54 protein-coding genes and 1 tRNA gene (2 of these 55 running past the window's edge) are annotated in these 56,136 nt (G+C 72.6%); 19 read left to right on the top strand and 36 right to left on the bottom strand.

The window, feature by feature from the left end:
- The 4 genes from resB to IEX22_RS02435 form a co-directional block, all read right to left on the bottom strand.
- Positions 1-1,586: the 5' portion of a cytochrome c biogenesis protein ResB gene (gene resB, locus IEX22_RS02450; protein ID WP_438816579.1), read on the bottom strand. It extends 130 nt beyond the left edge of the window; only the first 1,586 of its 1,716 coding nucleotides appear in the window; it begins with the start codon at positions 1,584-1,586; its stop codon lies beyond the left edge, outside the window.
- A 5-nt stretch (positions 1,587-1,591) separates the two neighbouring features.
- Complete coding sequence (locus IEX22_RS02445) at positions 1,592-2,302, bottom strand: cytochrome c biogenesis CcdA family protein (protein WP_188666116.1); 711 nt, start codon at positions 2,300-2,302, stop codon at positions 1,592-1,594.
- Between the two features lie 74 nt (positions 2,303-2,376).
- Positions 2,377-2,994, bottom strand: a complete 618-nt coding sequence (locus IEX22_RS02440; RefSeq protein ID WP_188665820.1) for a TlpA family protein disulfide reductase — start codon at positions 2,992-2,994, stop codon at positions 2,377-2,379.
- 9 nt (positions 2,995-3,003) lie between these two features.
- Positions 3,004-3,660, bottom strand: a complete 657-nt coding sequence (locus IEX22_RS02435; RefSeq protein WP_188665817.1) for a histidine phosphatase family protein — start codon at positions 3,658-3,660, stop codon at positions 3,004-3,006.
- 209 nt (positions 3,661-3,869) lie between these two features.
- On the opposite strand from IEX22_RS02435, the gene IEX22_RS02430 reads away from it, so the two are divergent.
- Together IEX22_RS02430 and IEX22_RS02425 are read left to right on the top strand one after the other, a co-directional pair.
- Positions 3,870-4,430 carry a YceI family protein gene (locus tag IEX22_RS02430; RefSeq protein ID WP_188665814.1) on the top strand — a complete coding sequence of 187 codons (561 nt, stop codon included), beginning with the start codon at positions 3,870-3,872 and terminating at the stop codon, positions 4,428-4,430.
- Positions 4,431-4,583: 153 nt separating this feature from the next.
- Complete coding sequence (locus IEX22_RS02425; RefSeq protein ID WP_188665811.1) at positions 4,584-5,354, top strand: hypothetical protein; 771 nt, start codon at positions 4,584-4,586, stop codon at positions 5,352-5,354.
- A gap of 15 nt (positions 5,355-5,369) precedes the next feature.
- Here the strand turns inward: IEX22_RS02425 and IEX22_RS02420 are convergent, their stop codons facing one another.
- The 5 genes from IEX22_RS02420 to IEX22_RS02400 form a co-directional block, all read right to left on the bottom strand.
- Positions 5,370-5,630, bottom strand: coding sequence for a glutaredoxin family protein (locus IEX22_RS02420; RefSeq protein ID WP_188665808.1), 261 nt, complete (start codon positions 5,628-5,630; stop codon positions 5,370-5,372).
- A gap of 74 nt (positions 5,631-5,704) precedes the next feature.
- On the bottom strand, positions 5,705-5,803 hold the full coding sequence (locus IEX22_RS02415; RefSeq protein WP_003792170.1) for a 30S ribosomal protein bS22: 99 nt from the start codon (positions 5,801-5,803) through the stop codon (positions 5,705-5,707).
- Between the two features lie 172 nt (positions 5,804-5,975).
- Positions 5,976-6,185: a helix-turn-helix domain-containing protein gene (locus IEX22_RS02410; RefSeq protein WP_076694618.1), complete on the bottom strand. Its 210-nt coding sequence runs from the start codon at positions 6,183-6,185 to the stop codon at positions 5,976-5,978.
- A gap of 194 nt (positions 6,186-6,379) precedes the next feature.
- Entirely contained in the window at positions 6,380-6,973 is a 594-nt protein-coding gene (locus IEX22_RS02405) for an ArsR/SmtB family transcription factor (protein WP_188665805.1), read from the bottom strand.
- Entirely contained in the window at positions 6,973-8,118 is a 1,146-nt protein-coding gene (locus tag IEX22_RS02400; protein ID WP_229659726.1) for an acetoin utilization protein AcuC, read from the bottom strand. Before IEX22_RS02400 ends, IEX22_RS02405 begins: the two co-directional genes overlap by 1 nt.
- A 128-nt stretch (positions 8,119-8,246) precedes the next feature.
- Here IEX22_RS02400 and IEX22_RS02395 point away from each other — a divergent pair, with 128 nt between their 5' ends.
- A complete protein-coding gene (locus IEX22_RS02395; protein ID WP_188665802.1) occupies positions 8,247-9,656 on the top strand; it encodes a TrkH family potassium uptake protein in 1,410 nt (469 codons plus the stop codon).
- A 22-nt stretch (positions 9,657-9,678) separates the two neighbouring features.
- Entirely contained in the window at positions 9,679-10,317 is a 639-nt protein-coding gene (locus IEX22_RS02390; protein ID WP_188666112.1) for a potassium channel family protein, read from the top strand.
- 34 nt (positions 10,318-10,351) lie between these two features.
- Here the strand turns inward: IEX22_RS02390 and proC are convergent, their stop codons facing one another.
- The 7 genes from proC to IEX22_RS02355 all read right to left on the bottom strand — a co-directional run bounded on the left by proC (position 10,352) and on the right by IEX22_RS02355 (position 19,297).
- Positions 10,352-11,224: a pyrroline-5-carboxylate reductase gene (gene proC / locus IEX22_RS02385; protein ID WP_188665799.1), complete on the bottom strand. Its 873-nt coding sequence runs from the start codon at positions 11,222-11,224 to the stop codon at positions 10,352-10,354.
- A 381-nt stretch (positions 11,225-11,605) separates the two neighbouring features.
- Positions 11,606-12,430 carry a sugar phosphate isomerase/epimerase family protein gene (locus IEX22_RS02380; RefSeq protein WP_229659702.1) on the bottom strand — a complete coding sequence of 275 codons (825 nt, stop codon included), beginning with the start codon at positions 12,428-12,430 and terminating at the stop codon, positions 11,606-11,608.
- Positions 12,427-13,449 (bottom strand): Ppx/GppA family phosphatase, encoded by a 1,023-nt coding sequence (locus IEX22_RS02375; RefSeq protein ID WP_188665796.1) that lies wholly within the window; start codon positions 13,447-13,449, stop codon positions 12,427-12,429. Before IEX22_RS02375 ends, IEX22_RS02380 begins: the two co-directional genes overlap by 4 nt.
- Positions 13,450-13,492: 43 nt before the next feature.
- Positions 13,493-16,252, bottom strand: coding sequence for a type I DNA topoisomerase (topA, locus tag IEX22_RS02370; protein WP_188665793.1), 2,760 nt, complete (start codon positions 16,250-16,252; stop codon positions 13,493-13,495).
- 151 nt (positions 16,253-16,403) lie between these two features.
- Positions 16,404-17,069 carry a pentapeptide repeat-containing protein gene (locus tag IEX22_RS02365; protein ID WP_188665790.1) on the bottom strand — a complete coding sequence of 222 codons (666 nt, stop codon included), beginning with the start codon at positions 17,067-17,069 and terminating at the stop codon, positions 16,404-16,406.
- A 37-nt stretch (positions 17,070-17,106) separates the two neighbouring features.
- The gene (locus tag IEX22_RS02360; protein WP_188665787.1) at positions 17,107-18,852 is read right to left on the bottom strand and encodes a DUF7059 domain-containing protein; all 1,746 of its coding nucleotides are present in this window, start codon (positions 18,850-18,852) and stop codon (positions 17,107-17,109) included.
- A 22-nt stretch (positions 18,853-18,874) separates the two neighbouring features.
- On the bottom strand, positions 18,875-19,297 hold the full coding sequence (locus IEX22_RS02355; RefSeq protein WP_188665785.1) for a pyridoxamine 5'-phosphate oxidase family protein: 423 nt from the start codon (positions 19,295-19,297) through the stop codon (positions 18,875-18,877).
- A gap of 73 nt (positions 19,298-19,370) precedes the next feature.
- Between IEX22_RS02355 and IEX22_RS02350 the strand changes: the two genes are divergently transcribed.
- Together IEX22_RS02350 and IEX22_RS02345 are read left to right on the top strand one after the other, a co-directional pair.
- Entirely contained in the window at positions 19,371-21,767 is a 2,397-nt protein-coding gene (locus IEX22_RS02350; protein WP_188665783.1) for a DEAD/DEAH box helicase, read from the top strand.
- Positions 21,768-21,867: 100 nt separating this feature from the next.
- A complete protein-coding gene (locus tag IEX22_RS02345) occupies positions 21,868-22,422 on the top strand; it encodes a GNAT family N-acetyltransferase (protein WP_188665779.1) in 555 nt (184 codons plus the stop codon).
- Between the two features lie 256 nt (positions 22,423-22,678).
- Here IEX22_RS02345 and IEX22_RS02340 read toward each other — a convergent pair whose 3' ends face one another.
- From IEX22_RS02340 to ssd, 7 genes are all read right to left on the bottom strand, one after another.
- The gene (locus tag IEX22_RS02340; RefSeq protein ID WP_229659701.1) at positions 22,679-23,125 is read right to left on the bottom strand and encodes an Rv3654c family TadE-like protein; all 447 of its coding nucleotides are present in this window, start codon (positions 23,123-23,125) and stop codon (positions 22,679-22,681) included.
- A gap of 1 nt (position 23,126) precedes the next feature.
- Entirely contained in the window at positions 23,127-23,561 is a 435-nt protein-coding gene (locus IEX22_RS02335; RefSeq protein WP_188665776.1) for a TadE family type IV pilus minor pilin, read from the bottom strand.
- Position 23,562: 1 nt separating this feature from the next.
- Positions 23,563-24,042 (bottom strand): DUF4244 domain-containing protein, encoded by a 480-nt coding sequence (locus IEX22_RS02330; RefSeq protein ID WP_229659700.1) that lies wholly within the window; start codon positions 24,040-24,042, stop codon positions 23,563-23,565.
- A gap of 140 nt (positions 24,043-24,182) precedes the next feature.
- Positions 24,183-24,665 (bottom strand): type II secretion system F family protein, encoded by a 483-nt coding sequence (locus IEX22_RS02325; RefSeq protein WP_188665773.1) that lies wholly within the window; start codon positions 24,663-24,665, stop codon positions 24,183-24,185.
- A 145-nt stretch (positions 24,666-24,810) separates the two neighbouring features.
- Entirely contained in the window at positions 24,811-25,623 is an 813-nt protein-coding gene (locus IEX22_RS02320) for a hypothetical protein (RefSeq protein WP_188665761.1), read from the bottom strand.
- Positions 25,620-26,846 carry a TadA family conjugal transfer-associated ATPase gene (locus IEX22_RS02315; protein ID WP_229659699.1) on the bottom strand — a complete coding sequence of 409 codons (1,227 nt, stop codon included), beginning with the start codon at positions 26,844-26,846 and terminating at the stop codon, positions 25,620-25,622. Before IEX22_RS02315 ends, IEX22_RS02320 begins: the two co-directional genes overlap by 4 nt.
- On the bottom strand, positions 26,843-28,108 hold the full coding sequence (gene ssd / locus IEX22_RS02310; RefSeq protein ID WP_188665755.1) for a septum site-determining protein Ssd: 1,266 nt from the start codon (positions 28,106-28,108) through the stop codon (positions 26,843-26,845). The genes IEX22_RS02315 and ssd overlap by 4 nt, the downstream gene beginning before the upstream one ends.
- Before the next feature lie 137 nt (positions 28,109-28,245).
- On the opposite strand from ssd, the gene IEX22_RS02305 reads away from it, so the two are divergent.
- Positions 28,246-29,883, top strand: coding sequence for a bifunctional 3'-5' exonuclease/DNA polymerase (locus IEX22_RS02305; protein WP_188665752.1), 1,638 nt, complete (start codon positions 28,246-28,248; stop codon positions 29,881-29,883).
- 26 nt (positions 29,884-29,909) lie between these two features.
- Here IEX22_RS02305 and IEX22_RS02300 read toward each other — a convergent pair whose 3' ends face one another.
- From IEX22_RS02300 to IEX22_RS02290, 3 genes are read right to left on the bottom strand one after another with little or no spacing between them, the layout of a single operon-like run.
- The gene (locus IEX22_RS02300; RefSeq protein WP_188665749.1) at positions 29,910-30,596 is read right to left on the bottom strand and encodes an NUDIX hydrolase; all 687 of its coding nucleotides are present in this window, start codon (positions 30,594-30,596) and stop codon (positions 29,910-29,912) included.
- Positions 30,593-31,417, bottom strand: a complete 825-nt coding sequence (nth, locus tag IEX22_RS02295; protein ID WP_188665747.1) for an endonuclease III — start codon at positions 31,415-31,417, stop codon at positions 30,593-30,595. The genes IEX22_RS02300 and nth overlap by 4 nt, the downstream gene beginning before the upstream one ends.
- Entirely contained in the window at positions 31,410-32,966 is a 1,557-nt protein-coding gene (locus tag IEX22_RS02290) for a hypothetical protein (protein WP_188665745.1), read from the bottom strand. Before IEX22_RS02290 ends, nth begins: the two co-directional genes overlap by 8 nt.
- A 214-nt stretch (positions 32,967-33,180) precedes the next feature.
- Here IEX22_RS02290 and acs point away from each other — a divergent pair, with 214 nt between their 5' ends.
- Both acs and aroQ read left to right on the top strand, forming a co-directional pair.
- The gene (gene acs, locus IEX22_RS02285; RefSeq protein WP_188665743.1) at positions 33,181-35,142 is read left to right on the top strand and encodes an acetate--CoA ligase; all 1,962 of its coding nucleotides are present in this window, start codon (positions 33,181-33,183) and stop codon (positions 35,140-35,142) included.
- 42 nt (positions 35,143-35,184) lie between these two features.
- Positions 35,185-35,640 (top strand): type II 3-dehydroquinate dehydratase, encoded by a 456-nt coding sequence (gene aroQ, locus IEX22_RS02280; protein WP_188665741.1) that lies wholly within the window; start codon positions 35,185-35,187, stop codon positions 35,638-35,640.
- 9 nt (positions 35,641-35,649) lie between these two features.
- On the opposite strand, the gene IEX22_RS02275 is transcribed toward aroQ, so the two are convergent.
- Positions 35,650-36,834 (bottom strand): MarP family serine protease, encoded by a 1,185-nt coding sequence (locus IEX22_RS02275; RefSeq protein ID WP_188665739.1) that lies wholly within the window; start codon positions 36,832-36,834, stop codon positions 35,650-35,652.
- Between the two features lie 312 nt (positions 36,835-37,146).
- Here IEX22_RS02275 and IEX22_RS02270 point away from each other — a divergent pair, with 312 nt between their 5' ends.
- Positions 37,147-37,824, top strand: a complete 678-nt coding sequence (locus IEX22_RS02270) for a Crp/Fnr family transcriptional regulator (RefSeq protein ID WP_188666104.1) — start codon at positions 37,147-37,149, stop codon at positions 37,822-37,824.
- 173 nt (positions 37,825-37,997) lie between these two features.
- Here IEX22_RS02270 and IEX22_RS02265 read toward each other — a convergent pair whose 3' ends face one another.
- The 3 genes from IEX22_RS02265 to IEX22_RS02255 form a co-directional block, all read right to left on the bottom strand.
- On the bottom strand, positions 37,998-38,888 hold the full coding sequence (locus IEX22_RS02265; protein ID WP_188665727.1) for an NUDIX hydrolase: 891 nt from the start codon (positions 38,886-38,888) through the stop codon (positions 37,998-38,000).
- Positions 38,889-38,892: 4 nt separating this feature from the next.
- The gene (locus IEX22_RS02260) at positions 38,893-39,381 is read right to left on the bottom strand and encodes a RidA family protein (RefSeq protein ID WP_188665725.1); all 489 of its coding nucleotides are present in this window, start codon (positions 39,379-39,381) and stop codon (positions 38,893-38,895) included.
- A 61-nt stretch (positions 39,382-39,442) separates the two neighbouring features.
- Entirely contained in the window at positions 39,443-39,649 is a 207-nt protein-coding gene (locus IEX22_RS02255) for a DUF4177 domain-containing protein (RefSeq protein ID WP_188665722.1), read from the bottom strand.
- 36 nt (positions 39,650-39,685) lie between these two features.
- Here IEX22_RS02255 and IEX22_RS02250 point away from each other — a divergent pair, with 36 nt between their 5' ends.
- The 4 genes from IEX22_RS02250 to IEX22_RS02235 all read left to right on the top strand — a co-directional run bounded on the left by IEX22_RS02250 (position 39,686) and on the right by IEX22_RS02235 (position 43,902).
- On the top strand, positions 39,686-41,899 hold the full coding sequence (locus IEX22_RS02250) for a transglycosylase domain-containing protein (protein WP_188665719.1): 2,214 nt from the start codon (positions 39,686-39,688) through the stop codon (positions 41,897-41,899).
- A gap of 66 nt (positions 41,900-41,965) precedes the next feature.
- Positions 41,966-42,919, top strand: a complete 954-nt coding sequence (locus IEX22_RS02245; protein ID WP_229659698.1) for a metallophosphoesterase — start codon at positions 41,966-41,968, stop codon at positions 42,917-42,919.
- Between the two features lie 356 nt (positions 42,920-43,275).
- Positions 43,276-43,352 (top strand) — tRNA-Pro (locus IEX22_RS02240).
- 133 nt (positions 43,353-43,485) lie between these two features.
- Entirely contained in the window at positions 43,486-43,902 is a 417-nt protein-coding gene (locus IEX22_RS02235) for a hypothetical protein (RefSeq protein ID WP_188665706.1), read from the top strand.
- A 105-nt stretch (positions 43,903-44,007) separates the two neighbouring features.
- Here IEX22_RS02235 and IEX22_RS02230 read toward each other — a convergent pair whose 3' ends face one another.
- The 6 genes from IEX22_RS02230 to ligM (IEX22_RS02205) all read right to left on the bottom strand — a co-directional run bounded on the left by IEX22_RS02230 (position 44,008) and on the right by ligM (IEX22_RS02205) (position 50,291).
- The gene (locus tag IEX22_RS02230; protein WP_188665703.1) at positions 44,008-45,273 is read right to left on the bottom strand and encodes an ABC transporter substrate-binding protein; all 1,266 of its coding nucleotides are present in this window, start codon (positions 45,271-45,273) and stop codon (positions 44,008-44,010) included.
- Complete coding sequence (locus IEX22_RS02225; RefSeq protein WP_188665699.1) at positions 45,270-46,373, bottom strand: branched-chain amino acid ABC transporter permease; 1,104 nt, start codon at positions 46,371-46,373, stop codon at positions 45,270-45,272. Before IEX22_RS02225 ends, IEX22_RS02230 begins: the two co-directional genes overlap by 4 nt.
- Complete coding sequence (locus IEX22_RS02220) at positions 46,374-47,255, bottom strand: branched-chain amino acid ABC transporter permease (protein ID WP_188665697.1); 882 nt, start codon at positions 47,253-47,255, stop codon at positions 46,374-46,376.
- Positions 47,256-47,259: 4 nt separating this feature from the next.
- On the bottom strand, positions 47,260-47,970 hold the full coding sequence (locus tag IEX22_RS02215; protein ID WP_188665692.1) for an ABC transporter ATP-binding protein: 711 nt from the start codon (positions 47,968-47,970) through the stop codon (positions 47,260-47,262).
- Positions 47,957-48,739: an ABC transporter ATP-binding protein gene (locus IEX22_RS02210; protein ID WP_188665689.1), complete on the bottom strand. Its 783-nt coding sequence runs from the start codon at positions 48,737-48,739 to the stop codon at positions 47,957-47,959. Before IEX22_RS02210 ends, IEX22_RS02215 begins: the two co-directional genes overlap by 14 nt.
- 148 nt (positions 48,740-48,887) lie before the next feature.
- The gene (ligM, locus tag IEX22_RS02205; protein WP_188665686.1) at positions 48,888-50,291 is read right to left on the bottom strand and encodes a vanillate/3-O-methylgallate O-demethylase; all 1,404 of its coding nucleotides are present in this window, start codon (positions 50,289-50,291) and stop codon (positions 48,888-48,890) included.
- A gap of 228 nt (positions 50,292-50,519) precedes the next feature.
- On the opposite strand from ligM (IEX22_RS02205), the gene IEX22_RS02200 reads away from it, so the two are divergent.
- The 5 genes from IEX22_RS02200 to ligM (IEX22_RS02180) form a co-directional block, all read left to right on the top strand.
- Positions 50,520-51,908, top strand: a complete 1,389-nt coding sequence (locus tag IEX22_RS02200; protein ID WP_188665683.1) for an aminomethyl transferase family protein — start codon at positions 50,520-50,522, stop codon at positions 51,906-51,908.
- Between the two features lie 43 nt (positions 51,909-51,951).
- Positions 51,952-53,460 carry an aldehyde dehydrogenase family protein gene (locus tag IEX22_RS02195; protein WP_188665680.1) on the top strand — a complete coding sequence of 503 codons (1,509 nt, stop codon included), beginning with the start codon at positions 51,952-51,954 and terminating at the stop codon, positions 53,458-53,460.
- 101 nt (positions 53,461-53,561) lie between these two features.
- The gene (locus IEX22_RS02190; RefSeq protein WP_438816574.1) at positions 53,562-54,497 is read left to right on the top strand and encodes a methylenetetrahydrofolate reductase; all 936 of its coding nucleotides are present in this window, start codon (positions 53,562-53,564) and stop codon (positions 54,495-54,497) included.
- Between the two features lie 5 nt (positions 54,498-54,502).
- Entirely contained in the window at positions 54,503-55,375 is an 873-nt protein-coding gene (gene purU, locus IEX22_RS02185) for a formyltetrahydrofolate deformylase (RefSeq protein WP_188665677.1), read from the top strand.
- A gap of 26 nt (positions 55,376-55,401) precedes the next feature.
- Positions 55,402-56,136, top strand: the 5' portion of a protein-coding gene (gene ligM / locus IEX22_RS02180; RefSeq protein ID WP_188665674.1) for a vanillate/3-O-methylgallate O-demethylase. Its footprint extends 678 nt past the window's final position; 735 of the gene's 1,413 nt are visible here — the first part of the coding sequence; the start codon lies at positions 55,402-55,404; its stop codon lies off the right edge, out of view.

The following is a 56,136-nucleotide window of genomic DNA, read 5'->3' as shown; positions in this document are numbered from 1 at the left end:
TGGTCCTCACCCCGGGCGAGCAGGCCGTACTCGACCATGACCCGGCCGTCCGACGCCCGTCCGGCCCGCACCCAGGCGCGACGGCGCGGCACGAAGAGCGAGCCGATCAGGCCGAGCAGGGCCGCGGAGGAGAACACCAGGGCCCCGGTGGTGCCGGGGTCGTGCCGCACGTCGATGGCGATGTAGCGCTTGACGCCGTCGAAGGTGATGGACCCCAGGCCGTTCGGCAGCTGCTGCGTCTTGTGGGTCCGGTCCAGCACGATGCCGCCGGCCGGCTTGTCGCGCCCGTTGAGCTGGGTCAGCGTGGAGGTGTCGAGGGCGAACACGGAGGACGGGACACCGTTGTCCAGCCCGAGGTCGCCCTTGAAGGAGTTGAGGTTGAGCTGCGGGAGCAACGGGTCCGGGTCGCCGGAGAAGGCGACCTTGTCCTCTCCGGCCACCGCCGTCGGCAGGAAGAAGCCGACGAAGGAGAGCTGCTCCGGCCTCGCGTCGGGCACCTTGAGCACGAAGGCGGAGGTGTACATGCCGTCGGTCGGGGTGCTGACCACGGGCCCGCTCCACGCGACCTTGCCCTGACCGTCGCGCACGGTGACGACCGGGGCGTAGCCGTTGCCGACGAGGAAGACGCTGCTGCCCCCGAGATCCACCGGCGAGTTCACCTTCAGCGTCTGCTGCTCGGGCGCCGACGACGGCGTCTGCCGCGTGGTCAGGTGGGCGGTGAAGTCGATCGGCTGCCCGTAGTGGGTGGTGGACTCCCGGTCGAAGGTGACGTCGAACTTGTCCAGCTGGACGGAGAACGGGTCCAGGTTGTCGTCGGCGAAGTTGGTGCCCGGGCTGAAGGAGTCGTAGCCGACGAGGGTGTTGACGAAGCTGTCCCCCTCGACGATGGTGCGCTGTCCGCGGTAGCCGAAGAGCCCGCCGACGGCCACCGAGACGAGCACCCCGATCAGGGCCGTGTGGAAGATGAGGTTGCCGGTCTCGCGCAGGTAGCCTCGCTCGGCGGCGGCGGAGGGCCGGTCACCGTCCAGGTCCTGCAGGCGCACGCGGTACCCGCGGCGCTTGAGCACGGCACCGGCCCGCCGGGCGACGTCGGCCGCGGCGGCATCGGTCCCGGCCGGCACCGCGAGCGTGCCGTACTGGGGCATCCGGGAGAGCCGACGCGGCGTCGCCGGCGGCGGCTGCCGCAGCGCCTTGACGTGCGCGATGGTCCGCGGCACGACGCATCCGATCAGGGAGACGAAGAGCAGCAGGTAGATGGCGGAGAACCAGACCGACGCGTAGACGTCGAAGAACTGGAACCGGTCCAGCCAGGGGCCGGTGACCGGATTGTCGTCCAGGTACTGGGTGACCGCGGCGGGATTGGAGGGCCGCTGCGGGAAGAGGGAGCCGGGCACGGCGGCGACGGCGAGCAGCAGGAGCAGCAGCAGGGCGACCCGCATGCTGGTCAGCTGCCGCCACGCCCAGCGCAGCGTCCCGACGACGCCGAGCCGGGGCAGGGCGGGCCCGCCCTCCCCCGGTCGCCGCGTCGTGCCGCGGCCGGCGGCGGTGGCGCCGGCCGCGTCGTCGGCGGGCCGGTCGGTCTTCAGCGGAGTCAAATCGGCAACCTCACGGAATCGGAGAACCAGGCCTGCAGGTCGGCCACCCAGACGTTCCACACCCCGGTGACCATGAGCAGGCCGACGACGATGAGCAGACCCCCGCCGAGCCGCTGGATGGCGAGCCGGTGCCGTCTCAGCACGGCGAGGGCGCTCGCGCTGCGGCGCAGGGCCAGCGCGATGAGCAGGAACGGGACACCGAGCCCGAGGCAGTAGAACAGGGTCAGCCAGGCGCCGCGCACCGCGCCGGCCCCGTCGGAGAAGGACAGGGCCTGCACGGCGGCGAAGGTCGGCCCGATGCAGGGCGCCCAGCCCAGCGCGAAGGTGAGGCCGAGAACGGGTGCCCCCCACAGACCGGCGGGGGGCCGGGCGTGAATGCGCCGCTCCCCCTGCAGCCGGGAGAAGCCGCCCAGGAACACGACGCCCATCACGATGACGACGAAGCCCAGCAGCTGGGACACCCACGGGGCCCCCTTCAGCCACGCTCCGGCCTGCCCGAACACGGCGCCGATCAAGACGAAGACGATCGAGAAGCCGAGCACGAACAGGCCGACGCCGGCCAGCACCCGGCCACGGCGGTGGTCCTGCAGGTCCGCCCCGGTCAGGCCCGTCACGTAGCCGAGGTAGCCGGGCACGAGCGGCAGCACGCACGGGGAGGCGAAGGAGACGAGGCCGGCGAGCATCGCGACCGGCACGGCGATCAGCATGGAACCGCCCCAGGCGGCCTCGGCGAAGGAGTTGGCCGCGGTGGGTACGCCCAGCTGACCGGCTGCGGAGAGCGTCACGACTGCTGCGCGGCCTGGATGAGGCTCTTCAGGGTGCCCTTGTCGGCGGTGCCGAGGATGCGGGCACTGACTCGGCCCTGCTTGTCCAGCACCAGCGTCGTGGGTACCGACTGCGGGGGGACGTAGCGCGTCATGGCCAGCAGCACGGTGCCGTTGCGGTCCTCGAAGGAGGGGTACGTGGTACCGAAGGTGCGCTCGAAGGCGGCGGCGGTCGCCGCCTCGTCCCGGACGTTCACCCCGTAGAACTGCGTTCCGGAGGCCGAGAACTGGGTGTGCAGGGCCTGCAGGTCCTTGGCCTCGACGCGGCAGGGTGCGCACCCGGCGTACCAGAAGTTGAGGACGGTGACGTGGCCCCGGAAGTCGGCCGCGTCGACGGTCTTGCCGCCGAACAACGTCGAACTGAACTCGACCGGCTCGCCGCGGGTCTCGGCCGCGTACTCGCGCACCGAGCCGTCACCGGCGATGTAGTTCTTCTCGTCCCCGGCACGGGCCTGCTGGGCCAGGCTGTCGCTGGCGGCGCAGCCGGCGAGCACGGGGGCCAGGGCCAGCAGGAGCGAGGCGGCAGCCGTCACGCGGGCGCGAGCAGACGGACGACGAGGGTGGGGCGAGGACATCACCGCGGATTATGCCCCGGGAAGCTGGTCAGCACCTGAGAGCAGGGCGCCCGCGGGCTCGCGATAACCGACGCCGGTCAGCTCGGTGCCGGTGAAGTGGAAGCTCGTCACCGACGCGAGCGCGCACTGCCGTCTGCGCGGGTCGTGCCACAACGGGCGGTGCTCGGCGCTGAGGCGGGTGACCCAGATGGGCAGCTGGTGACTGACCATGATCGCCTCGGCGTCGGCGCCGCCCACGGCCTCGGCCTCGGCGCGGGCGGTGTGCACGGCCGCGACCACGCGCGCCACCTGTGCCCGGTAGGGCTCGCCCCAGCTGGGCCGCAGCGGGTTGATCAGGTACGGCCAGTGCTTCGGCTTGCGCAGTTCCGCGCGCGTCATCCGCAGGCCCTCGAAGTGGTTCTCCGCCTCGATGATGCGGGGCTCGGTGCCGACCGGCAGGCCGAGCGCCGCTCCGACCGGCTCCGCGGTCTGCTGTGCGCGCAGCAGCGGGGAGGCCTTGAGCAGGACGACGCCGGCGCCGGCAGCGGCACGCCGGCCGAAGTGCTCGGCCACGGTCTCGGCCATCCGCCGGCCGAGATCGGAGAGGCCGTACCCGTCGAGGCGGCCGTAGAGCACATGGGCAGGGTTGTGCACCTCGCCGTGGCGAAGCAGATGAACCGTGGGCATGCCCCCAGTCTCCCAGAACCACCGACCCGCGCCGATTCCTGCCGACTCCGGCCACTCGGTCCAAGGTCGAGTGCCTGACGTGGGGGGAACATCGCGTTTCCATGCAGGGGAATACATCTCGCCGGCCCCCGGTTGACGCATTCAGTTGATACTTCAACTGATGATCCCCCACCGAGACGGCAGGCCTCCTGCCGGGAAGGACGCTCACCATGACGACCACCGTCGAGCAGATCAATGGACTCACCCAGGGCGCATGGACCGCCGACGCCTCCCACAGCCACGTGGCGTGGTCGGTGCGGCACGCCGGCATCAGCAAGGTCCGCGGCACCTTCGACGCGTTCACCTCGACCCTGACCATCGGCGAGACCCTGGAGCAGAGCACCGTCGTCGCGGACATCGACGTCGCCAGCATCAACTCCAAGGACGAGAACCGCGACGGCCACGTGCGCGGCGCGGACTTCTTCGACGCCGAGAACCACCCGGCGATCACCTTCCGGTCCACCTCCGTCTCCGGCACCCCCGACGATCTGGCCATCGTCGGTGACCTGACCATCCGCGGCACCACGCAGGAGGTCACCCTGACCGGCGAGCTCAGCGGCGTGGTCACCGACCCGTTCGGCATCACCCGCACCGGCGTCACCGCCTCGACCACGATCAGCCGCAAGGCGTTCGGCATCACCTGGAACGCCGCGCTCGAGGCCGGCGGCGTGCTCGTGGGCGACAAGGTCACCATCGACCTCGACGTCGAGTACGTGGCCCCGCAGGCCTGACCCGGCACCGCCGTCCCGGCGGAACCATCTCACGGTAGGGTTGCAGTACGTCCGCAGTGACGTGCTGCAACCCTGCTGCGTTTCCGGGTCCGGGCGACTGTCGTGGAGGCGGTCGGCGGCCCGGGACGACGGCCGAGACCAGGAGCTGGATCCATGAGCAACAGCAACCCGGACACCCCCCGACCCGCCGACGACGGCACGAACGGACCGGGATACCCCGCGTACGGACAGCCGGCCGACCAGCAACCCACGTACGGACAGGGCCAGCAGTACGGCCAGCAACCCACGTACGGCCAGGACCAGCAGCAGTACCCGGCCTACGGCCAGCAGCCCGCCTACGGCCAGGACCAGCAGTACGGCCAGCAGAATCCTGCCTACGGTCAGGGCCAGCAGAATCCTGCCTACGGTCAGGGCCAGCAGTACCCGGCCTACGGTCAGGGCGCCGGATACGGGCAGGGTCCCGCGTCCGCCCGGCCGACCGCGATGCCGCGCGAGGTCAACATCGGCTCCTGGCTGATCGCCGCGGGCGGCCTGCTGGCCATGGTCTACACGATCCTGACCGCGGCCGCGCTGGGATCCGACGCCGGCCGCCGGCAGTTCGAGGAGGCGTTCCGGCAGAGCGGGCAGAACACCCAGGGCTTCTCCGTCGACCAGCTGGTCGGTACCGCACAGACGATGCTGTTCGCCGGCGGCGCCATCGCCCTCGTGCTCTACGTCCTCGTCGTCGTGTTCGTGCGCCGGGGAAAGAACTGGGCCCGGATCCTCGGCACGGTCCTCGCCGCGCTCTCGCTGCTCTTCATCACCGCCTGGTTCCTCGGCACCCTGGCCACCCTCCTCGGCATCGCCGGCGTGGTCATGCTCTGGCTGCGCCCGTCGGCTCCCTGGTTCCGGAAGGCGCCGGCCGCGGCCCCCTGGGGCCGCTGAGGAGCAGGCCGCCCGTCAGGCGCGGCCGAGGAGCCGGCGCAGCCGCTCGGGGTCGATGCGCCAGAAGTCCCGTGGCACCCCGTCGACCAGCACGACGGGGATCTCCTCACCGAACCGTGCCGTCAACTCCGCATCCCCGTCGATGGACCGTTCGGTCCAGGCGAGCCCGAGCGAGGCCGTCACCGCGGCCACGACCTGTCGGGCGTCCTCGCACAGGTGGCACCCCGGCCGGGTGAGCAGTTCGACGGCGGGGGCGGACTCGGCGGTGGCGGCCATGGTTTCCTCCGGAGAACAGTCGAGCGCCGGCCCGCGGGAAGCGGGGCCGGCGCTCGATGACTGGTGTCGCGCGCCTACTTCTTGTTGCGGCGCTGGTGACGGGTCTTGCGCAGCAGCTTGCGGTGCTTCTTCTTGGCCATCCGCTTGCGGCGCTTCTTGATGACTGAACCCACGGGTCCTCCATTCCTTCGATGTCTGTTGACGGCACGGCGGCCGCGCCGGGCACACGGCAGTGCCCGCGACGTCGCCGACGATATCCCTCCAAGGGTACCCGCATCGCCGGGCGAGGCTCGACGGTGGACTCCGACGGGCGGTGCCGGGCGGCTGGGGCGACGGCGTCGTCGCTCAGGCGGTGTCCACGTCGGGCATCCCCGCGGACCGCAGGTAGTCGGTCACGGCCGACTCGGGGACCCGGTAGGAGCGGCCGAACTGGACCGCGGGCAGATCTCCGGCGTGGATGAGGCGGTACACCGTCATCTTGGATACCCGCATCATCTCCGCGACCTCCGCCACGGTCAGGAACTTCACGTTGGCGAAGTTCTGCTCTGGAGCCATCTCCCCTGTCCCTCTCTGCCCGACCGGATCCGCGCACACGTGTGCTGGACACGCCGGGGACGGTGCTCTCGCCACTCTAGTGGCTGCCGTGGCAGAAGTGAAAGCGGGCAGCATAGCGTTCGAGACGGACGCGCCGGACGCGACACGCGGACCCCCCGCCGCCGAGCGTCGACAGGGGTGCCGTCGCCGACGGCTCAGTACCGGCCGTTGCGCCGGCGCAGCCGCGGGATGTTCGCGATCATCTCCGCTGCGCGGCCGGCGGCGCGCCCGACCGTTCGGCCGATCGGGGACGACCCGTCCTCGCTCGCCGTGTCCGCCTCGGTCGACGCCACGACGCCCGCCTCCCCCGACCGGACGGCCGGGGTCTCGGGGGGCCGCCGCGTTCCCTCCGTGGCCGCGTCGCCGGTGAGGACGGCCGGGGCGGCTGCCGGAGTGAACTCGCCGAGCCACCGGGCGGCCTCCTGCAGCGGCTCCAGCCGCAGGGAGTACAGACGGCGCTGGCCGGAGGCCCGCATCCGCACCAGACCGCCCTCACGCAGCGTGCGCAGGTGCTTGGACACGGTCGGCTGGCTCACGGCCAGCTCGATGACGAGGTCACCGACCGATCGCTCCCGCCCACGCAGCGCCGTCAGCAGGCGCCGGCGGGTCGGATCGGCGAGCACCCCGTACACGTCGGCGGCGGTGCGGGCACCGGGCGCCACCGGCGCACTCGGGGCCCGGCGCTCCGAAGCCGGCTTCCCGCCATCGGCCTCGGGGGCGTCGTCCGCGTCGAGGGGGAGGCCGGTCATCAGTCGAACCACGGGTCCAGGCCGTGCAGCGGGAAGACCTCCTTGCGCGTGGCCATCACCGCCCGGTCGACGTCGTCGTTCGGGTCGTAGCCGACCTCCCAGGAGCGCCACCACAGGTCCACGTCGTCCGTCATCCACAGGGGCGCTTCCTTGCCGTACCGCTGCTGCACGTAGGCCTGCCAGCGGGCGGGCGTCGGCGACTGAACCGGGACCGGTTCGCCCGTGACGATGCCGACCAGGTGCGCCCAGACGCGGGGCACCACGGCGGTGGTGCTGTATCCCCCGCCACCGGTGGCCAGCCACCGTCCCCCGCACAGGTCGGCGGCCAGATCGCGGATGTCCAGGGCCACCTGGCGCTGGGCATCGACACTGGTGCGCAGGTCCGTCAGCGGGTCCTGGTAGTGGCTGTCGCACCCGTGCTGGCTGACGATGACGTCGGGCGCGAAGGCGCGCGCCAGTTGCGGCACGATCGCATGGAAGGCCCGCAGCCATGCGCCGTCCCCGGTGGTCGGCGGCAGCGCGACGTTGACGGCGGATCCCTCCGCACCGGGGCCCCCGGTGTCGTTCGCGAAACCGGTGCCGGGGAAGAGCGCCAGGCCGGTCTCGTGCAGGGAGATCGTCATCACCCGCGGGTCGTCCCAGAAGATGCTCTCCGTGCCGTCCCCGTGGTGCGCGTCGACGTCGATGTAGAGGACGCGGGACGCCCCCCGGTCCAGGAGCCGGGCCACGGCGACGGCGGCGTCGTTGTAGATGCAGAATCCGCTGGCGCGGTGCCGAGCGGCGTGGTGCATGCCGCCGGAGAAGTTGACGGCTCGGGGGAGACCCTCGACGATGGCGTCCGCGGCCTGCAGGGAGCCCCCGGCGATCCGCGCGCTCGCCTCGTGCATGCCGGCGAAGGCGGGGTCGTCCGTGGTGCCGAGGCCGCGCGCCTCGTCCGGGACGTCGGGGTCGTCACTGACCCGCCGGACGGCTTCGATGTAGTCGGCATCGTGCACCGTCCCGAGCTCCGCGTCGGTGGCCACCCGCGGCTCGATCCGCTGCACGCCGGCCCGCTCGAACAGCCCGAGTTCGGTGGCGAGCCGCGCGGTCAGGTCCAGCCGGCTGGGGTGCATCGGGTGCTGCTCCCCGAAGTTGTACGCGGTCAGCGACTCACCCCAGACGACCGCGGACGCGGCGGCACTGCTCGGTCGGTCCCTCACCGTCCCTACCCTACGTTCCGACCGGGCGGGCGCCGCACCGCGCCGCGGGCGCGCGAGCGTGGACAATGGAGGCGATGAGCACCACCCGCACCCCGTGGACGGGGGACACCGAACGCAGCCCGTTCTGGCTGCTGTCGGTGGCGCGCGACTTCATCGACCGCCTCGCGGGCAGCTCCCCGGCCCGGCTCGCGCTGATCACCTTCGCGTGCATCGTGCTCGTGTTCACCGGGTTGCTGTCCCTGCCGTGGGCCACCCGCAGCGGCGACGTCACCCCGCTGCACGACGCGCTCTTCACCGCCGTCTCCGCCGTGTGCGTGACGGGCCTGACGGTCGTCTCCACCGCCACCCACTGGTCCGCCTTCGGCCAGGTGGTGATCCTGCTGGCGATCCAGATCGGTGGCCTGGGGGTGCTCACCCTCGCCTCGATCCTGGCGATGGCGGTCAGCCGGCGGCTCGGCGTGCGGGGCAAGCTGATCGCGCTCGAGGAGATGAACATCGGCCGCCTCGGCGAGGTGGGCGCCCTGCTGCGGATCGTGGTGACGACGTCGGTCGCCATCGAGTTCGCGATCGCCGTCGTACTCACCCCCCGGTTCATGTTGCTGGGCGAGCCCCTCGGCCAGGCGGTGTGGCACGCCGTGTTCTACGCGATCTCCGCGTTCAACAACGCCGGTTTCACGCCACACAGCGACGGGATCGTCCCGTACGGCGAGGACCCGTGGATCCTGCTGCCCCTGATGGCGGGGGTGTTCATCGGCTCGCTCGGGTTCCCCGTGATCATGGTGCTGTTGTTCACCCGGGCCCGGTTCCGCGCCTGGACGCTGCACGCGAAGCTGACCATCGAGGTGTCGCTCGTCCTGCTCGTGCTCGGGTCCGTCGCGTGGGGCGCGTTCGAGTGGTCCAACCCCGCCACGATCGGCTCGATGAGCACCCCGGACAAGATCCTGCACGCCGTCTTCGCGTCGGTGATGATGCGGTCGGGCGGGTTCAATCTCGTCGACATGAACCACCTGGATCAGACGTCCGTGCTGGTCACGGACGCACTCATGTTCGCCGGCGGCGGCTCGGCGTCGACCGCGGGCGGTATCAAGGTCACCACGATCGCCGTCGTCGTGCTCGCCATCGTGGCCGAGGCCCGGGGCGACGCCGACGTGCGCAGCCACGGCCGGACCATCCCGCCGTCGGTCATGCGGGTGGCGATGGCGGTGATCGCCATCAGCGCCACCATGGTGATGGTCGCGACCGCGGTCCTGCTTCAGATCAGCCGGCAGCCCCTGGATCGCGTGCTGTTCGAGGTCATCTCGGCGTTCGCCACCGTCGGCTTGAGCAACGGCCTGTCCGTGGAGCTGCCCCCGGTGGGCAAGGACGTGCTGTCCGTGCTCATGTTCCTCGGCCGAATGGGGCCGATCACCGTCTCGACCGCGCTCGCCCTGCGCCAGCGCCGCACCCTCTACCACTTCCCCGAAGAGAGGCCGATCCTTGGCTGACCGCCCCGCACACAACCAGCCGGTGCTCGTCATCGGCCTCGGCCGGTTCGGCTCGGCGACCGCCGACCAGCTCGTCAAGCAGGGCCGGGAGGTGCTCGCCATCGAGCGCGATCCGGTGCTCGTGCAGAAGTGGGCCGGTACCCTCACGCACGTCGTGGACGCCGACGCCACCGACATCGACGCGCTCCGGCAGCTCGGCGCCCAGGAGTTCAACTCCGCCGTGGTGGGCGTGGGCACGTCGATCGAGTCGTCGGTGCTGATCACGGTCAACCTCGTGGACCTCGGCGTCGAGCACCTGTGGGTCAAGGCGATCACCCCGGCGCACGGCAAGATCCTGTCCCGGATCGGCGCCAACCACGTGATCTACCCGGAGGCGGACGCGGGACGCCGGGCGGCGCACCTGGTCTCGGGCCGGCTGCTGGACTACATCGAGTTCGACGACGACTTCGCCATCGTCAAGATGCGCCCGCCGCGGGAGACCCAGGGCTTCACCATCCGCGAGGCGTCCGTGCGGAAGAAGTACGGGGTGACGATCGTCGGCGTGAAGTCCCCCGGCGAGGACTTCACCTACGCGACGGGGGACACGAAGGTCTCGAGCCGGGACCTGCTCATCGTCTCGGGCCACGTGGACCTGATCGAGCGGTTCGCCGCCCGGCCGTAGGCGCGCCGGAGCCCGGACGGGCAGCGCGCGCCACTCAGTTGCCGGAGAGTTCCTTGGTGATCTCCGCGGCCCGGGCGGCCGCGTTGGCGGTGCCGTGGGCGACGATGTCGCGCAACCCCTCCCGGTCGAAGGTGGCGATGGCCTGCTCCGTGGTGCCATGGGGGCTGGTGACGCCGCGGCGCAGCGTCGCGGCGTCGTCGTCGGACGTGCGCAGTAGTTCACCCGCGCCGGACACGGTCTCCTCGGCCAGCCGGGCGGCGAGATCCCGGCCCAGGCCGAGCGCCACCCCCGCATCGGTCATCGCCTCGGCCAGGTAGAAGACGTAGGCCGGACCGGAACCGCTGATGGCCGAGACGGCGTCCTGCTGCTCCTCCGGAACGGTCACGACCACGCCCGAGCCGGCCAGGACGCCCTCGACCAGTGCCGCCTGCTCCGGCGTCGCCGCCCGCCCGGGTGACGCGGCGAGCACCCCGCGCCGGACGCGTGACGGCGTGTTCGGCATCACCCGCACGACCGCCTGGCCGGCCGGCAGGGCGGCCTCGATCATCGCGTTCGTCACCGCGGCCGCGACGCTGACCACGACGGCGGCCGGGCTGAGCGAGCCGGCGATCTCGCGGGCCATGGCCTCGATGCCGACCGGCTTGACGCCGAGCACGACGACGTCCGCCCCCTCGACCGCGCGCGCGTTGGCACTCTCGTCCTCCGCCGACGCGAGCACCGTGATCCCGTGCGTCTGCCGCAGGGCCGCCGCGCGCTCGGGGCGCCGGACGGTGGCGACGACGGTCGCGGGGGCCTTCCCCGAGGCGAGCACGCCGGCCAGAATCGACCCGTTCATCGACCCGGTGCCGATGAAGGCGACGCGGGCGTCGGACACGGACGGGACGGAGGTACGGGGAGCATCAGTCATGCTGCCGATTGTGCCAGCCCACCCACCGCCAGCTCGTCAATAGATGTTCCATCCCGGCCCACGCAACCGCTTGCGTCGACATCTATTGACGAGCTGGCGAGCGCGGTTGCCAGCATCTTCTCAGCGCCCGCACGGCGCCGTCACACGTTCGCCTCCTAGGCTCGTCAGTACCTCATGGAGGTGCGAGTGATGATGGACCGGATTGCCCGATCCGGTTCGAGGGCCGGTGGCCCGGACGCTGCGGCGGCCGGATCACCGGCCCTCTTCCGTGATGGACGACCCGTCCCCGACGGTGGCGCCCGACGGGTGACGGCGTCCAGTGAATGCCCAGACCGCACCGAGCGTGCGTTCACCACCCTTTCCTAGAGTGGAGGCACCTCCTCAAGGTGCGAGTGATGAAGGGTCGGGCTGCCCCGCCCGATCCAGGTGCCGGCGAGCGAAGGACAGCGTGTCTCCCAGCAGCTGTTCCCGCTCGCCGGCACCTTTCGCTTTCCGGGTCGAGACCTCGGCGATGACCGTGCCGTCCCACGCCGTCGCCGCCAGGTGCCGGAGCACGGCGGCCGGGTCCTGATTCCCCTCCCCCGGCAGCAGGTGCTCGTCGCGGTTCTGGGCGCCGGACCCGTCGGTCAGGTGCACGTGCCGCAGCCGTGAGCCCAGCTCCTGCACGGATCGAAGACTGTGTGAACCGGCGCACGCGGCGTGCGAGAAGTCCCAGGTGACGTGCTCGTACTCGAGCGGCACCGGATCCCAGTGCGGCAGGTACGCGCGCCGGTCCCGGCCCCGCACCCGCCACGGGTACATGTTCTCCACCGCGATCGTCACCCCGTAGTCCGCCATGATCCGGCGGATACCGGTGGCGAAGTGGTCCGCGTAACCGGTCTGCCAGCGGAACGGCGGATGCACGACGACGGTGGGCGCGCCCACCTCCGCGGCCATGGCGCAGCTGAGCTCGACCTTCGTCCAGGCCGTCCCCCACACCTGCTGGGTGAGCAGCAGCGTCGGGGCGTGCACGGAGAGGATCGGCAACTGGTAGTGATCGCGCAGGTCCCGCAGCCGGGAGGGGTCGCGGCTGACGGAGTTGTTGGTGACCATCACCTCCACCCCGTCGTAGCCCACGTCGTGGGCCATGGCGAAGGTGTCGACGACCGTCAGGGGGTACACCGAGGAGGTCGACAGCCCGACGGGGATGTCCCCGGGCCCGCTCACGCGGTCGACTCCGCGGTGGCGGTGGGACGGCGCAGCTCCGTGGGCAGGCGGCGCTGGTTCTCGTCCCGCCACTCGGACGGCGCGGCCCCGGTGATCACGAGCTGATCGAGCCGGCGCAGGATGAGCCCCTCGCGCAGCGCCCACGGGCAGATCTCCAGCCGCTCGACGTCGAATGCGAGCATCGCGGCCTCGGCCACCAGCGCCCCGGCCAGCACCTGCCGCGCCCGCAGCGCGGAGACGCCGGGCAGGTTCACCCGGTCCGCGGCGGACATCGCGGACATTCGTTGCGCCCACAGGGACAGGTCGTGCCGATCGAGCGTGCGCTTGACGTAGGGCCCGGCCCCACTGGGCGCCGCCCCGGCGATCCGGGCCAGGGAGCGGAAGGTCTTGGACGTCCCGGCGACGAGGGTGGGCCGGCCGAGGTCGGCGAACGACGCGACCTCGGGCTTGAGGGTCGCCTTGATGTGCGAACGCAGGGCCTTGACGCTCGCCGCGCTCGGCGGGTCGTCCGGCAACCAGTCGCGGGTGAGTCGGCCCGCCCCCAGCGGCACCGAGACGTTCCGGGCGGGCAGCTCGTCGTCACCCATCGCCATCTCGAACGAACCGCCGCCGATGTCGAGATTGAGGATGGTGCCCGCGCCCCAGCCGAACCAGCGGCGGGTGGCGAAGAACGTCACCGCGGCCTCCCGGTCCCCCGGCAGCTCCATCAGCGTCACCGCGGTCCGCTCCGCGACGGCGTCGAGCACCTCCTGCCCGTTCGGAGCCTCCCGGATGGCCGAGGTGGCGAACGCGAGCAGGTCCTCGGCACCGTGGGCGAGGGCGACGTCGTGCGCCTCCCGGATGAAGCCGATCAACTGCTGCTGCCCCTCGGGGGTGATGCGGCCGGCCTCGTCGAGGTGCCGCACCAGCGCGAGGGGGCGCTTGTGGGAGGCGTAGGCCGCCGGCTGGGCGCCCGCGTAGGCATCGACCAGCAGCAGGTGGACGGTGTTGGAGCCGATGTCCAGGACGCCCAGGCGCATGGCCACCTCCTGTCGATTGTCCGCGGCGGTCCCGCGGAGTGGGTCAGACCCTGCTGCGGCTGCGACCGGCCGGCGCCTTGCCGCCGGTGCGGCGGGCCGGGCGCTTCGCCGGTCCCTTGGCGCGCTTCTCCGCCAGCAGCTCCACCGCCCGCTCGTGCGTCAGCTCCTCGATCGAGTCGCTGCGTGGGACGGTGATGTTGGTGGCGCCGTCGGTGATGTACGGCCCGAACCGGCCCTCCTTGACCGTGATCGGCTTCTCCGACACCGGGTCGGTGCCCAGTTCCTTCAGCGGGGGCTTCGCCGCGGCGCGGCCCCGCTGCTTCGGCTCGGCGTAGATCTTCAACGCCTCGTCGAGGGTGACGGTGAACAGCTGTTCCTCGCTGGTGAGGGAACGGCTGTCGGTGCCCTTCTTCAGGTACGGGCCGAACCGCCCGTTCTGGGCGGTGATCTCGACGCCGTCGGGATCCGTGCCGACGACGCGCGGCAGGCTGAGCAGCTTCAGGGCGTCCTCGAGGGTCACCGTCTGCAGGCTCATCGAGGAGAGCAGCGACCCGGTTCGCGCCTTCTGCTTCACCGGCTTTTTCGGGGGCTTCGGCTTGCCGTTCTTGTAGTACTCGACGGGCTGGTCCTCCACCGACGGCTCGGGCACGATCTCGGTGACGTACGCGCCGTACCGGCCGTTCTTCGCCACGATGGTGTGCCCGGTCGCCGGGTCGACGCCGAGTTCGATCTCCTCGGGCCCGGCGGTGGCCATCAGCTCCTCCGCCTTCGCGGGGGTCAGCTCGTCCGGGGCCAGATCCTCGGGCACGTTGGCGCGCTCCGGCTCGGTGCCCTCGGGGGCGTCGGGCGCCGCGGCCCGCTCCAGGTACGGGCCGAACTTGCCGACCCGCAGCACGATGTCGTCGGTGACCGGCAGGGAGTTGATCTCGCGGGCGTCGATGTCGCCGAGGTTCTCGACGATGGAGTTCAGGCCGGAGTCCTCGCCGTCGCCGTAGTAGAAGTCGCGCAGCCAGTCGGCGCGTGCCTGCTCGCCGCGCGCGATCCGGTCGAGATCCTCCTCCATCTGCGCCGTGAAGTCGTAGTCGACGTAGTCGTGGAAGTGCTGCTCGAGCAGCCGCACCACGGAGAAGGCGACCCAGCTGGGCACCAGGGCGGAGCCCCGGTTGCGGACGTAGCCGCGATCCATGATCGTCGAGATGGTCGCCGCGTAGGTGGACGGGCGGCCGATGCCGGCCTCCTCGAGCGCCTTGACCAGGGACGCCTCGGTGTACCGCGGCGGCGGGGAGGTCTCGTGCCCGTGGGCGGCCAGGTCGTCCGCGGTCAGGGCATCACCCTCGCGCACGTCCGGCAGCCGCGCCTCGCCGGCCTTCGCGTCGTCGCCGCGGGCGTCGTCGCCCCGCGCCTCGTCGGTGCCCTCCTCGTAGGCGGCGAGGAAACCCCGGAAGGTGATCACCGTGCCGGACGCGGAGAACTCGGCGTCCCGCCCGTCGGCGGTGGTCGCGCCCACCCGGATGGTCGCGGTCGAGCCCTTGGCGTCGGCCATCTGCGAGGCCACGGTCCGCTTCCAGATCAGCTCGTAGAGCCGGAACTCGTCCTTGCTCAGCTGCCCCGCCACCTGGGCGGGGGTGCGGAAGGCGTCGCCGGCGGGCCGGATCGCCTCGTGGGCCTCCTGGGCGTTCTTGTCGCCGCCCTTGTAGACGCGGCGGGAGTCCGGCACGTACTCGGGTCCGTAGAGGTCCGCGGCCTGGCGGCGGGCCGCGTTGATCGCCTCGTCGGACAGGGCCGGCGAGTCGGTTCGCATATAGGTGATGTAGCCGTTCTCGTACAGCCGCTGCGCCACCTGCATGGTGCTGCGCGAGGAGAACCGCAGCTTGCGGGCCGCCTCCTGCTGCAGCGTCGACGTGGTGAACGGGGCGGCCGGGCGGCGGGTGTAGGGCTTGGTCTCGACGGCGCGGACGGCGAAGTCGGCGTGCTCGAGGGCGGCGACGAGGCCGTGGGCGGCCTGCTCGTCGAGCTGGACGGCCTGCCGGTTCTTCAGCTGACCGGCGTCGTCGAAGTCGCGGCCGGTGGCCACGCGGGCGCCGTCGAGGCTTGCCAGCCGGGCGGTGAAGGCGGGCGCGGCCGCGTCACCGCGCTCCTCCTCGGGCACCGCGAACGTGCCGGTCAGGTCCCAGTAGCCGGCGGCGACGAACGCCATCCGCTCGCGTTCCCGCTCGACGACGAGCCGGGTCGCGACGGACTGGACGCGGCCGGCGGACAGGCCGCGGGCGACCTTCCGCCACAGCACCGGGGAGATCTCGTACCCGTAGAGCCGGTCGAGGACGCGACGGGTCTCCTGCGCGTCGACGAGGGCGATGTCGACGTCGCGCATGTTGCCCAGGGCGCGCTGGATGGCCTCGCGGGTGATCTCCGGGAAGGTGAGGCGGTGCACGGGCACCTTGGGCTTGAGCACCTCGAGCAGGTGCCACGCGATGGCCTCGCCCTCGCGGTCACCGTCGGTGGCGAGGTAGAGCTCGTCGGCGTCCTTGAGCGCGGCCTTGAGCTCGCTGACCTTCTTCTTCTTGTCCGGCGTGATGACGTAGTAGGGCTCGAAGTCCTTGTCCAGGTCGACGGCGAACTTACCGACGGAGGACTTCTTCAGGGCGTCGGGCAGCTCGGACGGCTGCGGCAGGTCACGGATGTGGCCCATCGAGGCCTCGACCTCGAACCCCGGGCCGAGGTAGGAGGCGATGGTCTTCCCCTTGGCCGGCGACTCGACGATCACGAGCTTCTTGCCGGTCTGCTGGCGGGCCTTTGCGGGCACTGCTGATTCCTGACTTTCCTTCGGTTCCGACCCGGTCGGGTTCGTGACCATCGAATCATACGACCGGGATCCGGACGTCCACCGGGTCCCGCGGCGACGCCGGTCCTGCTGCGACGCCGCTCCCGCCGGACGGTCGGTCCGTGGTGCCCCGTCAGTCCGTGACGGTGATCCCGAGGTGCCCGGCGAAGGCGCCGGCCAGGTCGAGCGCCTGGCCGGAGGAGAGGACGGCGCCCCGCAGGAAGTCGATCCCGCTGAGGATCCGCAGGTCGGCGCCGCGCAGGTCGACGTGGCGCAGCCGGGCCTGGTCGACCACCAGGGTGCCGACGGTGCAGCCGTCGAGGGCGACGCGCTCCGCCCGCGCCCCGGTGAGGTCGAGTTCGTCGATGGTGCAGTCGGTGAACCGCACATCGAGCAGGGTCGCGGCGCGCAGGTTCAGGAACGTCAGCTTGCTCCCGGTGACGACGACGGACCGCAGCTCGGCCTCGTCCAGCTCCGCGGCGCCGAGGCGGGACCCCTCGACGTGGACGTCCCGCCAGGTCGACCGGGGCGCGCGCAGGACCGGCGCGTTCAGCCGGGTGATGCGGGTCTCCAGGATCCGGGCGCCGCGCAGCTCGGTCTCGTGCGCCTCGAGGCCGTCGAACGCGCACTCGCTGAACACGACGTCGGAGAGGTCCCGGCCCCCCAGGTCGGCGTCCGGGTACCGGTTCCCCTCGTGGTGCGCGCCGGCGCGGATGGTGGTCGGGTCGGCGTCGGTCAGGTCGGGCAGGCGCAGTTCGCCGATGCGCGGGGCGGCGACCTGCGGGCGTCCGGTGGCCATGCGTGTCCTTCGGTCGGGGTGGTCGGGTGGTCGGGGCTCAGTCCACGGCTGGGTCCGCTGCTCCGTCCACGGCTGGGTCCGCGGCTCCGTCCGCGATCGTGAGGAAGCCGTCGACGACGGCCCGCCGGACCTGCGCCAGCAGGGTGGCGGCGAAGGCGGGATCCTCGGGGGTGAGCAGCACCGCCAGGGCGGTGACGATCTGCCCGGCCGTCAGTTCCCCGTCGCTCGCGCCGACGAACCCGGCGAGCGCGGTGGACGCCTGCACCGTACGGCGGAAACCTCCGCCCTGGCGCAGCAGGATGACGGCCGGGTCGGGCTCACCCGGCGTGCCGTGCCGTTCCTCGGTGACGTCGGGGGCGACGGTGAGCCGCAGGGCGGCGAGGGCGTGGTCGTCCCGTGCCGCGAGCCGGTCGTGGCGGGCGACGGTCGCGGCCAGGGCGGGGCCGAGGGGCTGCTCGACGGCGTGGGTGAGGGTCTCCATCCGGCGCAGGGGCGTGCTCGTCCGCTCGCCGCCGGCCGCGTTGCCGTCGGCTGCGTTCGCGGCCATGGCGCTCGCGTCGGCGGGTCTGCGCAGCCAGATCATGCCGAAGCCGATGGCGGCGACGTCGCGGGCGGCGAAGTCGGCCAGGTAGGCGGCGTAGGCGGCCCGGTAGGCGTCGGGGTCGGTGGCCTGCGCGGCGTCCCGCAGCCACAGCTCGGCGTACTCCGCGGGGCTCTGCGTGTCCCGCTGGGTCACCCACCACTCCCGGCCGTCGTCCTTCTGCATCTCCTGCGAGCCGAACCACGCCGCCGTCAGGGTCTCGTCCCAGTCGGTCCCGCGAGGCGTCTCCCAGTTGCCGAGCAACTGGGCGGTGCCACCGGCCGTCAGATGCGCCGGGAGGGCGCGGACCAGCTCGGTGACGAGCCGGTCGCCCGCCCGGCCGCCGTCGCGATAGGTGTAGCGGGAGTCCGCGGTCTCGTCGGCCCTGCGCGGGGTGATGACGAAGGGCGGGTTGGAGACGATCAGGTCGAAGGTGCGCCCCGCGACCGGGTCGAGCAGGCTGCCCTGCCGCAGGTCGACACGGGCGGGCAGGTCGGCCGGGTCGAGGTCGAGGGCGGCGGCGTTGAGCAGCAGGTTGAACCGCGTGTAGGCGAGCGCCCGGGCGGAGAGGTCCGTGGCGGTGACGTGCCGGGCGTGGCGGAGCAGGTGAAACGTCTGGATGCCGCACCCGGTGCCCAGATCCAGGGCGGTGTCCACCGGGCGGCGGGCCGTCACCTGCGCGAGGGTGAGCGAGGCGTGCCCGATGCCGAGGACGTGGTCCCGGCGCAGCGGGCCGTCGGTCTGCAGGGCGCCGAGGTCCGCGGCCACCCACAGCCGGGTGCCGTCGTCGGCCTCGTAGGGCCGCAGGTCGACCTGGGAGCGCAGTGACCCGGAAGGCTCGTCGCGGTCGTCCGCGACCGGCTCGACGAGGCGGCACGCCCGCAACGCGGCGACGGTGCCGGCGTCGAGCCGGTCCGCCCGCACCGGCAGGCCGAGCAGCAGCAGCCGGATCAGCGCGGCGCGGGTCCGGGTGGCGGCGGCAGCGGCATCGTCGTCCAGGGCCCGCCCCGTGACCAGCTCCGCGGGTACGGTCTCGTCCCGGTCCAGTGCGTCCGAGGCCTCGTCGCCGAGGAGGGCCCGGACGCCGTCGACCGTGAACCCGGCGGCCGTGAAGCCGGCGATCAGGCCGGCGAGCGCGGCAGAGTCGTCGGCGTGCGGGGTATCGAGGGCGTCCTCGGGAGGCGGAGTCGGGGCGGCGGGCACGGTCACCAGCGTAGTGACCGGGTCACCACCGCTCGGGCTCGGGGCCGAGGTCGAAGGTGCGCCCGGTGACCTCGGTGGGCACCACCTCGACGAACGTCTGCTTGAGGGTGGGGATCCAGGGCCGCAGCGGCAGGCGTTCCGCGGCCTCGATCTCGGCGCTGGACTCGAGGGCGCGGGCGGTGCCGTGCACGACGACACTGCGGGCGACGCCGCCGGTCACCTCGTCGGCCTCGATCGCGACCGCGGTGTTGACGGTCAGGGACAGCAGCTTGGTGCCCTCGGCCGTGCGGAACACGATGCGGCCGTCCCGGGCGACCAAGTTGATGGGGAACATGTCGATGCGGCCGGCGGGGGCCACCGCGAGGCGGCCGAACCGCGCCTCCTCGAGGAACTCCCAGCACTCGGCCTCGGTCAGCGGACGGATGGCGGCGTCGTCGGTGCTCATGCCCCGATGATGCCACTTCTACGTCTCGTAGAAAAGGGTGGTTCGGTCGGCGGCCGGTGGGACAATGGCAGGGATGACGGACGGACTGACGCACCTGGGCCTGCTCGGCCGCACCGGGGCCGTCCCCGCGTCGCCCGGGGAGTCCGACGCCGGCCGCACGCCGCCGCAGGTGCGGCACGTCCGGGTGCTGCCGGCTCGCGACGCCGTGACGGCCCCGTGGCCGGCCTGGGTGCACCCGGAGGTCGTCGACGCGTTCGAACGGCGCGGTGTGCATGCCCCCTGGGTGCACCAGGTGCAGGCGGCCGAGGCCGCGCACGCCGGGAAGCACGTCGTCCTGGCCACCGGGACGGCGTCGGGCAAGTCCCTGGCCTTCCAGCTGCCGGCGCTCGACGCGGTCGTCCGGGCCGAGGAGCGCGCCGCCACGAGCCTGGACCCCGACGGCGCCGTCGTGCTCTACCTCTCCCCCACCAAGGCCCTCGCCGCCGATCAGCTCGCGTCGTGGCAGGGGCTCGCCGTGCCCGGTGTGCGGGCGGCGACCTACGACGGGGACACCGAGCAGTCCGAACGGGCGTGGATCAGGGAGCACGCGAACGTCGTGCTGGCGAACCCGGACATGCTGCACGTGGGCATCCTCCCCCACCACGCCCGGTGGGCCCGGTTCCTGCGCCGGCTGCGATACGTGATCGTCGACGAGGCGCACGGCTACCGTGGCGTGTTCGGTGCGCATGTGGCCAACGTGCTGCGCCGGCTGCGCCGGGTGTGCGCGCGGTACGGCGGGGACCCGGTGTTCATCGGGGCGTCGGCGACGTCGTTCGAGCCGGAACACTCGTTCTCCCGACTGATCGGGGCGCCGGCCACCGCGGTGGAGACGGACTACTCGCCGCACGGGGCGGTGACGGTCGCCCTCTGGGAGCCGGCGCTGACCGACCACGACGGCGAGAACGGCGCTGCCCGCCGGCGGACGGTGATCGCCGAGTCCGCGGACCTGATGGCCGACCTCGTGTCGGGGGCCGTACGCACCATCGCGTTCATCCGGTCCCGCCGCGGCGCGGAGAGCATCGCCGCCATGGCCCAGCGGCTGCTCGCCGACGTCGACCGCACCCTGCCCGGGCGGGTGGCCGCCTACCGCTCCGGGTACCTGCCGGAGGAGCGGCGCGCCCTCGAGCACGCGCTGCGGGACGGCCGGTTGCTCGGGGTGGCGAGCACGTCCGCGCTCGAGCTGGGCATCGACATCGCCGGGCTCGACGCCGTGCTGGTCGCCGGTTGGCCGGGCACCCGGGCGTCCCTGTTCCAGCAGATCGGCCGGGCCGGGCGCGCCGGCCAGGACGCGCTGGCGGTGTTCGTGGCGAGCGACGACCCGCTCGACACGTATCTCGTCAATCACCCGGAGGCGATCTTCGACCGGCCGGTGGAGGCGGCCGTGTTCGCCCCGCAGAACCCGTACGTCCTCGGCCCGCACCTGTGCGCCGCGGCGGCGGAGGCGCCCCTGACCCGGGACGATCTGGACCTGTTCGGCGCGGCGGCGGCCGGCGTCGTCGACGACCTGACCGCGCAGGGGTTCCTCCGGCGCCGCCCGGCCGGGTGGTTCTGGACCCACCCGCAGAGCGCGGCCGCCGCGGTGAGCCTGCGCGGCGAGGGCGGACAGCCGATCGACATCATCGACGCCGCCACGGGGGCCCTGCTCGGCACCGTCGGCGCCGGCCAGAGCCACCACCAGCTGCACCCGGGAGCGGTGTACACGCACCAGCAGGTCACGTTCGTCGTCGACGACCTGGACGAGGCGAACCACTGCGCGATCGTCAGCCGCGGCGAGCCCGACTACTACACGACCGCCCGCGACATCACCGACATCGAGGTGCTGCGGACGGACCGGACGATGCCCTGGGGTCCGGTGACCGTCTGCTTCGGGCAGGTGCGGGTCTCCACGCAGGTGGTGGCGTTCCAGCGCAAGCGATTCGCCTCGGGCGAGGTGCTCGGCGAGGAACCGCTGGACCTGCCCGTCCGGGAGTTGATCACCCAGGCGGTGTGGTTCGTGGCCCCTGCCCCGCTGCTGGCGGCGGCCGGCGTGGCCGCGCCGGAGCTGCCGGGGGCCCTGCACGCCGCCGAGCACGCCGCGATCGGGATGCTGCCGCTGGTGGCGACGAGCGATCGGTGGGACATCGGCGGCGTCTCCACGGCGCTGCACGCCGACACCGAGCACCCGAGCATCTTCGTCTACGACGGATACGCGGGCGGGGCCGGCTTCGCCGAGCGCGGGTTCGAGGCCGCCGGCACGTGGTTGCGGGCGACGTCGGACGCCATCCGCGCGTGCGAGTGCGAGACGGGCTGCCCCTCCTGCATCCAGTCGCCCAAGTGCGGCAACCGGAACAGCCCGCTGGAGAAGGCCGCCGCCATCGCGCTGCTGGACGAGCTGCTGCGCCACGAGCCCCCTCGCGATCCCCCTCCCGGACCCGCGGGCTCCCCGTCCTGACCGACGCGGCTGTCCTCCGGCGCGCCGCCGGGGGCGGGGAATGCGCGGCCCGGCCGGTGCGCTGTTCCCGGCGAAGGAATCGGCCGGCCGGAGGAGAAGAATGAGCTCGACGCGCCCTGACGCGCTGTCCGCGACGGTGACACCGGTGTACCTGGCCGCGTCCGATCCCCGGGCCGCCACGATGATCGCGGACCTGGCCGACGTGTACGGGGCGCTGTACGGGCCGGGCGCCCACGATGAGATGACCCGCTACCCGGCCGACCTCTTCGACCCGCCCCAGGGCGCCTTCATGCTCCTGATGCACGACGACGTCGCCGTCGCCGGCGGTGCCTTCATGTCCCACAGCGCCGGCACCGCGGAGTTCAAACGGATCTGGACGCACGCGGATCACCGGCGGCAGGGGCTGAGTCGCCGCGTGCTGGCCGAGCTCGAGTCCGAGGCCGCCCGGCGCGGTTACGTCCGGGTGTTCCTCACGACCGGTCCCCGGCAGCCCGAGGCGATCGCGCTGTATCGCAGCACGGGCTACACGCCGCTGTTCGACGTCCACGCCGACCCGGAGCGGATCGGCCTGCACTCGTTCGAGAAGATGATCGGCTCGCCGCCGGCGGACCAGCCGCTGCCGCCGATCACACCGCCCGTCCTCCGGCTGGACTGATGCCACGGCGGCTCCGCCACCCCTTCTCGGTCGCCGCTGACCCGTTTGACGCCGACCTGTCGACGCCGACCTGTCGACGCTGCCCCGTTGACGCTGACCTGTTGACACCGTCCCGTCGCGCTGACCCGTTGACACCGTCCCGTCGCGCTGACCCGTTGACACCGTCCCGTCGCGCTGACCTGTTGACACCGTCCCGTTGCACTGGCCCGTCGACACGGTCCCGTGCTCGGCGCGGGAGGCCGGCGAGGGGTGGGCGTCACGGCGGCGCTCCTGCCCGCGCGCGACCCGTCGCCGGAGGCCAGGGGTAGGGCAGGGCGGAGGTGACGACGACGTCGGCGGTCCCGCCGCGGTCGGCCCCGATGCGGCAGGTGATCACGCGGACCCGGTTGGCTGCGGCGACCGCCCCCGCGACACCGCAGGGATCGCCGGGACGCAGGCCACGAGCGGTGTCCGCAGCGGCGAGGGCCGCCAGGTCCGCCCCGGTGGCGGCCCGCGCCGACGCGGCAGCGGCCTGCGCCACCAGCAGGAGGACGCCCAGCAGACCCAGGGCCAGCGCGCAGAGCCCCACCACCAGCACCGTGCCCGCCCCCCGGTCGCCACCGGCGGCGACGGCGAGCCGACCACCGCGGCCGGTGCGCGATCCCGCAGCCGCGGTGGTGCCGATGCAGGCCCGTCGCCGCCGGGCCCGTGCCGCCACGCCCACGTCAGATCCCCACCGTCCGGCCGGAACCGGCCGCGAACGCCGGCCGTGGCGGTGTGGGACGGGACCGGGGACCAGCGGCGTTCCCGGTCTCCCGTAAGCCGGTGGCCTCGGCGACCACGGTCAGGGGCAGGACGACACCGGCGACGACCGGGACACGTTGCTCCACGCGCACCCGGACCAGCGGCCCGTCGGCGCCCACGGAGACCCGCGCGTCCGGCCCCGCCTGCTGCCCGGCCAGCCCCCGCGCCACCCCCTCCGACTCGCCGCGAGCCAGCGCGCGGACGGCCGCGCGGGCGGCGCCCTCCGCCCGGACCTGGGCCGTCCCGGCGGCAGCGCCCGTGACGAGGAGGCCGAGGACGAGGACGACGGCGGGCAGCGCGACCGCCAGCTCCGCCGTCACCGCGCCCCGATCGCCCCGGGCTCTGCTCGCGAGCACCTCAACCGCCGAGGGCCTGCCGGATGATGGCCGTGAGCAGGCCCCTGACCTCGTTGCCCTTGAGGATGAGCACGAGCAGGCCCGCGAAGCCGACGGCCGCCAGGGTCGCGATGGCGTACTCGGCGGTCGCCATCCCCGCGTCGCCGTGCGCGATCCGCCGGCAAAACGCGACCAGGGCCGGCAGTGCCCGACGCACGGCCCCGGCGAGCCGGCGACGTCCGCTGCCCCGGGCCGGCCGGCGGGGCTGCGCCGCGAAGACGTCGGCGGCGTCACCGCCGTCGCCCGTCGCCGGGAGGACCGCCGGGATGCGGTCGACCACCGGGTCGCGGCGGGCCCGGTGCTCGTCGAGCCGGATCACGCGGCGCACGTCGGTGTCGTCGGTCCGGCCCGCCGGCCCGTCCTCCAGGGACGACCGCCGCGCGCCGGGGTAATCCGCCAGCAACGTGTCGGGAAGTGGCGCGCGAAGCGCGTGTTGAGACATGACTAATCCTCTCGTCGGGGCCGTCGGGCGACGGCCGCTGATCCCAGCGTCGGCCGGTGCGGTCGACGGGTGAAGTGACCTTCCCGCGATGGTGCACAACTCGCGCGCCGGCGGCCCCTGGGGAGGGAGATCGACCGGCTTCAGGAGCCGAGGGCGGGCAGCAGGGCGAGGACGACCGGGACGACCCCGAGGCAGAGGAAGGCGGGCAGCTGGCACAGGCCGAGGGGCAGCACGAGCCGCACGCCGAGCGAGGCGGCGCGCCGTTCCGTCTCCTGCCGGCGACTGCCCCGCAGATCGACGGCGCGCGAGCGGAGCAGGGCCGCGGAGGGCGCGCCGGTGGTCGCGGCGAAGACCACCGCCTCGAGCAGTGGACCGATCACCGCCAGGGTGACGCGGTCCCCGCGCCCCCGGGAGCCGGCGTGCGCCGCGTTCGTCGCCAGGGCGACGGCGGCCGGCCAGTCGGCCCCCAGACGACGCGCCCCGACGACGCGTCCCAGGGGCGGCCCCACCGTGTCCGGGTGCAGGCGGGACAGCAGCTCCAGGGCGTGGTCGATCGACACGCCGGCCTCGAACATCGCCGCCATCAGGTCCAGCAGGAGCGCGGCATCGGGCCGGGACCGCACTGCCCCGGCACCGTCTCGCCGGGGGACGGTGACGTGACGGTCCGGTCTTCGGGACGGCCGCGCACGCGCGGGCCCACCCACGACGACGGCGACGCCGCACAGCAGGGCGACCAGCGCCCCGGTCACCACGATCGCGCCCGCATCGTCAGGCCGCCGCGACCGTCAGCATGCGGCGGACCCAGAGATGACCGGCGACCATCAGGACGGCGGCCAGCGCCGCCAGCACCCAGCCCGCCGGCGTCGTCGTCAGCACGTGCACCGGATCGGTGCCCATCAGGATCCCGAGCCCGAGCCCCGCGACCGGCAGCCAGCGCAGGATCCTGACCGTCACGGCGGGCCCGGCGAGGGCGGCGGCTCGCGCCGCGTCGGCGGCTCGCGCATCGGCCTGGGCCGCGGCGAACCGGTCGAGCAGGCCGGCGAGCGGCGCACCGGTCGCCCGGGCGATGTCGAGGCAGTCCGCCAGCCCGGCCCAGCCGTCGGCCAGGGCCCGGGCGACGGCGCGGCCAGCGGCCCCGCGGGCCGCCACCGGGGAATGACGGGCGGCCCGCAGCGCCTCCGTCGGGTCGTGACCCCATCGCGCCGCCCGTTCGGCGGCGCGCAGGACCGCCTCCACCGCGCCGGTCCCCGCCGCGGGTGCGCGCTGCGCACGGCTGGCGACGACGGCGGTCGACGAGCGTGCCGCGGCGGCTGCGGCCGCTCGGCCGGTGAGCACGTCCGACCACACCGTGGTCAGCGGCCGGCCCGCCGCCAGTAGCGCACTGATCTGTCGCAGGGTCCGCACCTGCTCGTCCAGGTCGGCGACGGCCGGGGCCCGGTTCCGCACCCGGTTCCGGATCGGCGCGCCCGGTCGCCCCGCGTCGTGCCTGTCGGGTCCGGCACCGTGTCTCCGTGGCCCGGCCGGCGCCGTCCCGAGGAGCACCGCGACGGCGAGGAGCAGGGCGGTCAGCGGCCCCGTCACGGGGTCGCCCCCTGGCGGACGATCCCGTCGCCCTCGTCGACCGGGTCGGCGGCGAGCAGGCAGGTCAGGCGTTCCCAGGCCGGACCGCGAGAGAGACCGGAGCGGGCCGCGGCGACGGACGGCGCGTGCAGCGCCGAGTCGGAACGGAGTCGGCCCCGCTCGTCGAGGCTGAGGACGGAGAGATCGGTGACGGCCCGGCCGTCGGCGTCGCGCGTCAGATGGATGACCAGGTCCAGGGCGGAGACACACTGCAGGGCCGTGGTCTCCGGCGACCAGCCGGCGAGCGCCCCCAACGCGACCAGCCGGGCGGGCACGGTGGCACCGGTGTTGGCGTGCACCGTGGCACCCGCGCCGCGATGCCCGGTGTTCATGGCGCCGAGCAGGTCGCGGACCTCCTCCCCGCGGCACTCCCCCACGACGAGCCGGTCCGGGCGCATCCGGAGCGCCTGACGTACGAGATCGGTCAACTCGACCGCGCCGGCGCCCTCGACGTTCCCGCGCCGGCACTGCAGCCGCACCGTATGCGGATGGTCGGGTTCCAGTTCGGCGACGTCCTCGATCAGCACCAGTCGCTCGCCCCGGTCCGCTTCCCCGAGGAGCGCCGCCAGCAGGGTGGTCTTGCCGCTGCCCGTGGCCCCGCTGATCAGGAGGTTCCGGCGAGCCGCCATGACGGCACGGAGCAGGTCCGCGTCGCGATCCGCGACCATCCCGGCGCGGACCAGATCCGCGAGATCCGCCCGCCGGTGCCGTTGCAACCGCACGGACAGCAGCGTCCCCGTCACCGAGATCGGGGGCAGGACCGCGTGGATCCGCGTCCCCCCGGCCAGCTGCGCGTCGGCAGTGGGCCGCCCGTCGTCCAGCCGCCCGCCGGCGGCACCGATGAGACGGACCGCGAGAGCGCGGATCTCGGCCTCCGACCCGAACCGCACGGCGGTCCGCTCCATGCCGCGGCCCCGGTCCACCCAGACGGCGTCGGGACCGTTGACGACGATGTCGGTGGTGGCCACGTCGCGGGCCAGCGGGGCCAGCCGGCCCAGACCGGTCAGTTCCGCCGTGATCTCGTCGATGGCCACGAGGGTGCCGGTCGACCCGAGCAGCTTGCCGGTGTCGGCCAGGGCGCGGGCGACACTCGCCGGAGTGACGGGCGTGCCGTGGTCCCGGATGAGTCCGGCGGCCGCCGACAACCCCGGACGCAGGCCGCCCCGGTCCGTGGGCCCGCTCATCGCGGCGCACCCCAGCGGGCGGCGTGCAGGATCGCCTCGGGAGCCAGGCATCGACGGCCCACCAGCTCGGTGGGCGGGCGCCCGGAGCGCAGGCGCCGCCCCACCGTCGCCAGCCTCGGCCACGGGACGTAGTGCCGTGCGCCGGCCGCCATCGCGATCAGCTCCGGATCGAGCCCGTCCGGCGGGGTGCCGGCGATGACGGCGAGCAGCCGCTCCGGGTCGAGCCCCCTGGCCGCGGCCGGGGTGTGCGTGGCGGCCTCCCACGCCGGCAGGACGAGCACCGTCAGGTCGAGCAACCGGGACCAGTCCCGCACGGCGGCCCGGTCACGGCCGACGTCGACGATCGTCACGGAGAACACCTCCCGTGCGGCCGCCGTCACCGCCTCCCGTACCCGCAGCGGCACGGCGTCCACCCGGCCGGAGAGCAGGGGCAGCCCCTGGGCCCGCGGCACGGCGTCCCCCAGATGATCGCCCGGGATGCGGCCGGCGGCCTCGCTCAGGTCCGGCCAACGCAGGCCCGGCTCGTCCGCGGCGTCCAGCAGGGTGTCCAGGCCGGGACCGAGCGGGTCCGCGTCGACGAGCAGACAGGTGACGCCGAGCCGGCGCGCGGCCGCGGCCACCGCCACGCACACCGAGGTCGCCCCCACCCCGCCGCACCCGCCGATCACCCCGACCAGGGCGCCTGCACCCCGGGGTCCGCCGCGGGCGCCGGTCCGGGCACCGTCCGGCGCGCCGATGACCTCCCCGAGCAGGTCGACCAGCCAGGCCGACCCCTCGGGGACGACGGCGACCCGGTCGGCGCCCCAGTGCCCGGCCGCGTCCCACAGCGCGGCTCCCTCACCGGCGAGGCCGACGACGATGGTGGCACCCGGCCACGGCGCCTGCGGCCGGTCGGGTCCCTCGCGGTCGCGGTGGTGATGGAGACCGGCGAGTGCGACGTCGCTGCCGAGCAGGACGACCGCCGCGGCGCCGAGCACCGCCGACGCCGCGGGCTCGTCGGCGGAGGACACCAGCGTGACGGGCCGGCCCGCGGCCGAGGCCACTCTCTCGATCTCCGTGCGCAACAGGTCGGACCCGGTGACCGCGACCACCCCGCTCGACGCCGGCGGCGGCACCCACCCCGCCGAGGTGCCGGACCGCGGCACCGATGAGGCCGTGCCCCCGGCCGCCGCCGGATCCGCCGTTCGGTCACCGGTCCCGTCACGGGTCCGGTGCCGGGCGTCGCGACGCGACTCGCGGGTGCTCGCAGAGGTGAGAGCCATGCCCCACCGTGCTCCCGCGACCGTTCCGGCGGCCACGGCGGCGCGGCCGGCTGGGGACAACCCCACGCGGACGGCCCCCTGGGGAGGAAGAAGCCACGCGGGCGGGAACGGTCCGTGGGGCACGGCAGGATGGAGGGATGTACACCGTGGTCGCCCGGGACGGCGACGTCGTCCTGCTGCAGGACGCCGACGACGCCGGGTCGCCCACCGGGTCGCCGCAGCGGTGCGCCACCGCCGACGTGGTCCCCGCCGTCGCCCGCCGCGAGGCGATCGGGGACACCCGCTGGGTGTTCGCCCGCACCACGGACTGGTATCCCCGCTGGCTGCGCGGCGGGGTGACGGTGGCTCGGTCGCACGATCTCGGCCTGAGCGGGCAGATCCTCGGGTTCTCCCAGGACGCGGCCGCCGCCGGCTACGCCCCCGATCCGCGTCTCGCCCCGCGCACCGCGGAGGACCCGGACGCGGCCGAGCCCCGGGACGAGAACCAGGCGGCCCTCTTCGAGCCGGCTCCGGCGGCCGACCAGGACCCCTCCCCCGCCGACCTCGTCGCCGAGCTGGGCGCTCAGCTGGCCGCGGTCGCCACCAGCGCGCACCCGGGGCGGCTCCGCCTGCTGCTGGCCGCGGAATCGGCCGGCGCGCTGGCCGGGGCCGAGATGCACCACGCCGGCCTGCCGTTCCGGGCCGACCTGCACGACGCCTACCTGCGGAGTGTCCTCGGTCCCCGGGTGCCGCACGGGCAGCGCCCGCAGAAGCTGGCGCACCTGGCCGGCGTGCTGCAGGAGGCCCTGGGCGCCCCCACCCTGAACCCCGACTCGCCGCAGGACCTGCTGCGGGCTCTGCACCGGGCGGGCATCGAGGTCGCCACCACCCGCAAGGGGGAACTCGCCCGGCACAGCCATCCGGCGATCGCACCGCTGCTCGAGTACAAGGCGCTGTCCCGGCTGCTGACCGCCAACGGCTGGGCATGGCAGGACGCGTGGGTGCGCGACGGCCGGTTCCGGCCCGACTACGTGGTCGGCGCCGTCGTCACGGGGCGGTGGGCCACCAGCGGCGGCGGTGCTCTGCAGATCCCGCACCAGATCCGCGCCGCCGCGCACGCGGACCCGGGCCACCGGCTCGTCGTCGCCGACGCGGCGCAGCTCGAGCCGCGGGTCCTCGCCGCCATCGCCGTCGACGATGCGCTGGCGGCCGCCGCCCGGGGTCGGGACCTGTACGCCGGCGTCGCCGAGCGCGGCTTCGGCGGCGAACGGTCCGCGGCCAAGGTCGCGATGCTGGGCGCCATGTACGGCGCGACGACCGGCGAGGCGGGCCGGCTCGTGCCCCAGCTGGCCCGGTCCTTCCCGCGGGCGGTGGCCCTGGTGGAGGCGGCGGCGCGGCTCGGCGAGGCGGGCCGGCCCGTCAGCACGCATCTGGGCCGCAGCTCACCGCCGGCGGGTCGACGCGTGCGCACGGCGCTGGCGCGGGGGGACCAGCCGGTGCTGCGAGCGAACGGGCGGTTCACCCGCAACTTCGTCGTCCAGGGGTCCGCTGCCGAGTGGGCGTTGTGCTGGCTGGCGGACCTGCGCCGTCGGCTGCGGGATCAGGGCGGGCGGGCGCGGCTCGTGTTCTTCGTGCACGACGAGCTGGTCCTGCACGTACCCGACGACGAGGTGGACGTCGTCGTCGAGGCCGTGCGGGACGCGGCCGCGGCGGCGTCCGCGCTGCTCTTCGGGGCCGGCCGCGACGACTTCCCCGTGAGCGTGGCCGTCGTGGACAGCTACGACCAGGCGAAATGAGCGCGTGACGAGACGGTCGGACGGCCTCAGAGCGGCGCGGGGATGCGGCGCGTCCTGTCCCACGGCACCGTCCAGCCGAGCCGGTCGAACGCCCCGCTGAGCAGCATCCCGGTGAAACCCCAGACGACGCCGGCGTCCTCCTCGTCACCGAGCAGGAAGGCCGGTGACAGGTGCCGGTGGGTGCCGCGCTCGACGACGGCGGTGACTCGACGGGCCGGGTCCAGCAGGTCGGAGACCGGCGCCCGGAACACGCGCTCGGACTCGCCGCGGTCGACGACGGCGACCGGGGTGGTGGTCGCCCACCAGGCCAGCACGGGGGTGACCCGGTAGCCCGAGACCGGCACGCCAACCTCGGGCATGGTGCCGAGCACTTCGACGCCGTTCGGGTCGAGCCCGGTCTCCTCGCGGGCTTCCCGGAGGGCGGCCGCCTCGACCGACGCGTCCGTGGCGTCCACGCCGCCGCCGGGGAAGGCGATCTGGCCGGGGTGGTGCCCGAGCCGGCGCGAACGCTCGACCAGCAGGACGTCCAGGTCGGCGGGCGCGTACGCATGACCGGCGTCGGCCGGGCGGCCGTCGAGCACCCCGAACAGGATGAGCACGGCGGCGGCGCGGGCGGTCGCCGGATCCAGCCCGAGCTGCGGGTCGGCGGACCGGCCGGAGATCAGGGCTTCCCCGGCGGCGCCGAGCGCGGAGAGATCCGTGTACGCGCTCATGTGCCCAGCGTGAAGCCCTCGGCACGCAGCTGCTGCCGGGTGGCGCCGGCGCGCACCCGCGCGAGCAGGTCCTCCCGGCCGGGCGCGAGTTCGTACTTGAGCAGCTTGCGGGCAGCGGTCGGGTCGGTCTCGCCGATCCCGGCGGACGGGCACAGACCGGCGATGACACAGGCACCGCACGCGGGCTTGCGGGCGTGGCACACGCGGCGGCCGTGGAAGATCAGCCGGTGGGAGAACATCGTCCACTCGGGCCGTTCGATCAGCTCGGCGACGTCCTGCTCCACCTGCACGGGGTCCTCCGACGTCGTCAGCTCCAGCCGCCGGGACAGCCGCCCGAAGTGCGTGTCGACGGTCAGTCCGGGGATGTCGAACGCGTTGCCGAGCACCACGTTCGCGGTCTTGCGGCCGACACCGGGCAGGGTGACGAGCGCGTCCAGGTCCGCCGGGACCTCGCCGTCGAACTCGTCGACCAGCTTCGCGGCCAGGGCGAGCAGGCTGCGCGACTTCGCCCGGAAGAACCCCGTCGGCTGGATCAGCTCCTGCAGCCGCACCTCGTCCGCCCCCGCGAGGGCATGCGCGTCGGGGTACGCGGCCAACAGCGCGGGGGTGACGGCGTTGACCCGGATGTCGGTGGTCTGCGCCGAGAGCACGGTGGCGACGAGCAGCTCGAACGGGTTGCGGAAGTCCAGCTCCGCGACCGCGTACGGGTACGCGTCGGCCAGCGTCCGGTTGATCCGGCGGGCTCGCCGCTTGCGCGCCAGCGGCGATTCGGGGCTCGCGGCGTGGCTGCCCGTCCGGCGCCCCGGTCGCGGCTCAGGCACGCTCGATGCTGTTCAGGTCGTGGAGGACGCCGACCCGCCCGTCCGTGTGCTGGACGACGAACGAGGTTCCACGGTCCTGGAGGGCGAGGATCCAGGCGCCCGGCTCGAGCAGGAACTGCTGGGCGCCGGTGCGCTCGTCGAAGGCCGGCCGGGGGTAGGCGACGGCGAACCAGAACGCCTCGTACTCGTCCGGCCGCCGCTCCGTGCGGCCGCGCTCGCGGTCTCCCTCGCCGGCACCGGCGGCGAATCGATCGCCCGCCGCGTCGATACGGTGCTCGTGCAGGTCCTGATCCCGGTCCTGCTCGTCGTCCTGGTACGGGTCGACGACGGCGCCGATCGGGGCGGCGACGGCGGTGGCGCCGCTCTGATCGTCCGGATTCGCGTCGGCGTCCCGGCCGGACGGCCGCACGACGGTGTCCGCGTCGTCCACCATGACGGCCTCTTCGGGGTGCCCGGCCCGCGGGCGGATCGCGGTGTCCGCGTCGTCGACGTCGATGCCGGGCCCGCTGCCGGTGTCGGTGCCGGGAACCGGCCGGGCGACCGTGTCGTCGTCGAGATCCGTGCGGGCGGCCCCCGTGGTGGCCGGCTCGAGGACGTCGGCGGCCGCCGCGTCGGTCTCACCAAGCGCGCCGGTCTCACCGGGCGCCCCGGTCTCACCGGACACGCGCTCGGCGCCCTCGGCGTCCGGGCCGGGGCGGGGATCGGTGCCCGAGGCGGCTCGGCCGCCCACGCCGGGAGCACCGGTGACCGGGGCGGCGGCGGCGGTGGCGGGCGTGCCCGAAGCCGCGGCCGGGGTCGGCGTGGCGGATCCCGTCGTCGTGCCCGCACCGATCACGGTGCCGGCCGTGCCCGGGTTCGCTGCGGCCGGAACGGCCGGCGCACCGGCATGGGACGAACCGGCGGCCGTCGTCGCCGGCTTCGGCGCCTTCGGGACGCGGACGGCCGGGACCGCCGGTCGGGCGACGAGCCGCGCCTCGACCGACGGGCGCACCGCGAAGTCGCCGGCGAACACCGGGATGTGGGGTCCGCCGACGGTGGCGACGAGCATCCCGAGCGCGCCGATCAGGGCGATGATCGGCCCCGCCTGGAAGAAGCTGACGACGCTGAGGAAGCTGAACACGGCGGCCACCGAGGCCACCACCGAGGCGAACTGGTCCAGGGACAAAGAACCGATCCGGATCACCTCGTCGTTGCCGCTCAGCCGCCGGGCGACGAACAGGCCACCCACCACCAGCGGCAGCAGCAGACCGAAGATGACGTGGTGAAGACCCAGCCCGTAGTTCCACATGTTGCCGAACGAACCGTCCGACAGCACGATCAGCGGGATGAGGCTGCCGATCAGCAGCACGACGATCGACCCGAGCACCGTCAGGTCGCGCACCGTGAACGGGCCGGCCACGGCGCGCTGCCGCTCGTCGACGCCGCCCTGCTCCCGGTCGGCGTCGCGTCCGGTCAGCGTGGTCCGTCCTCCCGTCCCGACCACGTCCGGCGTCGTCGGCTGCGGCCGGCCGTCGCCGGCGCGTCCACTCTCGTGCGGGTCCTGAGCCATCGGTCCTCCTGGCGGTGCAGCGCCGGGTGCCCCGGCGCACGGCATCGATTCGCGTCCAGCCTAGTCATGGCGCCGACGGGCGAACCAGCCGGGCACACGCCCGGGTCACCGGGTGCAACGGATCCGCAACCCCGCAGTCGTGACGCACGGCACATCCGACCGCGTCCGTCCCGTAGTCTGGCCGGAAAGCACAGTCTGGCCGGAAAGGTGCACCATGTCATCGGATGCGTCCACCCCCATGGACAACCTCTCCCACGAGGATCGCTCCTTCACCCCCGATCCGGCGTTCGCCCGCGACGCCGTCGCGCAGAAGACGCTGTACGCCGAGGCCGACGCGGACCGGCTCGCGTTCTGGGCCGAGCAGGCCCGCGAGCTGCTGACCTGGGACACCGACTTCACGCAGACCCTGGACTGGTCCAACCCGCCCTTCGCGCGCTGGTTCGGCGACGGAAAGCTCAACGCCGCGTACAACGCGCTGGACCGGCACGTCGAGGCCGGCAACGGGGACCGGGTGGCCATCCACTTCGAGGGCGAGCCCGGCGATACCCGCACCTACACGTACGCGCAGCTGACCGAGGAGGTGAAGAAGGCCGCCAACGCCTTCACCGCCCTGGGCGTGGCCGCCGGCGACCGCGTGGCCGTCTACCTGCCGATGATCCCCGAGGCCGTCATCACCATGCTCGCGTGCGCCCGGATCGGCGCCGCGCACTCCGTCGTCTTCGGCGGCTTCTCCGCCGACGCCCTGCGCAGCCGCATCGACGACGCCGAGGCCAAGCTCGTCGTCACGGCGGACGGCACCTGGCGACGCGGCAAGCCCAGCGCGCTCAAGCCCGCCGTCGACGCCGCGCTGGCCGACGGCAGGTCCACCGTCGAGACCGTCGTCGTCGTCAAGCGCAACGGCGAGCCGGTCGACTGGACCGAAGGCCGAGACACGTGGTGGTCCGACACCGTCGAGACGGCCTCGGCCGACCACACCGCCGAGGCGTTCGAGGCCGAGCAGCCGCTCTACATTCTCTACACCTCCGGCACCACCGGGAAGCCCAAGGGCATCCTGCACACCACGGGCGGGTACCTCACCCAGGCCGCGTTCACCCACCGCAACGTCTTCGACCTGCGCCCCGAGACCGACGTCTACTGGTGCACCGCGGACATCGGCTGGGTCACCGGGCACAGCTACGTCGTCTACGGTCCCCTGGTCAACGGCGCCACCCAGCTGATCTACGAGGGCACCCCGGACACCCCGCACCAGGGCCGCTGGTGGGAGCTGGTGCAGAAGTACGGGGTGACCATCCTCTACACGGCGCCCACCGCGATCCGCACCATGATGAAGTGGGGCGAGGACATCCCCGGCGGGTTCGACCTCTCCTCCCTGCGCGTGCTCGGCTCGGTCGGCGAACCCATCAACCCCGAGGCGTGGATGTGGTACCGCCGGGTGATCGGCGGGGACCGCTGCCCCATCGTCGACACCTGGTGGCAGACCGAGACCGGGGCCATCATGATCTCCCCGCTGCCGGGCGTGACCGCGACCAAGCCGGGCTCCGCGCAGGTGCCGCTGCCGGGCATCACGGCCGACGTCGTCGACGACACGGGTGCCCCCGTGGGCGACGGCGAGGCCGGCTACCTGGTGATCCGCGAGCCGTGGCCGTCCATGCTGCGGAACATCTGGGGCGACCCGGACCGGTTCGTGCAGACCTACTGGTCCCGGTTCGAGGGCATGTACTTCGCCGGCGACGGCGCCAAGAAGGACGACGACGGCGACGTGTGGCTGCTCGGCCGGGTCGACGACGTCATGAACGTCTCCGGGCACCGGCTCTCGACCGCCGAGATCGAGTCCTCCCTCGTCGGCCATCCCGCGGTCGCGGAGGCCGCGGTCGTCGGTGCCGCCGACGAGACCACGGGCCAGGCCGTGATCGCCTTCGTCATCCTGCGGGGGTCCGCCGCCGGCGAGGACAAGGAGACGATGAGCGAGACGCTGCGGCAGCACGTCGGCAAGGACATCGGCGCCATCGCGAAGCCGCGGAAGGTGCTGATCGTGCCCGAGCTGCCCAAGACGCGGTCGGGGAAGATCATGCGCCGCCTGCTCAAGGACGTCGCCGAGGGCCGCGAGGTCGGGGACGCCACGACGCTCGCGGACGGCTCGGTGATGAACGAGATCGCCGCGGACTTCGCGAAGTGACCGACCGCAGCTGAGCCGGGCGGGCTGCGGCACACTGGTCCCATGAGTGATCGCCGCAGCCTGCTCGTGCTCAACGGGCCCAACCTCAACCTGCTCGGCACCCGCAGGCCGGAGACGTACGGCAACACGACGCTGGCCGACGTCGAGGCGCAGGTTCGCGACGCCGCGGAGGCGGCGGACCTGGACGTGGCGTTCCTCCAGTCCAACCACGAGGGCGCGCTGATCGACGCCGTCCACGCCGCCCGTGGAGTGCACGCCGGCATCGTCATCAACCCCGGCGCCTACAGCCACACCTCGATCGCCCTGCACGACGCGCTGGAGGCGGTCCAGCCCCTGCCGGTCGTCGAGGTCCACATCAGCAACGTGCACCGGCGGGAAGCGTTCCGGCACCACTCGTACGTCTCCCCGCAGGCGGACGCCGTCATCGTGGGCGCCGGCGTCCACGGGTACACCCTCGCCGTCGCCCACCTGGCCCACCTGCTGGCCGCCGGGGGCTGAGACCGTCCCTCAGCCGCGGATGCAGGCCCCCGTCGACACCTCGGCGGCACCCGCGCCGTCGACGACGGACCGGACCTGCGCGAGCGTGAGGGCGTATCCCACCGGCACGTTCTCCCGCGACCTGGCGAACACCATGCCGACCACCCGGCCGCGCGTGTCCAGCAGCGGACCGCCGGAGTTGCCCTGCTGCACGTCGGCGGAGAGCTGGTAGACCTCGCGGGCCGACGCGCCGGTGCCGTAGATGTCCGGCACCCGGACCGTGCCGCGGGACTGCACCCCGGCCGGCTTCGCCTGGTAGGGGCCGCCCAGCGGGTATCCGGCCACGACCGCGGAGTCGCCCCCGGCCAACTGGCCGCCCGGCTCCAGCGGGGCGGTGCCGAGGCCGTCGACCGCCAGCACCGCGATGTCCCGGGCAGGGTCGAACAGGACGACGTCGGCGGGCAGGGCGTTCTGGTCCGGCACCTCGACGACGGGCTGGCCGACGCCGGCCACGACGTGCGCGTTGGTCACCACCCGGCCCGGGGACAGCACCCACCCGGAGCCGGTCTGGTTCTGGCCGCACTGGAACGCGTTGCCGGTGATCCGCACGACCGAGCCGGCCGCCGCGCGCAGGGCCGGGGTGTCGGTGGACTCGTCGGGCACGGGCATCGGGGTGCTCTGCAGGTTCTCGGCCAGGATCCGGGGGATGCCGCCGTTCGCGGACAGGCCTGCCCGCACCCGGGCCAGGGAGGCGGCCACCGGGGCCGGGGTGAGTCGGTCGACCGTCTGCAGCACCGTCGATCCGGCGATGGCGCGCGAGAGCATCGGCACGCCCATCGTGGAGACGGCGAAGGAGAGCAGGCTGAGCACGAGCGCGCAGACGATCACGTTGACGGCGCCGCCGAGCACGCGGTCGACGGTCCGGATGGGACCGATCCTGCCCACCGCCCGCCGGACGGCCGCCCCCACCCGCGATCCGAGGCCGCTGCCGACGATCAGCAGCAGCGCGATGACGGCGATGACCGCCGGGGTGCGCCACGCGCTGTCGGCGACCCACTGGCTGACCAGGGGGACGGCGAGGAACGCGGCCACGGCGCCGAGCGCGAAACCGGCGAGACCGCCGACGCTGACCAGGAAACCGACCCGCAGGCCGTGGACGAGGTAACCGATCAGGATCAGCACCAACAGGAGGTCGAGCAGGGAGATGGGGGGCACGGGTGTTCTTCCTTCCGCGGTGACGGCCGGGGGGCCGGCCGGACCGTGGTCCCGAGCGTATCGGCCGGCGCTGGCAGCCGACTGGACCGGACCCGTCAACTCGCCGGTGCCGCCGCCGGTCACGGTGTTCGTCGTTGTCAGCGGACGGTCATGGTCCGTGGGTAGTGTTCTCGGGTGGCCCCCTGGCCCGGCGCGCATGCCTCGGGCTGTGGCTCATGCCACAATGAACGCGAACGACGTCGCACCCGGGATCGCACCCGGGCAGCGTGACGACAACCACGCCGCGCCCGGCGGAGAGGAACGATGATGTCCATGGACCTGGAGGTACTGCGTCGGTCGGCGCTGTTCGCCCCGCTCGCGGACGACGTGTTCGCGGCGGTCACCGAAGGACTGACCGAGGTCAACCTGTCCCGCGGCTCCTCGGTGTTCCGCGAGGGCGACCAGGGCGATGAGCTGTACTTCATCCTCGCCGGCAAGATCAAACTCGGTCGCACCGCCGCCGACGGCCGGGAGAACCTGCTGGCGATCCTCGGCCCCGGTGATCTGTTCGGCGAGATGGCCCTGTTCGATCCCGCCGCCCGCAACGCGACCGCCACCGCCGTGTCCGAGACCCGCCTCGTCGCGCTGAAGCACGACGACCTGCGCAAGGCGATCGAGACGCGGCCCGAGGTGTCCACACAGCTGCTGCGCGCGCTCGCCCAGCGGCTGCGCCGCACCGACGAGTCGCTGGCGGACATGGTGTTCTCGGACGTGCCCGGCCGCGTCGCCAAGGCCCTGCTCGACCTGGCCGACCGCTTCGGCCGGCCGGCGACCGACGGCATCCTGGTGGCACACGAGCTCACGCAGGAGGAACTGGCCCAGTTGGTGGGCGCCTCCCGGGAGACGGTGAACAAGGCCCTCGCCGAGTTCGTCCAGCGCGGCTGGCTGCGGCTCGAGGCCCGCGCCGTCGTGATCCTGGACATGCAGCGCCTGCGCCAGCGCTCCCGCTGACACACTGCCGGGAGACCGGCGCGCCCCGGCCCGGGCACGGGGGACTGGATCTCCCGGCGCTCGCAGAGCTCGCTCTGGTCGACACGTCCCCCTTCCGCCCGAACCGGATCACGCCGACCGACGACGAAGGGCGCCGGAGTTCCGGCGCCCTTCGTCGTCGTGCTGCGGACTGTTTACAGGGAGTGCACGACCGGGCGGGCGGGGGCGGGAAGCCCGTCGACCCGCAGCATCGGCTCGCCGTCCTCGGTGACGAGCACCGGCTCGAACTGGCGGGACGGGCGCTTCTCCGAGATGTAGGAGATGGTGCAGGACAGGTTCGCGAGCTTGCGCAGCATGATCAGGACCGCGGGCAGCACGAGGTCGTCCACCCGCCGGCCCACGGTGTCGGGCGCGCCGATCTCGTCGCCCAGCGCGGTGGACGCCGGGTCCGCCATCAGCTCCGTCGGCGAGCACCAGCGGCCCCACCCGGTGACCCCGTCCAGCGGCGAGGGCTCCTGCCCCAGCGGAAGCACGACGGCGAAGTACTGGGTGCACAGCCGCTTGTGCAGGAACGCCGGAGAGACCCAGCGGCTGAGCGGGCGCAGCAGGCTGGTGTCCAGATCGAGGGCGCGCCGGCGCAGCACGTCGCCGAGCGTGCGCTCCTCGTCGTGCACCTCGTGCCGGCGGCGGTCTCCGTCGGGCCCGGTGCTCACCTCGGCCCCCCGGTCCCCGTCGCTGCTGGCCAGCAGCACGCCGGCACGTTCGAACACGACGCGGGCCGCCCCACAGACGAGGCGCTGCGCCAGCTGCTGGTCCTCGACGTCGAGCAGCTGCTTCCAGCGGGCCGCGACCGGTCCGCTCCACGGCAACGGGGCCGTGTCGTCCTCGCGCAACGGGGCGCCGACGAACGTGACGGTGCCCAGCGCCGAGCGGGAGGTCTGGTACTCGAGGAACACCTCGACGCCGTCCGGTCCGTCGCGCAGCAGCATCACGGACACCGCCCAGCGTGGCTTGGCCGGCGGCAGGGCCTCGTCGTCGTTCCAGCTCTCCGCCTCCTCCCGCCACGGGGCGGGCAGCGGAAGCAACCGACTAGTCGAACTCGACAACCAGCTCCACCTCGACCGGGGAATCCATCGGCAGCACGGCCACACCGACCGCCGAGCGGGCATGCACGCCCGCGTCTGCGAACACGGCACCGATCAGGTCGGAGGCACCGTTGAGCACCTGCGGCTGACCGGTGAAGGTGGGATCCGACGCGACGAAGCCCACCACCTTGACGACGCGGACCACCCGGTCCAGGTCGCCGATCACGCTCTTGACGGCGGCGAGCGCGTTCAGGGCGCTGGTGGCCGCGAGCTCCTGCGCGGTCTGCGGGTCGACGGTGGCCCCGACCTTGCCGGTGGCGGGGAGCGCACCGTCCACGAACGGCAACTGGCCCGACGTCCAGGCGTAGCGACCGCTGATCACGGCCGGAGCGTAGGCGCCCACGGGCGCGGCGACCTGCGGCAGGGCACGGCCGAGTTCGGCCAGCCGGGCCTCGGCGGCCCCGGTTCTCGGGGTGGAGGAGGAATCAGTCATCCGTCAGTCTCGCTCGTCGCATCGTGGCGCGCACGCGCGAACCGCGTGCCATGCGCCCACCCTAGCCCTCGACGGGACGCTTGAAGTAGGCGACGGGGTTGCCCGGCGGGGGCGGGACCATGTTGCCCTCGGGGGTCGTGGCGGGTGCGCCCGTGGGGGCACCCGGGAGGACCGCGACCAGTTCCCAGCCGTCCGAACCCCAGTTGTCGAGGATCTGCTTCGTCGCGTGCACCATCAGCGGCACCGTGGCGTACTCCCAGGTGGTCATGAGGCCAGCCTAACCCTCCCTTGTACACTGGCCGTCATGGCAGCAGGCAAGTCCCCGGGAGCCCGGACCATCAGCACTCTGGCCCGGTTCCTCACCTTCCTGGGGGTCAGCGCCCTCTGCGGCGTCCTGACCGCCGGGCTCCTCGTCCCCGGGGCCGCGGTCTCCGCGATGAGCGCCACCGCCTCGATGGACTTCTTCGACGAGCTGCCCACCGAGCTCGAGGTCGGGCCGCTGTCCGTGCCCTCCCGGGTGCTCGCCGCGGACGGGTCGGAGCTGGCCACCTTCTTCGTCGAGAACCGCCAGCCGGTGAAGCTGGACCAGATGTCCCCGTACGTCAAACAGTCCCTGCTGGCGATCGAGGACAGCCGCTTCTACGAGCACGGCGGCGTCGACGTGCAGGGCACGGTGCGTGCCCTGCTGAACAACGTCGCCGGTGGCAGCACGCAGGGCGCGTCCAGCATCACCCAGCAGTACGTGAACAACGTGCTCAACGAGGCGCGCAGCCGAGCCGGCCAGGACGCGTCCATCACCCTGAACGGGGCGAAGGGCATCGGCGACAAGCTGCGCGAGGCGAAGCTCGCGATCGCGGTGGAGAAGAAGTACACGAAGGATCAGATCCTCGAGAACTACCTCAACATCGTCTTCTACAACCCCAACGCCTACGGCGTCGAGGCCGCCGCCCAGTACTTCTGGGGCGTCTCCGCCAAGAATCTGAACCTGCAGCAGTCCGCGATGCTCGCCGGCCTGGTCAACGGGCCCACCCTGTACAACCCGGTGACGCAGCCGAAGCAGGCCCTGCAGCGCCGCAACCTCGTGCTGGACGTCATGCTGGCGCAGAAGAAGATCACGAAGGCGCAGCACGACGCCGCGGTCAAGGCGCCCCTGGCACTGAAGTTGAACGCCCCCAAGCAGGGCTGCGCCGCCGCCAGCCGCGCGCCCTATTTCTGCTCGTACGTCGAGCAGCAGATCTACAACAACGCGGCCTTCGGGCAGACCCGGGAGGACCGGCAGGCGCTGCTGCTGCGCGGCGGGCTGACCATCAAGACCACCCTGGACCCGCGTCTGCAGGACACCGCGCAGGCCCAGGTGGACAGGATCGCCCCGCCGCGGGCGAACCCGTCGAAGATCGGCTCGTCCCTGGTCACCGTGCAGCCGGGCACGGGCAAGGTGCTGGCGATGGCGCAGAACTCCCGGTTGACCGGCCAGGGCAACTGGATCAACGAGATCAACTTCAACGTCGACAAGAAGGACGGCGGCGGCAACGGCTGGCAGCCGGGGTCGACGTACAAGCCGATCACGCTGGCCACCTGGCTGGACGAGGGCCACCACACCCAGGACATCGTCAACGCCGCCAAGCGGCGCTACCCGGCCGACTTCCCGTGGAAGGCCTCTTGCGCGACCGCCGACCACGGGGTCGTCGGCGCCTACGACGACACGCTCCAGGACTCCCACGACCTGAAGAACGCCGAGGAGGGCTGGTACCGGCGGATGACGGCCGCGGAGGGCATCTACCAGTCGATCAACACCGCCACCTACGCCATGGCCTCCAAGGTCGACCTGTGCAACATGGGGCAGATCGCGCAGAACCTCGGCATCCACAACGCCAGCACCGGTGCACCGATCGACTCGCTGAAGATCGCCAGCTTCATCGGCGGCACCGAAGGGGTTTCGCCGTTGACCATGGCCAGCGCCTTCGCGACGTTCTCGACGGACGGCAAGTACTGTGCGCCGGTGGGCATCACCAGCGTCACGGACCGGAACAACAAGAACTACGAGGTCCCGCAGGCCAACTGCCGGCAGACGATCAAGTCCGAGGTGGCGCAGGGCGTGAACAGCGTGCTGCAGGAAGTGCTGGTCCGTGGCTCCGGGTACCTGCGCGGCATCGGCGTGCCGGCCGCCGCCAAGACCGGCACCACCGACAATTCCGAGTACACGTGGATGGTGGGCTACACCAAGGGCCTGGCCAGTGCCTCGTGGGTGGGATTCCCCGACGGGTACCGCTCGCCCAACGCCCGCAACGGCAACCCGGGTGCCCAGTTCTACGGCGACGGCACCACGTCGGAGTACGTCGACGGCGCGACGGTGGCGGGCGGCGCTTGGCAGGCCTACATGCGCGAAGCGGCCCCGCTGTACGACACCGGCGACTTCACGGATCCGCCGCAGAGCGTGGTCCGCGGCACCACCGTCCCCGGCAATGACGACGACAACGGCTCCTCGACCTCGAACCGCAACGACGACGACAACGGCTGACGCGGTGGCGGCCCGCCGGGTCGCCCTCCGCGCCCACCTACCGACGCTCCCGACCACAGGATGGCCATGACCCGCACACGCTCCCGCTCGCACGCCGCCCCCCTGCTGACCAGCGCCGCGCTCACCGCGGGTGCCACCGTCGCCGGCGGGCTCGCGCTGGCCGGGTGGGGGGTGTTCGTCGAACGACAGCGTTTCCAGCTGCGGGAGGCCACCCTGCCCATCCTGCCGCCGGACGCCCCGAGCCTGCGGGTGCTGCACCTCTCCGACATCCACATGGTGCCCGGGCAGAAGCTGAAGACCTCCTGGCTCCGATCGTTGGCCCGCCTCGAGCCGGACCTCGTCGTGAACACCGGTGACAACCTCGGCCACCGCGACGCCCTCGAACCGCTGCTGGAGGCGCTCGAACCGGTGATGCGTTTCCCCGGCGTCTTCGTGCCCGGGTCCAACGACTACTTTGCTCCGGTGCTGAAGAACCCGTTCACCTACTTCTCCGGACCGAGCGGTCGGCCGCCGAAGCCGCCCACATCGCTGCCCACTGGTGCCCTGCACACGGCCTTCGGCAACGCGGGGTGGATCTCGCTGGCCAACCGGCATCAGTCACTGGCGATCAAGGGCACCCGGTTCGACTTCTCCGGTGTGGACGACCCGCACCTGGGCCGGGACCGCTACACGGGTTTCCCGCTCGGCGCCGTCAACCAGGACGCGTCCGCCCATGTCCGGATCGGCGTCGCCCACGCCCCGTACCGCCGGGTGCTGGACGCCTTCACTCGTGACGACGCGCGACTGATCCTCGCCGGCCACACGCACGGCGGCCAGGTCTGCGTGCCCGGCGTCGGCGCCCTCGTCACCAACTCGGACCTGCCGACGTCGATGGCGCGCGGCGTGCACCGCTGGCGGGTCGCGGGCCGGGAGTCGTGGTTGGAGGTGTCCGCCGGGATCGGGACGTCCTTCTACGCCCCCGTCCGGTTCGCCTGCCCGCCCGAGGCCGTGCTCCTCACCCTCACCCCGTCGGGCCGTTGACGGTCCCGATCGCGTCGATGGGTAGTTCTGCCCATCGACGTGATCGGCGTGATCGGGATAGATTCGAGCCGGATCAGCGTTGATCCACCTGACGGCCTCCGCCCGCAGCACACCCAACCGTTCCCCCTGGCTGGCTGTGGGGCGGATCTGCCGTCGGCGCCCGGGCCGTGATCGGTGCTTACCCCAGATTCGCACCGCGCACGGCGACCTGCGCCGCGTGGGCCCGGCACCTGACGTGCCGGGCCCACGTCCGTCTCCGGGCACCGCGATCGCCGCACCGCTCGCCGGTTTCGGGATCGGGGCCCTCGTCCGCTATCCTTGACAAGTTGCGTTGGCCGGTCCTTCACCGGCCCCCGCGGGGTGTGGCGCAGCTTGGTAGCGCGCGTCGTTCGGGACGACGAGGCCGCAGGTTCAAATCCTGTCACCCCGACCATGTGATGTCTCAGGACATCGGCAAGGCCCGAACCCACGGTTGTGGGTTCGGGCCTTTGTCATGTCCGGCGGTCGCGCCGGACGGCTGCTCCCACGCACGTGACAACACCGTCGAGCTGAGGTTGGCTGGGCTCATGGCCGGTTCCAGCAGCGAGACCCGCTTCGCCATCGACGCCGTGACCGCTCTGCGTCTCGTCCGGGAGCACCCGGACCTCGGCGCCCGGCGCCCGCTCGTCGGACCGGCCGTCCTGCGCAGTCATGTCCTCTCGATCCTGTACTCCGAGGCGCGTGCTGGCTCTCTGGACGCGAAGGCGGCGCGGGCGCAACTGGACGGGGTCGCCGCGCTGAGAATGCGCCTGCTCGGAGACCGCGTCTCCCGCGCGGTGGCGTGGAGGATCGCGGAGCAGCTCGGCTGGGACGACACCGCGCCGGCCGAGTACATCGCCGTCGCCACCCTGCAGGCCGACTGCCTGGTGGCCGGGGACGAGCGGATCGCGGCAGCGGCGGCCGCCCTGATCGAGGTCCGGACGTACGACGAGCTCTGCCGCTGACGCACAGGCTGCCCCCGCACGCGACAGGAGCCCGGACCCACGAGGGTCCGGGCTCCTGTGCCGACCGAACGCCCCGCCCGCCGAGCGGGCCGGGGCGCGGGCGACTCAGCCGAACTTCTCCGCCGTGGCGTAGCCCTTGCCGTTGTATTTCTGGACGACCACCGAGGAGATGGCCGGCTGGCCGTCGACGGTGGTGTCCACCTGGGTGCCCTCGAGCATCAGCGGGGCCTGGAAGCCCTTGATGTTCTTCAGCGCCGACATGAAGCTGTCCCGCGTCGGCTCCGTCATCGTCGAGAACGCCTTCTCCAGCGTCGCCCCGGAGATGTAGCTCCACATGCAGTGCGGGAACGCCGGGGTGTCCTTGTAGTCGCCGTACTGCTTCAGGTCCGCGAGGAACTTCACGACGTCGGCGTCCTTCGCGAACGCCGGGCTCTGCGGAGCCTTCGCGAACGAGACGGAGTAGATGCCCGGGTAGGCGCCGGCCTTGCCGGGCTCGAGGATGGCCGTCGGGCTCGACGTGTTCGACGGCAGGAACCAGCTCGGCTTCCAGCCGATCTGCTGCGCCTTCTGCAGCGCCGAGATCGTCAGCGGGGTCACCGACATGGCGTTGACGAACACGTCAGCGCCGGACGAGGCGAGCTGCGTGATCTGCGCGTCGACCGAGGTGTCGGTGGCCTCGTAGGTCTGCTCCCCCACGACCTTGATGCCCGACGCGCCCTTGACGGCGTCCTTGAAGCCGGCGACGTAGCCCTTGCCGTAGTCGTCGTTCTGGGACAGGATCGCCACCTTGTGCGAGCCGCCCGAGTCCGCGAGCAGCTTGCCGAATGCGGCGCCCTCGTTCTGGTAGATCGGCACCAGGCCGAGCTGCCACGGGCTCTCCTGCCGGTTGCTGAACAGCGGGTCACCGGTCATCACCAGCGCCTGCGGCACCTTCTGGCTGATGGCCGCCTCCCGGAATGCCCGGTTGGTGGGGGTGCCCAGGCCCGAGGTCTCGGCGAACACCCCGTCGGAGGTCATCTGCTGGAAGTTCGCCAGAGACTTCTGCGGGTCGTACGCGTCGTCGTAGGTCTTGATCTCGACCTTGCGGGTCTTGCCGTCCCCGAACTTCACTCCACCGTCGGCGTTCTTCGCCCCGAAGTAGGCCTTGACACCGGCGACGGTGCAGGTGCCCGGGCCGGCGGTGGCGCCGCTGAGGGGGGTCGTGATGCCGAGCGTGATGGTCGTGTCGGTGATGCCCGGCGCTGCCGCGGATCCGCCGCTCTGGGCGCTGCCACGGCAGCCCGTCAGGGAGAGCGCGAGGACCGACGCGACGGCGACGGCGCCGACCCATCCGACGCGCGGCGCTCCGCGGGTGCCTTTCCGAACGGTCATGGTCTTGCCTCTCTCGTGGGGGTGGTCTCCGGCGCGTCCTCCGTCATCGGATCGCGCGCGGGAGGGTTCGGGGTGTCGCCCGGAGCCGGGCCGGTCGGTGAACGGTGGTCGCCGCCCCGTCGGCGCAGGGCGCGGCGGATCGTGCGGGGCAGGCTGACCAGCCCGCCGGGCAGCAGGAAGAGCACCGCGAGCAGCAGCACGCCCTGGCTCACGGTCGTCAGGTTGGGGTCGACGGCGTTGGTCAGCTGGGGGACGAGCACGTAGTAGGCCCCGCCGATCAGGGACCCCGCGATGCTGCCGGCCCCGCCGATCACCATGGCGGCCAGCAGGGCGATCGAGTGGCCGAAGCTCAGCGTCTCCGGCGAGGTGTACTGCACGGCCGCGATGTAGAGGAATCCGCTGGCCCCGCCGAAGATCGAGGCGATGGTGAACGCGAGCACCTTGGTCCAGTACGGGGAGACGCCCATGGCCGCCGCGACGGACTCGTTGTTCTTGACGACGCTGAACGCGCGGCCGTACTTGCCGCGCACCAGCTTCGCGGCCAGCGCGAAGCCGACCGCGGCGACGACGAGGACGATGTAGTACTGCCACTGGTCGTTGAACAGGCCGGACCAGTCAGGAGCGTTGGAGAAGATGGCCGAGACGCCCTGGGAGCCGCCGGTGAACTCGTCCAGGCGCTTGGCCAGGGGGACGCCGATGATGGGCAGGGCGATGGTGACCATGGCGATCGCCAGACCGCCGAGCCGGGCGGCCGCGAGCGCCACCAGCAGCCCCACGGCGCCGGGGATCACGCAGGCCGCCACGAGGACGAGCAGGATGTTCCAGTCGTGCATCACGCCGTACGCGGTGACGTAGGCACCGAGCCCGACGAAGAAGATCTGCCCGAGATTGACCTGCCCGGTGTAGCCCATCACGATGTTCAGGCCGAGGATGGCCACCGCGTACACGCCGATCCGCACCAGGGTCTGGTTGCCCAGCGGCGGCAGCAGCAGGGGCAGCACCACGAGGACGACGGCGGCGAGGACCAGCAACCCCACCCGTACCGGCCGGCTGGCCAGCAGGGAGGTCCGCGACGTTGAGGAACGGGTCACTGTGCTCATCTAGACGCGCACCACGACTTTCCGGCCGAACAGGCCCTGGGGGCGGATGACCAGGATGATGACGATCAGCACGAACGGCACGGCGATCTTGAGGTCGTGCCCGATGAGCGGCACGTACACCGCCACCAGGTTCTCCAGCACACCGATCGCCCACGCGGCGACGACCGCGCCGATCGGGCTGTCGAGCCCGCCGAGGATGACGGCGGCGAGCGCGTAGACGAGCGCCCCGTCGAGCATGCCGGGCGTGAGGGTCAGCTGGGGCGCGACCAGGGCCCCGGCGACGGCGCCGAGCGCCGCCGCGAGTCCCCACCCGACCATCAGCAGCCGCCCGACCGGCAGCCCGGACAGGGCGGAGGACCGCGGGTTGTCGGCGACGGCCCGCAGGGCGAGGCCCAGCTTCGTCTTCATGAAGAGCACCTGCAGGATCGCCATGATGGCCACGATCGTCGCCGTCGTCGCCAGCGACCGGACGCTGACCACGGCGCCGAGCAGGTTCACGCTGGTCAGCGGGAACAGGGACGGGAACTGCAGGTTGTTGTATCCCCAGATCACCGCCGTGATCCCGGTGACGAGCGTGAGCAGGCCGATGGTGACGACGACCGCCGTGTCCGGGTCCCCGCCCTCGAACCGCCGGATCAAGAAGCGCTCGATCAGCCCGCCGAGGACGAAGGAGAGCGCGACGGCGATCAGCACCGCGACCAGCAGCGGGACGCCGGCACCCAGGCAGGCATAGGCGACGTACGCGCTGAGCACGGCCAGGCCGCCCTGCGCGAAGTTGATCAGGCCGGTCGCCTGGTTGACGAGCACGATGGCCAGGGCGAGGGCCGCGTAGATCGACCCGGTGGACAGACCGTCGATCACGAGCTGGATGAAGGTTCCCATGTGGTCAGCCCCCCAGGTAGGCGCGGCGGATCTCGTCCTTGCCCGCCAGCTCGGCCGAGGTCCCGGTCAGCACGCTCCGGCCGGTCTCGAGCACGGTCGCGGTGTCGACGAGCGTGAACGCGAGGTTGGCGTTCTGCTCGACGACGAGCATCGCGATGCCCGACTCGACGCGCAGCCGGCGGATGGCCGCGTACACGGTCTTCGCGGTGCCCGGGGCCAGCCCCAGGGACGCCTCGTCGAGCAGCAGCAGCCGCGGCCGGGCCATGAACGCCCGCCCCACCGCGAGCATCTGCTGCTCCCCACCGGAGAGGGCGGCCGCGCGCGATCCGACCCGCTCCTGCAGCTGGGGGAAGAGGTCGAGGCAGTAGTCGACGTCCTCGGCGATCGCACGGCGATCCCGGCGGCGGTAGGCGCCCACCGCGAGGTTCTCCCGCACGGTCAACTGCCCGAGCGTGCCGCGCCCCTCGGGGACGTGCGCGATGCCCAGGGCCGCGACCTGCTCGGGGCGCAGCCCCTTGATGTCCCGGCCGTCGAAGCGCAGCGTCCCGCCGGTCCGGACGGCGCCGCTGATCGCCCGCAGCGTGGTCGTCTTGCCCGCGCCGTTGGCGCCGAGCACCCCGACGGCGCCGCCCTCGGGCACGGACAGGGAGATGCCCTCGAGCACCTGGACCGGTCCGTACGACGCCGTGACCCCGTCGAGCTCAAGCAGCGTCATCGGCCGCGTCCTTCCCGATGTAGGCCTCGATCACCCGGGGGTCCGCCTGCGCCTGCGCCGCGGTGCCCTCCATCAGCTTGCTGCCGTGGTCCAGCACGACGACGCGGTCGGTGAGCGCGGAGATCAACCCCATGTGGTGCTCCACGATCACCACGGTGGTGTCCCGCTCGTCCCGGATCCGTCGCACGCTCGTGATCAGCGCCTCCACCTCGCCGTGGGAGAGACCGGCCGCCGGTTCGTCGAGCAGCAGCAGCGAGGGCCGGGACAGCAGCGCCCGCCACAGTTCGATGCCCTTGTGCAGGCCGTGGGAGAGCTCGTCAGCGGGCACGTGCGCCGCCCAGCCGAGTCCGGCGTCCTCGAGCATCGCGAGTGCCTCCGCCCGGGCCTCCCGCTCCGCACGCGCGGTGCCGGGCAGCCCGAGCGCCCACGAGACCGGTCCGCCGGGCAGCCGGGTGTGCGCACCGAGCATGACGTTGTCCAGGACCGTGGCCTCCAGCCGCAGCGCGGGATGCTGGAAGGTGCGGGAGAGCCCCAGCCGTGCCAGCCGCGACGGCGGACTCCCCACCACCTCCGTGCCGTCGATGGTGACCGACCCGGAGGTGGGGTGGTAGTGCCCGCTGATGCAGTTGAACAGGGACGTCTTGCCCGCGCCGTTCGGACCCACGAGGCCGACGATCACGCCGGGCTCCACGTCGAAGCTGACCCCGTTGAGGACCTTCACACCGCCGAACTGCAGGGTGACGTCCTTCAGGCTCAGGCCTGCGGCCATCCTGCACCTCCCTGTGGCGCCGTTGCACGGACTGATGCGACGGGATCGACGTGGTGACACGCGACCCCGGTGCCATGACCGTACGGAGAAGGCAACGAGATTGTCAACGATTTTGCATGAAGCTCATCGCCGGCGTGGCGGGGGCGGGTCATCGGGCCGCGGTGCGCCATCCGCCCTGGTACTCCGTGCGGGCCGTGACGGAGTACGGGGTGGGGCTGACGACGGCCCGGACGCTGATCTGCTCGTGCGGCTCCACGGTCGCCTTGCCCGAGCCGCCGTCCGGCTCACCCCACACGACGCGCACCTCGGTGCCGATCTCGACGTCGGGGGCCACCGTGGCCAGGGACAGCCCGCGCCGCTCGTTGGCGGTGACGCCCGTGAACAGTGACAGGCCGACGTTCGTGCCGTCGGCGTCGACCACCGCGTCGTAGTTCGAGGAGCCGTAGTTGGCGTTCGGCAGGTCGAAGAACTGGTACCCCGGCCGGTCGCGGTCGAGGAACGACGCCCAGATGGAGGCGAGATCTTCGTCGTTCCAGGCCAGCGTGACCTTCTTGCGCTGGGTGCCCGGGTCGATCTGCTGCAGGGCGTCCCGGCCGATGAAGTCGTGGTCGAACTTGACGAACGAGCCGTAGCCCAGCTCCCACGGGTTGAGGTAGTAGTCCTCGATGTTCTCGGAGACGAAGGAGCCGGCCAGCGCGTTGGCGGCCTCGTAGCTCGTGGCGGGCAGCCACTCCCGGTAAGCGCGCTCGGCCTCCCCGGTGTAGATGGCCGGCAGCGGGGAGGGGATCCAGCCGGACTCGAGCGTGTTCGACGAGTAGGCGCGCGACCCGCAGGGCTCGATGCCGAACTCGGCACCGGCGGTCAGGATCGCCTCCCGGACCGCACCGTGCGCCGCGTAGGGTCCCCAGATCTCCAGCCCGGGCGCGCCGGCCATCCCGTGCCGCAACGTGCGCACCTGCTGTCCGGCGATCGTCGTGTGCCCCATCCGGAAGAACTTGACCTTCTCCACCGGGCCGCCGGCGAGCTTCTCGATCACCTGCCAGGCGTTCGGGCCCTGGATCTGGAACCGGTAGTACTGCCGGTCCACGGCCGCGCCGTACGGCCGGGACGGGGAACGGTCGTCGTAGCGGAACTCGACGTCGTACCCGCCCGTCTCGGCGTGGAACTGCAGCCAGTTCGCCACCGGGGCCCGGCCCACGAACACGAAGTCCTGCTCGGCCTCGTGGAACAGGATGCCGTCGCCGATCACCCCGCCGTGGGACGCGACCGGGACGAACTGCTTGGCCGTGTCCACGGGGAAGTCCGCGAAGCTGTTGATGCCCGTCTCGGAGAGCAGGCGCAACGCGTCGGGCCCGGAGAGGAAGAAGTTGACCATGTGGTGCGACTGGTCGTAGAGCACGGCGGTCTCCCGCCACGCCTTCTGCTCGCGCCGCCAGTTGGTGAACTCCGCCGGGACCACGGGATAGATGTACGTCCCGAGCTGCGAGTTCCGCAGGAGGTCGACCGTGTTCCCCGCCTCGTCGAGCACGTCCTGGAGGTTCCTCGAAGCCATGGCGCTGTCTCCTGTCGATCGATCGCCGTTCGTCGATCGCTCCGCTCGGCAGCGGGGCTGATCGGGGCCACGGCGGGACGCCGCGACATTGACGACGGAATTGGTGACAATAATGTAAGCGAAGCCTTGACCGGGCACCAGCGCCGTGATTCGCTGGCACCGATTCCTCCTGACTCTCCATTCCCGCAGGCTTCGGCGCGCTGAAGGATCGGCGCAGAAGGGTCGACGATGACCTCCGAATCACTCTCCGACGAATCACTCTCCCGGGCGATCGACCGGGCCGGCAGCCCGGTCGAGCTGCTCCGCAATCAGGACTGGCCGGCGTTCACCTTCCCGGTGGCCCCGGAGTTCACCAACTGGCGCGACGAACAGCGCGCGTGGAACACGACGGTGGCGTTGATGGACCAGTCCCATCACATGACGCAGCTGTTCCTCGGCGGCAGCGACCTGATCGAACTGCTCTCCTCGATCTCCCCCAACACCTTCGCCTCGTTCCGTCCGGGCGTGGCCAAGCAGCTGATCGCGGTGAACCAGGACGGCTACCTGATCGGTGACGGCATCCTCTTCTACCATCACGCCGACGCCCCCGAGGGGCTCGTGCTGATCGGCCACCACCTGCTCATCGACTGGGTACGGTTCCACCTGGAGAAGGCCGCGTCGGCGGGCAAGGACGTCTCCCACCGGCTGGAGGCCAACTCGCACATGCGGCAGGGTCCGCCGACCTTCTACCGCTACGAGCTGCAGGGCCCCCGCGCTGACGAGGTGATGGAGAAGGTGTTCGGCGGCCCGGCGCCGGAGATCAAGTTCTTCCACATCGGCGAGGTGACGATCGCCGGGCGGTCCGTGCGCGCGCTGCGGCACGGGATGGCGGGTCAGCCCGGCTTCGAGTTCTACGGGCCGTGGGAGGACCACGAGACGGTGCTCGAGGCGCTGATGGAGGCGGGTGGCCCGTTCGGGATCCGCCGCGTCGGGGCAAAGGCCTACTCCGCGTCACCACTGGAGTCCGGCTGGGTGCCCACCCCGTTCCCCGCCATCTTCGACGACGACGCGGCCGAGTACCGCGACTGGCTGCCCGCCGCCCGGGCCGGCTCGATCGGCGGTTCCCTCTCCTCGGCGGACGTGCACGACTGCTACCTGACGCCGTGGGACATCGGGCTGGGCCGGTCGGTGCGCTTCGACCACGACTTCCACGGCCGCGCGGCCCTCGAGAAGCACGCCGAGGACCAGCGGCGACGCAAGGCCACGCTGATCTGGAACGCCGAGGACGTGGCCGCCGTCGTCCGCTCGCAGCTCGAGCCCGGCACGCCGGCCAAGTACCTCGACTTCCCGAAGGCCCGCTACGGGCTGTTCCAGATGGACGAGGTGCTGCGCGACGGCGCGCGGGTCGGGATCTCCACCGACGCCGGCTACGTCGCCCACGACCAGCTCTACATGTCGCTGGCGACCGTGGACACCGACGTCCCCGACGGCGCGGAGGTCGAGGTCGTCTGGGGCGAGCACCCCGTCTCCCGCAAGGCCGGGGTCGACGCGGAGCACCGGCAGGTGCACATCCGCGCGACCGTCGCCCCCGCACCGTTCCACGAGTTCGCGCGCACCGTGTACCGCGCGAACGCCTGATCGCACGCTGCCGCCACCACCCACCCCCAGGAGTGAGTCACCGATGACCGACACCAGCACGCCGGACCAGACCGACACCTTCGCGCCCGTGACCACGGGGCTCTACATCGGTGGCGCCGCCCGGCCCACCGACGACACCCTGACGGTGCCGGACCCCGGCCGGCCCGGGGAGATCGTCGGGCACGCCGCCGCCGCGAGTCCCCGCGACGTCGACGACGCCATCGCGGCGGCACGCCGCGCCCACCCCGCCTGGGCCGCCCTGACCGCGGCGGAGCGTGCCGAGCGGATGCGCGCCGCCCTCGCCGGCACCGCGGAGGCCCGGGACGAGGACGCCGCGATCCTGTCCCGGGAGAACGGCAAGATCCGGATGGAGTCCTGGGTCGACTCCCTCGTCTTCGAGCTGCGCTGGAACCTCGCCCTGGACCTGGCGGACGAGGTGGACGCCACCCGCACGCTCGACCCGGCCCCCGGCATCCCCGTCACCACCACGGTGGCCCACCAGAGCCTCGGCGTCGTGACCGTCATCGTGCCGTTCAACTGGCCCATCGCGATCCTCGGCGCCTCCCTCCCCCACGCACTGCTCGCCGGCAACACCGCCATCGTCAAGCCGCCGCCCTCGGCGCCGCTCGCCACCACCCGGGTGGTCCAGCGGGTCGCGGAACAGCTGCCGCCGGGCGTCCTGAACGTCGTCACCGGCCGGGACGCGGACATGTCCGCCCTGATCACGAGCCCGGACGTCGCCAAGGTCTGCTTCACCGGCAGCGTCGGCGGCGGGAAGAAGATCATGGAGCTGGCGTCGACGTCGCTGACCCGCGTCACGCTCGAACTGGGCGGCAACGACGCCGCGGTGATCCTCGCGGACGCGGTGCTCGACGACACGCATCTCGACCGGCTGCACGCGGCGATCTTCGACACGACCGGGCAGATCTGCATGAACGCCAAGCGCGTCCACGTGCACCGCTCCCGCCTCGACGAGGTGGCCGCCGGACTCGCGGCGCGCCTGGAGAAGACGGTGATCGGCTACGGCCTCGACGAGGGCACGACGATGGGACCGCTGCACTCCCCGGCGCAGAAGGCGTTCGTCACCGAGCTGATCGACGAGGCCCGGACCGCGGGCGCCGACGTCCGCGAGTTCGGCACGCTGCCCACCGACCCCGCCCTGGCCGACGGCAACTTCCTGCGACCGGCGATCGTCGTCGACCCGGATCCGTCCCTGCGCGTGGTGACGCAGGAGCAGTTCGGGCCCGTCATCCCGCTGCTGCCCTTCGACTCCGACGACGAGGCGGTCGCCGCCGCCAACGACACCTGGGCGGGCCTGGGCGGCTCGGTCTGGTCCGCGGATCCCGAGCACGCTCGCCGGATCGCGGGCCAGCTGGCCTGCGGTTACGTCTGGATCAACGATCACGGTGCCACCCGGCTGGATCTGCGCGCGCCGTTCGGCGGCATGAAGCAGTCCGGTTTCGGCCGGGAACAGGGCATCGACGGCATCCGGGCCTTCCAGGACACCCGGGCCGTCGCGGACCTCGATCCCGAGGCGCTCGCCGAGCACTGAGCGGTGGTCGGCCCGCGGCCACCCCTGGACATTTACCTATCGCCATAGTTATTCTCATCACACCGGCGCACCGCAGCGCCCGGCGGAAAGGAGTCCGGCCCGTGGCACGATCTGCCCCCGCACCGAACCGACAGGCGTCGCTCGACCTGATCGAGGGATACTCCCTCGAGATGACCGGCAAGGACGTCCCGAGCCTGATCGAGGCGAAGGACCGCATCCCGGCCGGCACCCGGATCAACGTCACCTTCCTCGGCAACGAGGATCTGGACATGCGCGTCGCCGCGGCGAAGGCGGTACGCGAGCACGGCTTCGTGCCCGTGCCGCACCTGTCCGCCCGGCGCCTGAAGTCCCAGGCCGAACTCGAGGAGTTCCTCGGCCGGCTGCAGGAGGTCGGCGCCTCCGAGCAGGTGTTCACCATCGGCGGCGACCCCGCGACGCCGGAGGGTCCCTACGAGGACTCGCTCGCGCTGATCACCAGCGGCGTCCTGCAGCGGTACGGCGTCCGCGAGGTCGGCATCGGCGGCTACCCGGAGGGCCACCCCGACATCTCCACCGACACCCTGACCGGCGCCGTGCGGGACAAGGCCGCGGCACTGCGGGAGGCGGGGCTCGACGCCCTCGTCATCACCCAGTTCGCGTTCGACATCGACCCGGTCCTCGCCTGGATCGACGCACTGCGCAGTGCCGGCATCGACGCCCCGGTCCGGGTGGGTACCCCGGGACCGGCCGGCATCAAGCGCCTGCTCGGCTTCGCCCGCCGCTTCGGGGTGGGTGCCAACGCGATGATCGTCAAGAAGTACGGCTTCTCGCTGACCAATCTGATGGGCGAGGCCGGACCGGACCGCTTCGTCGACGACCTCGCCGCCACCCTCGCGGAGCGCACGCCCGGCACCGGGCTGGATCATCCGGACAAGCCGGGCGGGGTCGGCCTGCACTTCTACACCTTCGGCGGACTCGGCGCGACGGCGGACTGGGTCCACCGGTTCAGGGCCGAGCGGTCGACGACGGACGCGGCCGGCACCGCCGGGCAGGGCTGACCGGCATGCCGCAGCACACCGAGACCCACCGTGACGAGGCGTGCCTGATCGTGCACGGCCCCGACCGGCCCGGCATCGTCGCCGCCGTCGCGGCGCTGGTCACCCGCAACGAGGGCAACATCGTCACCCTCGACCAGTACTCCTCCGACCCCAGCGGCGGCGATTTCTTCCAGCGGGTCGTGTTCAGCCGCCCGGGGCTGACCGTCGCCCTGCCGGACATCGAGGCCGACCTCGGGCAGACCCTCGACCCGATGGGACTGACCTGGTCGTTGACCGACCGGTCCGTGCCCAAGCGGATGGCGGTGATGGCGTCGACGTCGGACCACTGCCTGCTGGAGCTGCTGTGGCGGCACCGCCGCGGCGAGCTGCCGGTGACCATCCCGATGGTCATCTCCAACCACACGAACGTCGCGGCGGACGTGCGGGGTTTCGGCATCCCGTTCTTCCACGTCCCGTCCTCCGGGCCGGACAAGGCGGCGGCCGAGGCGGAGATCGTCAAGCTGCTCGACGGCAACGTCGACTTCGTCGTGCTCGCCCGCTACATGCAGATCCTCTCGCCCGACTTCCTCGACGCCGTCGGCGTCCCGCTGATCAACATCCACCACTCGTTCCTGCCCGCGTTCATCGGCGCCGCGCCGTACCGCAAGGCCAAGGAGCGCGGCGTGAAGCTGATCGGCGCGACCGCCCACTACGTGACGAAGGACCTGGACGAGGGGCCGATCATCGAGCAGGACGTCGCCCGGGCCACCCACGCCTACTCCGCCGCCGACCTGCAGGCCCGCGGCGCCTACGTCGAACGGGCCGTGCTCTCCCGCGCCGTGCAGTGGCACGCGGAGGACCGCGTGATCCGGCACGGCAACCAGACCATCGTCTTCTGACCATCGTCACAACGAGAGGAAAACCCGTGGCACCGAAGAATCTGCAGGACGTCATCGACGCGTCAGGCAACCCGGTCGAGCTGCTCCGCACCTCGCAGATCGGCTCCTACATCTACCCGGTGGTCCCCGCCGACTTCCAGAACTGGATCAAGGAGCAGACCGCCTGGCGGGAGACCGCCGTGCTGTACGACCAGTCCCACCACATGGACAACCTCTTCCTCAAGGGCCCGGACGCCATCAAGCTGATCACCGCGACGGCGATCAACTCGACCGCGACGTTCCCGGTGAACAAGGCCAAGCAGTACGTGCCCACCACGGCGTCCGGTCACGTCATCGGCGACGGCATCCTCTTCCACGAGGAGGAGGACGAGTACGTCTACGTCGGCCGCTCCCCCGCCGCCAACTGGCTGCTGTACCACGGCGAGACCGGCGGCTACCGCGACCTGGACATCACCGTGGACCGGCGCTCCCCGTCCCGCCCCTACGGCCACGCCGTGAACCGCCAGTACTACCGGTTCCAGATCCAGGGCCCGAACGCCTGGCAGGTGATCGAGAAGCTCAACGGCGGCCCGCTGGAGCAGCTGAAGTTCTTCTCCATGGCCACGATGCAGGTCGAGGGCGCGGCCGTGCGGACCCTGCGCCACGGCATGGCCGGTGCCCCGGGCCTGGAGATCTGGGGCCCGTACGCGGACCACGACCGGGTCCGGGACGCCATCGTCGAGGCCGGCACCGAGTTCGGCCTGGTGCCGGTCGGCTCGCGG

Origin of the sequence: Tersicoccus solisilvae (genome assembly GCF_014643255.1) — a bacterium.
Taxonomy (GTDB): domain Bacteria; phylum Actinomycetota; class Actinomycetes; order Actinomycetales; family Micrococcaceae; genus Tersicoccus; species Tersicoccus solisilvae.
This window is presented reverse-complemented; position numbering and strand designations above follow the sequence as displayed.

Excerpts from the sequence above, each read along its gene's own strand:
- IEX22_RS02330 (WP_229659700.1), bottom strand. The coding sequence starts at position 24,042 with ATGTCTCAACACGCGCTTCGCGCGCCACTTCCCGACACGTTGCTGGCG.
- IEX22_RS02210 (WP_188665689.1), bottom strand. The coding sequence starts at position 48,739 with ATGGCCGCAGGCCTGAGCCTGAAGGACGTCACCCTGCAGTTCGGCGGT.
- IEX22_RS02255 (WP_188665722.1), bottom strand. The coding sequence starts at position 39,649 with ATGACCACCTGGGAGTACGCCACGGTGCCGCTGATGGTGCACGCGACG.
- IEX22_RS02420 (WP_188665808.1), bottom strand. The coding sequence starts at position 5,630 with ATGGCCGCCACCGCCGAGTCCGCCCCCGCCGTCGAACTGCTCACCCGG.
- IEX22_RS02245 (WP_229659698.1), top strand. The coding sequence starts at position 41,966 with ATGACCCGCACACGCTCCCGCTCGCACGCCGCCCCCCTGCTGACCAGC.
- IEX22_RS02290 (WP_188665745.1), bottom strand. The coding sequence starts at position 32,966 with ATGGCTCAGGACCCGCACGAGAGTGGACGCGCCGGCGACGGCCGGCCG.
- ssd (WP_188665755.1), bottom strand. The coding sequence starts at position 28,108 with ATGGCTCTCACCTCTGCGAGCACCCGCGAGTCGCGTCGCGACGCCCGG.
- IEX22_RS02305 (WP_188665752.1), top strand. The coding sequence starts at position 28,246 with ATGTACACCGTGGTCGCCCGGGACGGCGACGTCGTCCTGCTGCAGGAC.
- IEX22_RS02375 (WP_188665796.1), bottom strand. The coding sequence starts at position 13,449 with ATGCGCCTGGGCGTCCTGGACATCGGCTCCAACACCGTCCACCTGCTG.
- IEX22_RS02405 (WP_188665805.1), bottom strand. The coding sequence starts at position 6,973 with ATGACCGGCCTCCCCCTCGACGCGGACGACGCCCCCGAGGCCGATGGC.
- IEX22_RS02345 (WP_188665779.1), top strand. The coding sequence starts at position 21,868 with ATGAGCTCGACGCGCCCTGACGCGCTGTCCGCGACGGTGACACCGGTG.
- IEX22_RS02315 (WP_229659699.1), bottom strand. The coding sequence starts at position 26,846 with ATGAGCGGGCCCACGGACCGGGGCGGCCTGCGTCCGGGGTTGTCGGCG.
- IEX22_RS02200 (WP_188665683.1), top strand. The coding sequence starts at position 50,520 with ATGACCTCCGAATCACTCTCCGACGAATCACTCTCCCGGGCGATCGAC.
- IEX22_RS02350 (WP_188665783.1), top strand. The coding sequence starts at position 19,371 with ATGACGGACGGACTGACGCACCTGGGCCTGCTCGGCCGCACCGGGGCC.
- IEX22_RS02355 (WP_188665785.1), bottom strand. The coding sequence starts at position 19,297 with ATGAGCACCGACGACGCCGCCATCCGTCCGCTGACCGAGGCCGAGTGC.
- acs (WP_188665743.1), top strand. The coding sequence starts at position 33,181 with ATGTCATCGGATGCGTCCACCCCCATGGACAACCTCTCCCACGAGGAT.
- proC (WP_188665799.1), bottom strand. The coding sequence starts at position 11,224 with ATGACTGATGCTCCCCGTACCTCCGTCCCGTCCGTGTCCGACGCCCGC.
- purU (WP_188665677.1), top strand. The coding sequence starts at position 54,503 with ATGCCGCAGCACACCGAGACCCACCGTGACGAGGCGTGCCTGATCGTG.
- IEX22_RS02250 (WP_188665719.1), top strand. The coding sequence starts at position 39,686 with ATGGCAGCAGGCAAGTCCCCGGGAGCCCGGACCATCAGCACTCTGGCC.
- IEX22_RS02395 (WP_188665802.1), top strand. The coding sequence starts at position 8,247 with ATGAGCACCACCCGCACCCCGTGGACGGGGGACACCGAACGCAGCCCG.
- IEX22_RS02440 (WP_188665820.1), bottom strand. The coding sequence starts at position 2,994 with ATGTCCTCGCCCCACCCTCGTCGTCCGTCTGCTCGCGCCCGCGTGACG.
- IEX22_RS02225 (WP_188665699.1), bottom strand. The coding sequence starts at position 46,373 with ATGAGCACAGTGACCCGTTCCTCAACGTCGCGGACCTCCCTGCTGGCC.
- IEX22_RS02260 (WP_188665725.1), bottom strand. The coding sequence starts at position 39,381 with ATGACTGATTCCTCCTCCACCCCGAGAACCGGGGCCGCCGAGGCCCGG.
- IEX22_RS02195 (WP_188665680.1), top strand. The coding sequence starts at position 51,952 with ATGACCGACACCAGCACGCCGGACCAGACCGACACCTTCGCGCCCGTG.
- IEX22_RS02410 (WP_076694618.1), bottom strand. The coding sequence starts at position 6,185 with ATGGCTCCAGAGCAGAACTTCGCCAACGTGAAGTTCCTGACCGTGGCG.
- IEX22_RS02270 (WP_188666104.1), top strand. The coding sequence starts at position 37,147 with ATGGACCTGGAGGTACTGCGTCGGTCGGCGCTGTTCGCCCCGCTCGCG.
- IEX22_RS02300 (WP_188665749.1), bottom strand. The coding sequence starts at position 30,596 with ATGAGCGCGTACACGGATCTCTCCGCGCTCGGCGCCGCCGGGGAAGCC.
- IEX22_RS02230 (WP_188665703.1), bottom strand. The coding sequence starts at position 45,273 with ATGACCGTTCGGAAAGGCACCCGCGGAGCGCCGCGCGTCGGATGGGTC.
- IEX22_RS02435 (WP_188665817.1), bottom strand. The coding sequence starts at position 3,660 with ATGCCCACGGTTCATCTGCTTCGCCACGGCGAGGTGCACAACCCTGCC.
- IEX22_RS02425 (WP_188665811.1), top strand. The coding sequence starts at position 4,584 with ATGAGCAACAGCAACCCGGACACCCCCCGACCCGCCGACGACGGCACG.
- IEX22_RS02365 (WP_188665790.1), bottom strand. The coding sequence starts at position 17,069 with ATGGCCACCGGACGCCCGCAGGTCGCCGCCCCGCGCATCGGCGAACTG.
- IEX22_RS02430 (WP_188665814.1), top strand. The coding sequence starts at position 3,870 with ATGACGACCACCGTCGAGCAGATCAATGGACTCACCCAGGGCGCATGG.
- ligM (WP_188665686.1), bottom strand. The coding sequence starts at position 50,291 with ATGGCTTCGAGGAACCTCCAGGACGTGCTCGACGAGGCGGGGAACACG.
- IEX22_RS02215 (WP_188665692.1), bottom strand. The coding sequence starts at position 47,970 with ATGACGCTGCTTGAGCTCGACGGGGTCACGGCGTCGTACGGACCGGTC.
- IEX22_RS02445 (WP_188666116.1), bottom strand. The coding sequence starts at position 2,302 with ATGCTGATCGCCGTGCCGGTCGCGATGCTCGCCGGCCTCGTCTCCTTC.
- IEX22_RS02235 (WP_188665706.1), top strand. The coding sequence starts at position 43,486 with ATGGCCGGTTCCAGCAGCGAGACCCGCTTCGCCATCGACGCCGTGACC.
- aroQ (WP_188665741.1), top strand. The coding sequence starts at position 35,185 with ATGAGTGATCGCCGCAGCCTGCTCGTGCTCAACGGGCCCAACCTCAAC.
- IEX22_RS02220 (WP_188665697.1), bottom strand. The coding sequence starts at position 47,255 with ATGGGAACCTTCATCCAGCTCGTGATCGACGGTCTGTCCACCGGGTCG.